This window comes from Paenibacillus sp. F411, from assembly GCF_017582705.1.
GTDB classification, from domain to species: Bacteria; Bacillota; Bacilli; order Paenibacillales; family Paenibacillaceae; genus Paenibacillus_AQ; species Paenibacillus_AQ algicola.
On the sequence record NZ_JAGFIP010000017.1, the window covers coordinates 1 to 56,595 of the forward strand.

Sequence of the window (56,595 nt, forward strand, 5' to 3'; positions counted from 1 at the left end):
TAGACCTTGTCGTACAACGCGTGAAACCTTCGCTTCTTGCTTTCCTTGGCCGCATGACCTAGTTTCTCTTGGAGTTGTTGAACGTTTTCCTTTGGTGTTGTTAGCCGTTTGGCATTCACTGACTCGTACCTCCTTATGAAACTTGAACAAAGCAGGGCTCCTTCCCTCCTGCAGGTTGTGTTGTCCTGCATTCTTCGGTACTATGAGCCCCTCGGACTCCCTTCCTGCAGACGGTTCACTTCACCTTTTAGGCTTATAGAGCGTCTCTTTACGGTTTCAAAAAAAAACCGTGCAGGGGAGGGCCTCCCCAGTTCACTGCATCCTCTTTCATACCATGCCGATCCCCTTACGCCGGAGGATTCTTCACTGCTGATCCAAGTTCTAAACAGCTTCCGTGGCCTTCGTCCAATGCAGCGAGACTCGGCATCCTCTCTTCCCTCTTGCGAGGCCTTTTTGACGACGCGGCAGAATTCACTTTATGTTACGGCCTGGTACGTTGCTCGCCCCATCTCTGACGGGTGCTTTCGTCAATACGCTTCTACTTACAGATTTCGCCATAAGCAGGTATCCTAGCTACACAGGGGCTTGGTCCCTCCTGTGACCGGATTTTCACCGGCTAGAGAATGCGTGCTTAGCTGGGCACGCCAAAATAAAAAAACGTGAAGAATGGGTCATTCCTCACGTTGCAGATTAGTGTTGCATTTGCTGACAGCAGGTACATACGCCATAAAGCTCCATACGGTGTCCCTTCACCTGAAAGCCGGTGTTCTTCTCCGCCTGGTGCTCTACGTCGGAAAGCGTAGGATAACTGAAATCTTCAATTTTGCCACAGCATTCACAAATCACATGGTAGTGATCTGACACATTGGCATCAAATCGACTGGAATTATCCCCGTAGGTGAGCTCCCGAACCATGCCAGCTTCTATAAACATCTTAAGATTATTGTATACCGTAGCTACACTCATGCTTGGAAATTTCGGTTCCAAGGCACGATAAATGTCATCGGCCGTAGGATGGCACATGGATTCTACCAGATAAGACAAAATCGCGTGGCGCTGCGGCGTGATGCGGACTCCCGTCGCTTTGAGCTGTTCCAATGCATGCTGCACGGACGTTCCCATATGGTCCACCGCCTTTAGTAGATAGTTTAACCTGTAAAACTGTGTAAAAGCTGCAGGTTAACATTATTTTCGGCTATGTTTTTTAATTTGTCAATGTCAATATGGCAAAGGCGTTAAGCTGCCTTCTCCTGATCTTCGCTCATATTCCGGATAGCTTCGGTATACATTGAGATCACTGTTGCCTTCGATTACAATGTGGTGCTCCCCGCTGCCAAGCTGCCCTGTAATGGTCTTCTGTTCGACTTGAAAGGGCGTTATTTCTGAAAAAATCCGTCCGTAGCTCGTTGTGCCCTTGATTTTGTAGTCCCCGGCCAAAGGAAGATGGAGATTCATCTCGCCCACCGCGCTGTATACATCCCAGTTCCCGCCAATCAGCCCTGACCGAATATCAACCGCACCGTTCAAGGACTCCGCTTTGAGACTTTGCCGGACGCCCGCTAAAGTAATGTTGCCGTTCTTCGTTCGAACATCAATGTCCTTGCCCAGCCGGTTCGCCGTAATATTGCCCACTTGGGTACTGAGCACGACGCTGCCACTCACATCATAAGCCTGAACTGTGCCGCTGCTTGTCGTCATTTGTACATCGCCGGTCAGATACCGCACGTTCATATTTCCGTTCAGTGTGGAGCCTGTCACATCTCCGTATACCCGGCTGAGAGTAATGGGCCCGTTGCCGCTTTCCAGGGTGATTTTGCGATTCGCTTCGATATTGAGCAGGAAGATACCGCCGTTCATGGTGCGCACCTCCAGATCCAGGCGCCGGTTGTCCGGAACCTGAATGTCGAGATTCAGGCGAGGCTGTCTTTTTCCGGATTCTCCGTAGGCCTTGCCCTTGGCGCGAATAGAAATAATGCTTCTTCCTTCCACCTCTACCGCCGACTGCTCGGCAATCGCTTCAGCAAGCCCCGGCTCCTCTTGATCCACCCACACCTCGGTCTGCACAATAATATCGTCTGTACTGCCCCGGCGCACCACAATATCCCCGTTCAGATGATCGATACTCAGCCTGGCGGCTTCAATCGTCACGGGAATTTCCAGCTCCGGCTTCACAAAGCGATTGCCTGTTTCATCACTATAATCCACACCGGCCGCCGTTAAATTCAGACTAACCCGATTCCATAAATGCAGGAAATGATCCTGCTGGGATACGATAAAAAAGGAGGCCGCTGCCGCCAAAGACAACAGCACACCCCGGATATCCGGCCGGAAACGCCACCGGCTTCCTTCTCGCCGAAGCTTGAAGTAGGCAAAACGGGCCAAATATTCAATACCTAGCAGCACAAACAGTGCCGGCCACCAGGTTAGCAGCAAAAATACATGGTCCGTGTTGTACCACTCGTCGATAAGCAGCAGGCCGCCAGTGGCGATCAGGAGTAGCGCTGCAGTGTATCTTCCAATTTTCACAGTATGCCTCATCGATTCATTTCACCTTCTTTTCGCAAAAGCTGCTGGCCTTTACAGCCTCTTCTTATGCTTCAGCATTTCCCGAATGCCCATGATGAAGCCCGCCGCCACCAAGGTCAGGGCAGCTATTTCATTACCGTAATCACGGATCCCAGCCTGCAGCCAGGGCGGCCTCTGATGCAGCAGCATCAGTAATGCGCCTCCCGCAACCAGCATCAAACCGAAAGACAAGCCTCCGGCTCCGCGGAATATGTCAAGCTCAGGGCGTTTTGATTTCTGAGTATGCAGAGTGACCTGCTCCTCCGCACGCCGTTTTCGGGATGTTAGATAATCTGCAGTCTGCAGCACATCGTATACATTATAGAAATAACCCGCTGGAACCAGCAGCCCCAGCAGCATGAGCAGCGGAACATTTATTTGCATACCGATGGATGAAAAATAAAGCAGCGCGGAAATATCCAGCATGAGGAGCAGCACAAACAGCAGGCCTTTTCGATACAAGCCCAAATAAATGTGGCCTAATCCTGGAATGATCGCCGCCAAGAGCAGGGCTGGCAGCTTCCTTCTTCTTCGGCTCATAAAGCCAGGTCCGCCGGGAGACAAGCTCCGGGAGCGTCGTTGCTTATGGGTTGGCTGAAGCTGTTGCATCACCGTTCTCTCCTTCCACGAGAGGCTCATCATGATCCGATTGTGTCTTTCTTTGATAGTACCCTAAACGACAGACAGAGTAACTGTCAAAAAACTGGATACGTGTATGAGCACTCTATCCACCGTCTAGATTTACAATTGTTATCCGAAGCTTGTTCCCATCCCATGATAAAAACAGCCAACCCGCTTAAGGGATGGCTGTTTTCAATACTTATTCTGCCGTAACCATAGAAACTCCGCCTAAATCACGGATCTGCTGGGTCAGCTTCACCGGATCAAACCTACGGTCTGTAAGCACATGCAGCGAAATTTCCACTCCCGGTATAGCCGGCTGCGTGTCGCTGAAGGGTACCGTATTCCGCTCGTTCACGATCAGCTTTTTGATTACAAAGCCCTCGCTGTTCAGCATCGCTGACAGTCCATCAAGCAGTCCGGGTGCATTACTGGCATGGACCGTCACCAGATGAAGCTTACTGCCCCGTATGTATCGCTGCTCCAGCTTGTTAAACACGACGAGATTCACCAGAATGAGCAGGGTGGAGACGATAGCTGCAAAATAAAAGCCGGCTCCCACGGCCAGGCCGATCGCTCCAACGACCCAGATCGAGGCTGCTGTCGTCAAGCCGGTAATGGATTTCCCGGTAAACAGAATGGTCCCGGCCCCCAAAAAGCCAATCCCCGTAATGACAGCCGTAGCCAGACGGGCAGGGTCAATTCGAACATTCACCTCATCTACGAAATCCGCAAACCCGTATACAGAAAGCAGCATAATCAAGGATGAGCCCATACACACCAAGATGTGCGTACGCAGCCCGGCAGCATGATTTGACCGCTCTCGTTCCCAGCCAATCATTCCACCTAGCACCAGAGCCAGCACTAATCTGAAAAAAATGCTCACATTGTCAATCACCCATGGATTTTCGAGCTCCATGCCATTCCTCCTCGCGTATGTTTGTTATCTGTCAGCCCTCAGGCTTTGTCAGCCATGCCTTCCCCTGATCTGTGCAGATGAAATTCCGTCAGCTCCACAGCAGGTACCACTTCCAAGGTGCCGACCGGCTGAAAGCCCGCCTTCTCATACAATCTGACAGCGGGAAAATTCTTGCTTCCGGTGAATACAATCAATAACGGGACCTCTTTATAGGTGCTTAGGACGTGCGTGACCAGGCGGGTGGCAATACCCTCGCGAAAATGATCCGGCGCGACCATCATACGACTAATCGTAAGCTTTTCCTGCTCCAGCTCTACAGCTACAGCACCGATCAAATCACCCTCCGGGTCCCTGATGCCATAAAAAATCTCGCCGCAGGCGGCAATCGATGCATACGTATCTCTTAGCGGCGGCAGATCACTCAGTCCGATCGCCTGGGCCTCATAGGGATAAGCCGCATGCTGAAGAGACCAGATTTGCTGCACCGTATCCTCATCGCCTAGCTGTAATGCTTCAATCTCCATCCCTCATACCAGCCCTTCGTTAGGCATGCACCTTAATATATAATCCGAAATGATACGAAACATAACAAGCAATCCGGCAAAGGTGTAAAAAAGAGACTGCCGACAGGCAGTCCCTTTGAAATTCATGCGGCGGTTATACGTTCAGCACATCCACCAGCAATTTGTTTACGAGCGCAGGGTTCGCCTTGCCCTTACTTTCCTTCATCACTTGTCCCACCAGGAAGCCGATGGCCTTCTGCTTGCCAGCCTTGTAATCCTCTACAGATTGCGGATGGCTTGCAACCACCTGCTCTACAATGGCCTTAATCGCGCCTTCATCACTAATCTGAACCAGACCCTGCTCCTCTACAATCTGCTGAGGAAGCTTGCCGCTCTCCAGCATGCTCTTGAACACAGTCTTGGCAATTTTGCTGCTAATCGTGCCCTTCTCGATCAATCCAATCATCTCACCCAGCGCTTGCCCGGTAATCGGAACCTGCGAAAGCTCCAGGCTATTAGCATTCAAATATCCCATCAGATCGCCCATAATCCAGTTCGATACTGATTTGGCATCCTGGGTATACTTCAGGCTGTCCTCAAACAAATCCGCCAATGCCTTGGAGGAGGTAATTACAGCTGCATCATAATTCGGCAGTCCATACTCCGCAGCGTAGCGGGCCTTACGGGCATCCGGCAGCTCCGGAATGGTCGATCTTACAGCTTCTTTCCACTCTTCACTGATGTGTACGCGTACCAGATCCGGGTCCGGGAAATAGCGGTAATCATGGGCTTCCTCCTTACCGCGCATGGAAAGGGTCTTGCCCTGCGCCTCATCCCAGCGGCGTGTTTCCTGGACAATCTTGCCGCCTTCATCCAAAATTTCGGCCTGACGGTATTCCTCATACTCCAGACCGCGCTGCACACCGCGGAAGGAGTTCATGTTCTTCAGCTCTGCCTTTGTGCCGAGCTTCTCTTGACCGTAGGGACGCAGGCTGATATTCGCGTCACAGCGCAGCGAGCCCTCCTCCATCTTCACATCGGAAACCTCACAATACTGCATGATGGAGCGAAGCTTCTCCATATATGCCTTGGCTTCCTCAGGTGAAGAAATTTCCGGCTCGGAAACGATCTCCACCAGCGGTGTGCCGACACGGTTAAAGTCGACGAGAGAAGCATAGCCGCCGTCCACGTGGGTCAGCTTCCCGGCATCCTCCTCCAGATGAAGGCGGGTAATGCCAATCCGCTTGGTCTCTCCGTTCACTTCAATATCCACCCATCCATTCTCTCCGATCGGCTGGTCATACTGGGAAATCTGATACGCTTTTGGAGAATCGGGATAGAAATAGTTCTTGCGGTCAAATTTGCTGATGTCACCGATGGTGCAATTCAGCGCCATGGCTGCCTTCATTGCATATTCGACAGCCTGTCGATTGAGCACCGGCAGAACGCCGGGATGTCCGAGACAAATCGGACAAGTGTGGGTATTCGGCGGAGCTCCAAATGCTGTGGAGCAGCCGCAAAAAATTTTGGACTTCGTATGAAGCTCGACGTGAACCTCAAGTCCGATTACCGTTTCATACTTGGATGTAGACATCTCTTTGTTCCCTCCTTCTGCCGGTGATTACAGTTCCGGACGCCGTTTATGATGGTCTGTATGTTGTTCAAAAGCGTGTGCTGTACGCAGCACCGTCTGTTCATCAAACGCCTTGCCGATAATCTGCATGCCCACCGGCATCCCGCCTGCAAAGCCGCATGGAACGCTGATCGCCGGTACACCCGCCAGGCTGACCGGAATGGTCAGAATATCATTGAGGTACATCGTCAGCGGATCATCCACTTGGGCACCCAGCTTGAATGCCGTTGTCGGGGCTGTCGGTCCAATAATGACATCGTATTTCTCAAACACCTGGTCAAAATCCTGCTTGATCAAGGTCCGTACCTTCTGCGCCTTCAAATAATACGCGTCATAGTAACCGGAGCTCAGGGCGTAGGTACCCAGCATAATCCGCCGTTTCACCTCATCGCCAAAGCCCTGGCTGCGGGATTCATGATACAAATCGAGCAAATTGCCGCTGTTGGCCCGCTGTCCGTAGCGGACGCCGTCAAAGCGTGCCAGGTTCGAGGAAGCTTCGGAGGAGGCCAGCAAATAATAGGTAGCCACGGCGTACTCTGTATGCGGCAGCGAAACCTCTTCCCATACGGCACCAAGACCTTCCAGCACCTTCAACGCATTCAGTACAGTTTCTTTGACCTCGGCGTCAACACCTTCGCCCAGATACTCTTTCGGTACGGCAATACGGAGGCCGGAAACATCACCGCTTAACGCGCTGATATAATCCGGGATGTCCACCTTGGCTGAGGTCGAATCCATCGGATCATAGCCGGCAATGGATTGCAGCACATATGCAGAATCCTCTACATTCTTGGTCAACGGCCCAATCTGATCCAGGGAAGAAGCAAAGGCTACCAGGCCGAAGCGTGATACCAGGCCATACGTCGGCTTCAAGCCCACGACGCCGCAATAAGAAGCCGGCTGGCGAATAGAGCCTCCAGTATCCGAACCTAAAGTGAAGAATGCCTCTCCTGCCGCAACCGCAGCAGCCGAGCCGCCACTGGAGCCCCCAGGAACTCGCTCCAAATTCCACGGATTACGGACAGGATGGAAGCTGGAATTCTCGTTAGATCCACCCATGGCAAATTCGTCCATGTTCAGCTTTCCAATCGTAATGGCATCTGCAGCGTTAAGCTTCGATACAACCGTGGCATTGTATACCGGGTTAAAGTTCGACAGAAACTGGCTGGCACACGTTGTACGAAGCCCTTCGGTTACAATATTATCCTTCAGCCCTGCCGGCAGCCCGAACAGCAGCCCTCTGGCTTCGCCCGAAACCAGCTTGTCATCCAGTAATTTCGCCTGAGCGCGCGCTCCTGCTTCATCCAGCGTAAGGTAAGCCTGTACCTTCTCTTCCCGTTCCCCGATCTGGCGGAACACTTCGTCTACCAGATCGCTGACGGACAGCTCCTTCTCGTGAAGCTTGCTATGTATCTCATGTAATCTATAATCTAACAAACTCAAGGTCATATCCTCCTCTGCGCTCTATTCCAGTACGGCAGGCACTTTAAATTGTCCGTCTTCCTCATCCGGTGCATTCAGCAGCACCTTCTCGATCGGAAGCGACGGCCGGTTCTCATCTTCACGCATAACGTTACGCAGCGGCAGGACATGGGTGGTAGCCTCTACCTGATCCGTGTCCAGCTCTTTCAGCTTCTCGGCATATTGTAAAATGGCGTTCAATTGGCCGGTAAACAGCTCTTCCTCTTGTGGAGTCAGGTTAAGCCTCGCCAGCTTGGCCACATGCTGAACGTCCTTGGTCGTAATATTCATGATTTCACTCCTCTTTCTTCCCTTCTCGCGTTTAAAGGGATAAAGTCGCGGATAACTTTTCTCATTATATTGTAGAAGAAGATACAATTCAATGTTCAGAGCCATGCAAAAAAGAGCCGGCTCTTGGCCGACTCTTCTAAATCCATGCCCGAAGATTCACTTGCTTGATGAAATCAGCCTGAGACATTGTCTCCTTGACCTCTTCCTCTACCTCGGTCTGATCCTGCTCACCGTTCATCACCTGATGAAACAGCTTCTCATTATATGTCGACAGGGCAAAATCGATGAGCGCTTCCCGCTCCACCCGCTCGGCTTCCTGTTTCAACACGACAGCCTCCAGCTCAATATCACCCGCCGGAACAAAAAAATTACGGTTGAGAGAAGGAATCCGAATGACGTAATCAAACGCGTTGTCCGGATTTCGGTCGTACGCAATAATATAGGCGTACTGGCCAACGGGAAGATTCTGCTCAAAGGCGTCTGCGACCACTGTGACTTTTTCCCCTAAACGCAGCATCGTCTACCTCCTGAGATGTCTTTCCTTGCTTATCTTAGTAGTCTACTAAAAATTCATAGCGTTGTCTATGAGAATCCCAAGTAAAAAACATCTGGAAATCTGCGAGGCTCTGCCGGGAATAAGTCCCGGTTCCGCTGCGGCTATGGCCCGTTCTACATCATGAATAGTTACGTCCCTCTACCGCGGCGGAGGATGAGAAAATAGTAAACAACCAGTGGGGTCGGCACGTTCAAAATGCCCCAAACGCCCCAGAACCAGGCCATTCTCCCGAGCCCCCGTCTTCTGGCATCCAGAAACAGCGCGGTTCCCTGCGTCAGGAGGAGCAAGGCGATGACCAAGATGGCCCATGGAGGAATGGATTGGATCTCGCGCCACTCACTCATAGGAGCTTCCTTTCCGGCCGGTATAACGACCGGCGAGGAAGGCGGCCCCCACAAGCAGCCCCAGGCCTTGGATCAAGAGCAGCAGCACCGGACTTGCCCATGCCGCCACAAGCACCATGCTGATCAACAGAACAGCCAGCAATACGAAGCTTAACAATTCCCGCCGCTCTCTTTGGCCCCTTCTCTCTATAGAAGCAAGCGCCATGGCTTCCAGCTCCGCAAGCGGCGGCACCCCGGTGCGGTCCGCTGCACGGTCCAAACGCTCCAGCTCCTGATTCCATGCCTTGATCCACTGCTCGTGCTCTTCACCAAGCCGCTCAGACATGTCTCTTCAGCTCCTTTCGCAGTGACTGGATTCCATACGAGGCTCTGGATTTCACCGTGCCAGCCGGAATGCCCAGCATTTCCCCGATCTCATCATAGGAATAGCCATAGTAATGCTTAAGCAAAATGGCAATCCGGTGGTCGTCTGACAGCGCCGATAAGGATTCCAACATTTCATTCCATGCATCGCCCCCGCTCTCCAGCTGCCATTTCAGCTTGCGGAGGCCCTGCTCCTTCTCTTTCAGAAACCAGGCACGCTCCCGCTTCCTCCGCCTCATCTTGTCCAAATAGATACGCGTTCCAATCGTGATCATCCAGGAGGAAAAAGAAGAGGTTCCATTATAACGGTGCAGGTGCTCCATGCAGCGAAGGACGGTATCCTGCGCAATATCCTCTGCCAGTGTGGAATTCATGGAAATCTTCAGCAGATATTTATGCAGAAAAGAGTAATGCTGCTGAAACAGCTCCGCCATCGCTGCTGGATCCCCCTGCCGGGCCCGTTCAATCACCTCAGCGTCTTGCCTCTTCATCTAGGCATCCTCACCTGCTTCATGTGTCATTTCCTTCTTAATACGATTCTGTCCTGCTAAACGTTCAAGATCCGGGCTTCCCATTGGAGTTCCATTATTTGTCGATACGGCGCAGCTCCAGCCTCACTCTCCAGGGCTGGGGAATACAGCTGTGCCTTAGCAGCTGCAGCCAGGCTGCGGAGCTCTCTCTGCTTGTCTCCTCGCAGGAAGTCTTCCCTGCTGCTGCACTCTCATGCCTCTGATCCAGGCTGCCTTCAACCAGCGGCAAAAAATCGGTTTTCATATCCACAGCTCCCTATTTACAGCGTCACATTACAGCGAAAAAAGGCGTATAAAATAAAAGAACGCAAACCGGGAATGACTCCACAGTCTGCGTGCTTCGCGAAAGTTATTATGCAATTGACGTAATTGTAGCAATTTTGCAAAGGCTTGTCCAGCATTAAATGCTCGGATGCTGTCGTTTTTTGAACTAAGCCGCTTCATCTGACATAAGGGTTTCGCTCTTTTTCATAGCCGATGCTGGTTCGAGGACCATGTCCAGGGTACACAATCGTGTCGTCGGGAAATGTGAACAGGGTGTGCTGAATGGAGTTCAGCAGATCGCGCTCCCGTCCGCCCGGCAGATCTGTGCGTCCAACGCCCAGCTTGAACAGCACATCTCCGGAGAAGAGATGCTGCCCGCACAGGAAGCTGACACTGCCCGGCGAGTGCCCCGGCGTATGATGCACGGTGAAGGTGTGTCCGATGAGCGATAGACGCTGGCCCTCATCCAGCCCGTATTCTGCGGGCTCCGTGCTAAGCGGACCTGTGACCTGCGGCCATCTCAGGGACCCGTTGAGCTTGGGCGATTCCAGCCACTCCTGCTCCAGATCATGAAGATATACCGGACAGCCCTTCAGCTTGCGGAGCTCATCGACGCCGCCCATATGGTCAAAGTGAGCATGCGTCAGCAAGATTGCCTCAACCTCAATGTCCTGGATGACTTTCAGCAGCGGTCCCGGATTCATTCCCGGGTCAATAATCACGGCCTGGCGTGGATTCTCACCGGTTAGCATATAAGCATTCGTCTGCAGAGGGCCCAGATTAAAAGAAGTAATATTCAGCATTATTACCCCTGCGCAATCCCGGCAAGCTGTTGCCGAAGCTCACCGATCACAGCCGCAGCCGATTCGTGCTGCTCTCCGTAGGCCTGCTGAATGCTCTTGCGGGTCTGCAGCAGCTTCTCCTGATAATCCGGCGCTTCGCGGTCCGGGTTGTCCTGCTTGAATGCAGCCATGTGCTTCTGGACATGGGCAGGTCGCGGTCCCCACTGACGGAGCACGTTCCCGCCGGAATCCACCATAAGGACGACGGGAATCGAGCGTCCGCCAAACGTGAGGAACTGATCCATCGTCTCCAGATGCTGCTCCATCACAAGCACCTCGGTGGTCACTTCAGCAGCCTCCAGCGCTCGGAAAATGGCCGGCACATTACGCAACACATCTCCGCACCAGTCTGCTGCCAGTATAAGCACCCGCACATCCTTGCCCTTCAGGCTCTCGAAAAATTCACGATCCTCATCCGAGCTCCATTCAAAGGCATCGTAATTGCTTTGAAAAGCCTCTTTGTTCTTCTCCATGCTGTCCATAAATTGTCTCGGCGTAATGCCGGTGCCCAATTTATGCGCTACATTAACGGCCATGCTGCGCCCTCCCTTTTTTCAGCTTCATCCATTTGATTATAAAGTAAATGATGAGGATTGCCAAAGCGCCGAGCAGGAATTCCCGGATGTACGGAGAGGCCATTTCATGAGCTTGCTCCCACTGATCTCCAAGCAGCATCCCCAAATAGAGAAACAGGGCGGTCCAGGGTATGACTGCCAGGGTGGTGAGGAGGGTAAAGCGTCCGAGGTTCATTTTGGAGATGCCTGCAGGAATCGAAATGGCATGCCGGACCACGGGCACAAAGCGGGCGGTGAAAATGACGCCGGTGCCATATTGGCTGAACCAGTCTTCTGCGTAGTCGATGTGCTTTTTATGGATGAGGAGATATTTGCCGTAGCGCTCCAGAAAAGGCCTTCCCCCATAGCGTCCGATCCAGTAAACGAACAGCTGGGCCAGTACCCCGCCTGCGGTTCCAAACAGCATGGCTCCCGCAAAGCTGATCTGCCCTTCGGACACCAGATACCCGCCGTAAGCCAGTACAATCTCGCTCGGAATTACCTCCAGCATCAGTCCCAGCATAATCCCGAAAACGCCCAAACCTTGAATCCATTCAAACAGACCGGCAATGCCATTCATGATTGCATCCATATTTTATTAATCCCCCTGAGCTAATGTAGTCCCGGATTGTGAAATCCTGTGCGGCTCTGCGGCCGGATATCTCATATGTATTCTCTGGCTTTAAAGGACATGCATCCCGCCCAAATAAGGATCGCCTTGTGTCTTCCGCCCGGCCGGGCACATATCGTGAAGAAAGGAGTGATGCCCATGCATACCCCATACAGCAAGCAGGATGGCATCCGTCCCCCGTCTCCACGGGGTATTCGGCGCGCCTGCAGCAAGGAGCTGTACCGGACCGTCAAGCGGCTGAAAACGTACATTGAGCCCGAGCTTGTCAAGCAGGGAGAAGAATTGTATTACCGGAAGGTCATTGGCAATCTGATCTGGATCCATGAGAATTACAGCAACAAAAAGCTGCTGTGCGACTGGTGGGACACCGAGGTGTCCGCAGAGCTGGCCGAGCTGTGGCAGGTGCCGGAAAAAGCGCTGCAGGGGGCTTTTCGCAGCGCTTTTGGAGGGGCTTGAGTGCGGGAGCTTTAAGTCCGGCAGGAGCGGATGCGAGCCGCTTGCAGGCAATGCCGTGGCGTGGTGCATTAGTGCGGGGTTCGGCATGAACGGGTGCAGCCGGCAGGCTTTAGCGGGGCGGCCGGGAGCGCGGGTCAGGAGAAGCTTGCGCGGCGGAAGGGCGGCTTGTTTCACCGTTAGCGGCAAGCAGAATGATGATGAGCCAGACCAAGCCATAGCTCCAATCGAAATCAACCGCGCTGTGAATCAAGAGCGCAAGCAGCGGGGTCCATTGTGCCGCCTGCCTGCTTACGCTGACTGCCCTGCATAAGGTCCAGAGCAGAAGAGCAACGCCTGCTGCAGAGATCAGGCCCAGATTGAGCAGCCAGTCCAGGTAACCGCTATGAACCTCGGCAGCCGCATAAGGCTGGCTTTGGAAGAAGCTGTACGTTCTCCACGTATCCCCGCCCTGCCCGAACCAAGGGGACTGCTGGAACAGCTGCCAGGCATCACGGTACATGAACAGCCGTGATGCCATCGTCCCCCCTTGTGGATCCAGCCGGGTATGGATCTGCGACCCTATTGCCACAGCCGCAACGGCGTATAGCAGCAAGGATGCAAGCAGCGCGAGGCGGGCGCGGGGCGGCGCGAGGCGGACGCGGGACGACGCGAGGTGGGCGCGGGATGGCGCGAGGCGGGCGCGGGGCGACGCGGCGCCTGCGGGCTGGCTGCGAAGCAGCCCGCAGGCCAGCCACCGGCCGGCGATGCTCCCGCCGGCCCACAGCCCGGCCAGCCATAGCAGGCCGGGCAGCACCGCAGGAGCCAGCTGCGCCTCGGCCAGCTGGCGATAGAGCAGCGCCGCGCCCGCGAATGGCGCGGCTGCCGCCGCCAGGAGCAGCGCGGCACCGCGCCGCTCCGCGGCAAGACCGGCCGCCGCTGCCAGGGCGGCCGCAAGCCAGGCGCCGCGCGACTCCGTCAGGAGCAGCGCGGCGGCGTAGGGCAGAAGCGGCAGCAAGGCAGCCGCTTCACGCCCCAAGCCGGTGCGGCGCTGCAGCGCACCGGGGAGCGCAAACAGGCGCTCCAGCAAAAAGGCGGCCATCACGGCCCCGAACGTGTTCGGGTATTGAAGGAGGCCGCCGAGCCTCGCGCCTGCAGCGCTAATGGCAGGGTCTGCCGTCCGCAGAATAGCGTCCGGCAGCTCCAGCACCCCATACACGGCAAGCAGTGCGCTTCCGCATAGCACAGCTCCCGTACCGTGCCAAGCCATCCGCAGCCAGCTTCGCCCTCCCTCCGTTCGGCTCAATCGCCAAGCCGTCAGGCCTGCCGCAGCGCACAGACTCCAGTGAAGCATTTCACGCTGGGTACCCTGCACCGAAACCGGGCCGCTGATCAGATGAAAGCCGTATGCAGCTGTCATCATTATGCTGAGCAGCAGCAGCGGCATCACAGCAGATCGCATGATGACAGCGGAAGGATGATTCCCTGCGGCGAGCCCCGCCTCATCTCCAGCGGCCAGCACTTTACTCCCTTCTGCCGCCGGCCTCACCGCCAGCACCGCGCTTGCAGCCAGACACAACCCTCCAGTTACAGCAGCCACCCCGTACATCTCATGATCAAAAAACAGCCCCGTCTGCAGACACCCCATCCCCAGCATTGTCAGCAGCAGGATACCCAGTATGCCAGTGACCATACTTACCCCTCCCTTGACGCACTTGATCCTACAAGTGTCGCCGCCATGCCGGAAGGTTAACCGCCGTACAGGCGTAAAAAAAGAGAACTGCCCAAAGGCAGTCCCCCCACTCTTCAACTCCGCTTTCTCGCCTACTCCTGCGGCAGCAAATCCCGACAGGCACGTTCCAGATAAGGCGATGCCTGCAGGAAATCCCGAAAAGCTGTATATTCACTCCACAGCCTTGCACGGTCGCCGGCATTGCCTTTTACAGCGCGGATCAGGATATTTTTCGGGGTATGCTCCATATCAATAAACTCTAGCAGCTGGCTTTTGTAGCCCATCAGATCCAGCAGCTTGGCCCGAATCCCGTCTGTCGCCAGCGCGGAGAAGCGCTCCTTCAAAATCCCGTGCGACAGCAGCGGCTCCAGCACCGGGCTTTCGATCTGGCTGAACAGCTCGTGCTGACAGCAAGGGACGGACAGAATGACCGAGGCATCCCACCGAACAGCCTTTTCCAGGGCTGCATCCGTTGCAGTGTCACAGGCATGCAGCGTAACCACCATATCGACCTGATCCAATTCGTCATAATCGGCAATGTCCCCGACAAGAAACCGCAAATTCCCGTATTCCAGTCTTTTCGCCAGCAAACTGCAGTGTTCGATGACATCTGCCTTCAGATCGAGTCCGACAACATGCAGCGTTCTTCGAGCTTTTACCGCCAAATAGTGATATAGCGCAAAGGTCAGATACGATTTCCCGCAGCCGAAATCTACAATTGTAAGCGCGCGGTCCTGGGGCAAATGAGGGAGGACATCCTCCACCATCTCCAGAAATCGGTTGATCTGCTTGAACTTATCGTATTTTTTGGCAAAGACCTTGCCTTCCTCATTCATGATCCCCAGCTCAATCAAGAAAGGCACCGGCGTCCCTTCCTCCAAAATGTAAGCTTTCTTGCGGTTATGGGCGAGCATCAAATCATTCTTGGACTTGGTCGGCGATTTGGTTAAAATCGAGACCTTGAACTTCTTGGAGATCAGCACCTGATAATCGGCTTCTGCAGTGCAGAACAAGGCCTGGCGGAAAACCTCCTCTACGAGAGAGGTGAGCACGCCGGCAGCTTCGTCCGGCAGTACATTCTGGTGATTGACCTGTGTTGCTGTATAGTAAGCGAACTGATAGTGTAATTGCCCCTTTAGCTCTACAGGCTTTATAGTGACTTTGTTATAGGCGGCTCCTTCACGCTTGCGGAGCTGACTCAAGGTACCGGTAATGAGGGAGGCCTCCTCCATCATCTGTTGGATTAGTTTACGCAGTGCTTCCAAAAGGGTCTTCCCTCTTTCATGTTGGATTGTACAGCCGTTTCGTTCACATCCTCCATCATACCACCTTCGTCAATCCTTCCAAAATCCCATGCCTTTCTAGCCATTCCATAGAAAAAAAGCATCCTTGATCCCCGTCCGAAATAGTCCGGGAAAGGATCAAGAATGCTTGCTGTATCCATTAAGATGAAAACACAGAGGACAGAAAGGAGTCCATCGTGCGGGCCAGCTCCTGCGGTGCTTCCATCATGCTCATGTGGCCAGCTCCTGAGATTACAGCCTGGGTAACATTGGGATGATCGGTCGTGAACACCCGTTCTTCGGGAATGAGCTCATCCTTCTCACCGGCTACCAGCAGCACAGGTAATGTGGTTGCAGACAGCACGTCACGACGGTCCGGACGCTCCCGCATCGCCAGCGCGGCTCCCACCGCACCCTGTGGAGGGGTTTGATACCCGATCTCCTTGGCCTTCTGGATGGAGCCTGTTTGGATCTCCCGGTTACCCGGAGCAAACAGCCCCGGAATCAGGCTGTCGATAAAATCTGTAATCCCTGCACCTTGAATCGTGCTCACAGCTTTCAGACGCTTTTCCTTCGCTTCATCCGAATCACTGTAGCCGGTGGAGTGAATAAGCCCGAAGCCATTCAGGCGTTCGCTATGACGCTGGGCAAAGGACAATGTAATATATCCGCCCAATGAATGTCCAAGCAGTACGGCCTTTGGCACCTCCAGCTCATCCATCAGCATCAATACATCATCCGCCATTTGTTCTATGGTATACGGCCCCATCGGTGCATCGCTCTTCCCATGACCCCGAAGGTCAGGGACAATGAACCGATAGCCGTGCAATTGAGGCAGCACAGGTTCCCAATAAGAAGAGCTTCCGCAGAAGCCGTGAAGTAAAATGACCGGCTCACCCTGTCCTTGCTCCAGATAACAAATCGTTTTACCGTTACAAATTACTTTTTCCAAGAGAACCCCTTCTTTCGTAGCTGAGAACTCTATAGAGGCATCAGCTAAAGTTCATTCCAGCTATAATATACAGTATTAAACCCGATTCACGCTGGAATGAAACGGCTGGATCAAGGAATAAGCCTAAAGGCCGATGCGGCTGCATCCGCAATCCGGGACGCCATATCCATGACCCTGTGAAGAGAGGTCGACTGTAAGGTCCAATACGGCTTTGGGCCCTTTTCATTCACAACTGCAGCGATGCTGTAGTGACCGACGCGGGGTAAAGAGAGGCCTACGGATTCTGCCGGGCTAAGCGGACCTTGGCCTGCGAGAAAGCTGCCGACTGAGGCACGCTGTCCCAGACAAGCATCAATCGCCACGATCGTATGATGTTCTGGGATGGAGCCAAGCTTCTCCTCGATACTCTGCGCATCACAAGGATCCGGCAGCGTGCCGATGACATGGGGGAAGCCATGCGCCGCCAAGCGGCTTCCTGTCAGTGGACCCAGTGCGTCACCGGTAGAGCGGTCTGTTCCAATACAGACCAAGGTCAGGTGATCTGCAGATACTTCCCTGGCAATCGCAGCAAAAAATAGTGGAAGCTCTTCCCCCGCAAGTCTGGCCTTTCTGGTGTATATCCCCTGCCCCTTAGGCTCTGTTTTCCTGTTCATTCCGTATTCCTCCTTGCAGCACGAAACGACAGAACGTCCCGTTCTGCCTTATTCTCAACCGATTGTAAACCATTCCGGCGCCACTGGCAAAAAGGATTACCTGCACCTGTCCTCCCATGGTACAATACAAGGAACGCACAGCTGTTAGGATGGAGCCGGAAGATTCATCTCCTGGCGCCTGCAGCATATATGGAAGGAGTGTAAGAAGGTATGGATTTGAATGAGAAGAACCGGGAGAATCTGGAGTTCATGATCGAGCAGATCAAGCTGAAGCTGCGCATGGCTTCAGGGGCGGCCATGCAGCCATCCGCTTTCTCGGAAGAACAATATGAAGATATTCGTGATGTGTACGACATTGTGATGACCAAGAGCAATATGAGTATTTCCGAGGTGGAAGCGATCGTATCCGAGCTGGGACGCCTGCGCGGCCGCTAGCACCGTTTCAGCCTCCTGGGGCCGCACATATTGTCACTACATGGATCGGCACGACGATAAAAGGGGGGCTCTACCAAGCTATCATCAGCTTGGTAGAGCCCCCCTTTTCGTACTTAGGCTTTAACGCTGGAGTGTAAATACGGTCTCTACATGCCCGACCTGCTGACCGCCGTCATTCAACAGCTTCCATGTGTAGGTCTGGCGAAGCTTCTCCAGCATCGGCCGGCTGCCGCTGCCGAGCTGCTCCAGAATGGATTCCGTAATCCACGCCCACTCCTCTTCAGAGCCATCCAGAACCTTCAGCACAATGCCGAGGCGCTCCTTCTTGAGCCCAAAGCAGAATATGCCCTTGAAGCCTCCCTTGGCAATGATATTGTCATCCTCCATCAGCAGTGTATCCAGACGATTTCTGCCGCCAACCATATAAGGGTGGCGAGTCATGGCCGACGTAATCACCTGTACCGCAGCCTTCATGCCGGGATCTGAAATCAGATCCGGACAAGCCAGCTTGACATAAGCAGCCGCCAGGGATTGCAGCGGCAAAGCGAACACGGGAAGACCGCAGCCGTCAATGCCCACCGAGATCTGCTCTACAGTCAGGCCGCTCATGGACGCCATGCTGTTCAGCACCTGCTGCTGCAGCGGATGAGACGGATCTTCATAGCCTTCCATAGGAAACTGCTGCAAGCTGCAGCTTGCCAGCATGCCCAGGTGCTTTCCGGAACAATTATGGTAGAGCCGACGCATCCCGGCCCCGTTCAGGAGCAGCTGGTCCCGGCTCCGCCGGTCCAGCGGATAGCTTGGTGCACAGACCAGCCGTTCTTCTTCAACCCCCAGCTTCATCATGAGGGCGGCGAGCACGGCCTGATGCTCCGGCTCCCCTCGGTGAGAGGAAACCATGACTGCAAGCTCCTGCTCTGTCAGCCCATAATGGGTATGCACACCCGCCATGATGGAAGGAATCAGCTGCAGCGGCTTGGCAGACGAGCGGGTAAAGGCCAGATGGCTCGGATCTCCAGCCCATGCGGCTAAGGCTCCGGTGTCGTCCACGACAGCGATATGTCCGCTGTGCAGACATTCCACCACGCCAGCTCGATATTCTGTAATTAATGCGGTTTCCATAGCGGTTCTCTCCTTCAATTCTATCTCATGCCTGCAAGCATTCTGATCGGTATCAATAGTATGAGCTTCATTAGTATAATACAAAATCTGTCCTCCTTCAGCAGGCCGGTTTATTGTTTCATATCAATGTCGGAGGTTTAAATACGGAATAAGCAAGCCTGCGCAAGCCAATGCACCTTAAAGGAGGCGATACTTATGTGGGGAATCGTAATCAGCATCGTAATGGCTATCATTATCGGCATTATCGGAGACGCCATAGTGGGCCATGATATGCCGGGAGGCATTATTGGTTCCATGATCGCCGGCTTTATCGGCGCTTGGCTTGGACCGGTCATACTGGGTTCATGGGGACCTGTCATTGGCGGATTCGCTATTGTCCCTGCGATTATAGGCACCGCGGTATTCATTTTCATCCTGGGACTGGCATCGAAAATGCTCCGGCGCGCAGCCTAACCACCTTGTTCTAACTTTTACACCCTATACTAATTTAAGGAGTGATTATGATGAATCAACACGAACAGGATTATACTAACCAAGGGAATTCCAATTTCTTTAAAGGGGCATTTATTGGTGCCCTGGTCGGTGCAGCGGCAGCGCTGTTGTTCGCACCGAAGCCGGGCAGCGAAATGCGCGGCGATCTGACTGACAAAATCAATCTGGTGTCTGACAAGACGAAGGAAGTTGCCGGCGTTGTCGGCACGAAGGCTTCCGAGCTTGCCAAAACCGTAAGCACGAAAGCTACCGATGTCATGTCTACGGTGAATGAGAGCCGTAACAATGTGATGGCCAGCTTCAAGCAGGCTTCCACAGAAGTAGCTGATGAAGCTGCTGCTGCTTCGGAAGAAGTGATGGATAAGGAAATGGAAGCTTCTGCGGAGGTCAGCCAGGAGCTGAAATCCACGAACAACTCTCACTAAGCACATGATTGAGAATGAAATAGCCAGCTGACACAGCTGGCTATTTTTTATCCCAGGACATGCCATACATGTGAACAGAAAGGATGGGAAGAGGAATGAGTAAAGCCAATCCATATCCAATGAATGCAGCTGCGGGCAGCCGCACACGAAATGACAGCACCCGGCGAGAGTCGGTTTCTGAAGAGAAGCCGCAGCAGCATGCGTATGAAGTCGATGAGCATCCCTTCGAGCTCCGGCATGAGGTGAAGCGTCTGAATACCCGGCTGGATAAGGTAGCCGATACGCTGGAGCGTGCCGACTTCAAAGATATCATTGAGAATTATATGAATCCCAAGCGGAGACTGATCACGAACTTTACGGCCGGTCTTGCCCGAGGTTTAGGCTTAACCGTCGGTACTGTGGTCGTATTAAGCTTACTCGGTTATCTGCTGAGCCTGTTCGTAGACCTGCCTCTCATCGGTGATTATATTGCCCAGCTTCAAGGATATATCGATCAGGCTAGATAAGAGGACGGTCCCCCTAGGAATCTTGCGACTTGAGAGATATCCATATTTTTAAGTAAAGAGCGTGTATATAAAATAACCAGCCCAGGGTACTGCACTGGGCTGGTTATTTCTCTTTATTCGCTTTTGCCGCCCGTTTTAGCAGGTGATTTCGGTATTCATAAATTCTTTTTTCGTGATTTGACGTTCAGCAGATCTCCGGTCCAATTCTTTCGCCACATCCAGATATACAATAGTCCGGTAAATACTAAGGTCAGCACCATAACTGCGGTAAACCCCCAGCCTGCTTTGGTCATGGGTAACCGATCGAAATTCATACCCCAAATCGCCCCGACCACGGTGGCTGGTGTTAGCAGAACCGTGAAGATCGTCAGCGTCTTCATAATCTCATTGCCGCGGAACCCGGAAACCGCATCGTCAATGGATATCAGAGTTTCAATTTCCCGGTGATAATGCATAAAGAGCTGCTCCATACGCTCTACCCGGTGCAGCAGCTGCAAATAAAACCGATTGTCCTTCACCCGGTCCTCATAGCCTTCTTTCGTAGCCGCGATCAGCTCTTGAAAGGGAATGAACAGGTTATGCCAGAAGAGCAGCTCGAAGCGCAGCGACAATATCTGATCCATTAGATTCCGCGCGTTGCGCTTTCGCATAATACTTTCGACCTCTCGCAAGTGGGCTTCAAACCGATCCATCCCGGCATGAAAATAATGAAGAATCGCCCGAGCCAGAATGAACATCCCTTCAATCGGCCGCGAGCATTGCTTCATCATCGCAATTCGGTCCGGTTTCAGCATAAGCTCCCGGGTGTGCTGATCCAGATTAAAGGTTATAAAGACATCGTTATCCAGATAGAAATACAGCTGCTTGTCCTTCTGCTCCTCCGGCTTGTCTTCTTCATCCTGCTTCAAATCCTCCGCCGTTTTGTATAGTATGGAGCCCATCATCACTGGCTCCGAACCATCTGGAAAGCGCACAGACAAATAATTACGATCTTTAAAGGTAGGAGCCAGCTTGCACCACTCCTTCAGGGAGGGATAGCTCTTGATCAAAGGCTTCAGGAGATCATCCTCCCAGTCTGATACTTTAAGATCATACCATGTCCAGTCCTGTGCCAGCTCATGGACATACTGCCCATCCTGCTCCTTAATCGCTTTCATAAGTTCATTCCCTCCTTCCTATAGTCATCACCATGTTAAAAAGGGTACGCACTTCCGATGTGGAATAGCGTACCCCTTATATCATCTTCCTGACATATATGCAGAAGAGTTTGTCCATATCAGTAAGAAGAATTGGACATGATCTGCTTCAACTTCTCTGTAGCGCGTTTCTGGATACGGGATACACTCATTTGCGAAACGCCCAGCTTCTGGGCAATTGCCCGCTGTGACTGACCCTCTTGGAAGGCGAGCAGCAATACCTTCTGCTCCTGCTCCTTCAGCTGGCTGAGAGCCTGCTGCAGATCCATACGCTTCTCGACAGAGTCAAAATCATTGACATCGGAGCTAATGAGCTCACCAAGCGTCGCACCCGTTTCCTCTTGAGAGAGCGGAGAATCCAGGGATACATAGTGATAGCACTCCCGGCCGGCAAGCACCTCTACTGTTTCCTCCACCGTAAGACCCAAATGCTCGGCGATCTCATGCACATCCGGCGAACGCTCCAGCTTGACCATCAGCTCGTCGATGGCCTGCTGCACCAAGGCACCCTTCTCCTTGATCCGGCGAGGCACCTGTATGTACCAGGATTTATCTCGAAGGAAGTTCTTCATGTGGCCGATCATGCTCTTCATCGCGTAGGGCTCAAACGGAATACCCAGGCTGATATCGTATTGCTGAAGCAGCCGGATGAGCGCCATCTGACCCACCTGATACAAGTCTTCGTAGAGATCAGGTCGATTTCTGGCAATCTTGCCGGCTGCCATGCGAACCATCGGCTCATATTTTTGAATAAGGACGGTGGCAATATCGTTATCCTTGGTCTGCTGGTATTCCCAAATCAGGCCAATTGCCTCATCCTTGGACTCTGGGGGAGTCACTTTATCACTCATACCGGCTCCTCACTTCTCGCAAGTCGTTTGGTAAGAACAACCTCTGTACCCTTTCCTGCCTGGTTTTTGATGCTCACCTCGTCCATAAGCGCCTCCATAAGATAGAAGCCGAGACCGCCGATCTGAACATCGCTAAGCTCCTTATCATGAAGAGTCTCGGAGCCGCCAACCCGATTATTACTTTCGAAACTCTCCCCTTCGTCTCGAACGGTAATCGACAGGGATCCAGAGGTCACATCAAAAATAACGTCTACCATTCCGCCCTGCTGACCATAGGCATACAGCACGGAGTTGTTGCAGGCTTCTGAAACGGCTACCTTCATATCTTCAATTTCTTCATACGAGAACCCGATCTTGGAAGCTATACCGTAAAGGTTCAATCGAACAATATCTACATATTCTGCACTGGCTGGCAGATTCAACGTAATTCGTTGCGCATCAGTATTCATGCTTTTCGATCCTTTCCTATTGGGAGTTCTGCTGAGGGGCAAAAAATTTGGCAATACCCGTCATGTCAAACAGCTTCTGAATCTGCGGAGGAACTTCCTCCACCCCGAAGCTTGCTTCCATGCCATGTCGCGCTTTGAGAATGGACAGCAGAATGCCAATGCCTGTACTATCAATATATGTCATTTCCTTCATGTTCACGACTAAGTCCATTTCCGCGTTGCTGACCAGGGGCTCCATGACCAACCGAAAATCCGGTGCAACGGAAAGATCCAGCTCTCCGCTCAAAAACACCGTGCATACCTTGTCATTCATTTGCGTTCTGGCGTTAAACTTATCTTGATTCGTTGTATTCATAGACACTCTCTCCCGACATATGTTTTCTCTACTGATAACCCTTAAAACAGAGGTTTGAAACAAGCAAGCGACCAAAGTATACAATCCAATTACTGGGCAGCATCAGGTTGGGAGTACACCATGAAGTGTATTTACCGTAAAGAGCTTAAGCGTGGTAGACCCTCCAGTCATCCTCCGGGGCGTGAATCAGATCTTCGTGAGCGGCCTCATGTCCCATAAACGAATAATGCTTCAGCAAATGCCTCACACTGCTCATCTTCACAGGCTTGCTAATGTACTCATTCATTCCCGCTTCCAGACAGCGGACCTGAATCCCTTCCATGACATTCGCAGTCATCGCGACAATAATTGTGTCCTGCCCCGGGAGACCACTGCTGCGAATGAGGCGTGTCGCTTCCAGCCCGTCCATCACCGGCATCTGCAGATCCATAAATATCATGTCATATGCCTTGCGGGAAGCCAGAAACACCGCTTCTCTTCCGTTCTCCGCCATCTCCGCTGAGAAGCCGAGTTTGTCAATCATACTAACCAAAAGCTTGCGGTTAATGGGATGATCATCCACAACCAGAATGCTCGGCTCTTTATCCTTTGCTTTGAGGCGCAGGCGCTCCGGCGGCTCGTTCAACCCATCTTTATCCTCTTCATCCTCATACCGCTCTACTTCGATCGTAAAGACAAAGGCAGCGCCGTCTTCTTCACTGGACTCGACATGGATCTCGCCGCCCATCAGCTGAACGAGTGATTTGCAAATCGCGAGCCCCAGTCCCGTTCCCCCATATTTCCGGGTCATCGAAGAGTCCAGCTGAGAGAATGGCTTGAACAGGTAATCCAGCTTCTCGGCAGAAATGCCGATTCCTGTATCCCGCACTGTAAATTCCAGAGTCATCCGCTGTCCCGTGCTTTCCTTCAGCGTGGTTTCCAGATAAACTCCGCCTTGATTGGTGAATTTCACGGCGTTCGATACCAGGTTGATCAAGACCTGCCGCAGACGCCCCATATCTCCGTAAATCATCCGGGGAATGGACTGCTCCACAAAGCAGTCCAGCTCCAGCTTCTTCTTGGAGGCCTCAGCCGAGAATAAGCCGGCTACCTCTTGAACGCAGGATTTCAGCTCGAACGGATGCGCCTCCAGCTTCATTTTTCCGGATTCCATCTTCGTAAAATCAAGAATGTCATTAATAATGGACACCAGCGCATCGGCGCTGTTACGAATAATATCTGCATATTCTCTCTGCTCATCCTGCAATTCGCTTTCCATTAACAGGTCAATCATGCCGATGACTCCGTTCATGGGCGTGCGGATCTCGTGGCTCATCATGGCAAGAAACTCGGTTTTGGCCCGGGCTGCAATCTCTGCAGCATCCTTCGCCTGCACCAGCTCCTGATTTATACGCTCCAGCTCCTGCGTCTTCTGATGAAGCAGCATGGATTGGGTCTTCAGGCGCTGGTTGGACAGGTACATGTCCACGAAGCCCTCAATCTTGGATTTCAAGATTTGAGGGATGAAGGGCTTGACCATGTAGTCAATAGCGCCTGCGGAATAGCCTGCAAACAGATGCTCCGCTTCCTTGCTGTTCGCAGAAATGAATATAATCGGGATATCCTTCGTTTTATCACGTGCCTTGATCAGCCGAGCTGTTTCAATGCCGTCCATACCGGGCATCTGAACATCCAGAACAATGACAGCAAAATCATACTTCAACAGGCACCGCAGGGCTTCTTCACCTGAGGTCGCTTTGACAAGCTTATAGTGCACACTGTCGAGTACAGCTTCTAGTGCCAGCAAATTTTCAGGGCGGTCATCTACCAGCAGAATATGAATCGGTTCTTGAAACCCCATGGAATCCTCCTATAAAACTATCTATTTAATCTTTCGGTAAATTTTCTCCGACCGGTCGAGAGCCTCATATGCTTCGCTGAAGCTTGTAAAATGAATCGACTCCTTGGCTCCCAGCACCAGAATACCGAAATGACTCAAGCTCTCGTGAAACAATCCATGTACATGATCACGAAGCTCGTCGTTAAAATAAATCATTACGTTTCTGCAGAAAATAACATTGAATTCATTAAATGAGCGGTCTGTGGCCAGATTATGCTCGGCGAAAATCATGTTCTTTTTGAGAAACGGGTGGAAAATCACTGAGTTATATTTAGCTGTGTAATATTCAGAGAATGAGCGCGTGCCGCCCGCCTCCAAATAGTTCTTCGTATACTGCTTCATCTTTTTAATATCAAAGACGCCTTCTTTGGCTTGCTGCAGCGATCTGGAGTTCATGTCTGTGGCATAAATCCGCGCCTTGTCATAGAGCCCCTCTTCATGCAGCATGATCGCCATCGAGTACACTTCCTCACCGGTCGAGCAGCCTGCATGCCAGATGCGAATATAAGGGTAGGTTCTCAGCAGCGGAATCACCTTCTGGCGGAAGGTGAGAAAAGCCTGCGGATCTCTGAACATTTCCGTCACCGGAATGGAAAGGCTGAAGATCAGCCGTTCAAAGCAGTCCCGCTCGTGAAGCACCTTGTTCTGCAGCGCAGAGATCGTAGTCAGCCCTTCGGCATATACATGATGCCAAATTCTCCGCCTTAGGGAAGGCACCGCATAATTGCGAAAATCATAGCCGTAAAATTGATGGATGCCATTCAGCAGCAGCTCCATTTCAATCTGTTCCAGCTCGGTTTCATTCTTCTCTTCCATATTCAGCTTCAAGCTCAATTCCGTTAAATCATCGGATGACATACTTCGCACCGGCTTTCTTTCCTTGCAATTTTTCGATTACTACTAATCTTTACCCACATTTGAAGCCTACGAATACAGCCAGACCCGCATCAATGAAAGAAGCTGCTCGGTCTGAATCGGCTTCTTCATATAATCGGAAGCGCCGGCTTCGATACACTTCGCCCGATCCTCCTTCATCGCCTTCGCAGTCAGGGCAATGATCGGAATCTTCTCAAAGCGCGGCTTCTTGCGAAGGATTCGCATGGCCTCATAGCCGTCCATCTCCGGCATCATCATATCCATCAGGATCAGATCATAGTCCGGACCGGCTTCAAGCAGATCAATGGCTTCTCTGCCGTTCTCAGCGAAGGTAACATCCATATTGTAGCCCTCCAGCACACTGGATAAGGCAAAAATGTTGCGGATGTCATCATCGACCAGCATAATCCGCTTGCCGTCAAAGAGCTCTTCTTTATTGTGCAGCTTCTGCAAAATTTTACGCTTGTCCTCCGGCAGGTTCGCCTCTACCCGGTGCAGGAAGAGGGTCGTCTCATCCAGCAGCCGCTCCGGTGATTTTACGTCCTTGATAATAATGGACTCGGCGTATTTCCGCAGGCGTGTCTCTTCTTTGGTGTCCAGCTCTTTGCCGGTATAAATAATAATCGGCAGATCGACCAGCTTCTCATCCTCTCTGATCTTGTCCAGAAGCTCAAAGCCATCCATGTCTGTCAGCATCAAGTCCAGCACCATGCAGTCAAACCGCTGCTGCTGCAGCTTCTCCAGGGCCTCTGTCCCCGAAGCTACCGCTGTAATTGTCACATCGTCATGATCAATCAGCTCGATAATGGACAGGCGCTGAATGTCATCATCCTCGACAATAAGCAGCTGCTTCATGGTCTTCTCGGCATAAGCTTCAATGTGGGAGAAGGCCCCTTCCAGCGCTTCACGCGTGGACGGCTTCTTCAAGTAAGCGATCGCTCCCATCATGAGTCCTTGCTTCACTTCATCAATGACGGAGATCACATGCACCGGAATATGACGGGTTGCGGCCGAGCCCTTCAATTCGCCGAGCACCGACCAGCCGTCCATCACCGGCAGCTGAATATCGAGAATAATCGCATCCGGCTGGTAAGACTGAGCCATCTTCAAGCCAATATCCCCCTGCAGGGCAACCAAAGCCTTAAACCCGCGTCCTCTCGCCATATCGACGAGAATCCTTGCAAACTTGACATCATCCTCCACAATCAGCAGCACTTTATCAGTAGGGCCAATCTGGTCCCGATCGTCCTCAACATTCTCAATGATGCTGCTTGGCCGTACCGCGGAAGGCATCGTATTCCTCGAACGCTCCTCGATCAGCATATCGGATCTCGAAGACTCTTCTGCTGCAGGCGCAGCCTCTTCCTCCGCGGCTGACAGAGCAGTCTGTTCTGGAAGGTAAAGCGTGAAGGTGCTTCCCTCACCTTCCTTGGACTGCACGCCGATGGCGCCGCCCAGAAGCTTAGCCAGCTCGCGGCTGATGGACAGCCCCAGACCCGTTCCCCCATACTTGCGGCTGGTCGTGCCATCTACCTGCTGGAACGCTTCAAAGATGAGTCCTGTCTTATCCTCCGGAATGCCAATTCCTGTATCCTTAACCGAGAAGGCAATGTATTTGGATTTCCGATCCAGGAGAATAGGCAGCTGCTCCGGCTCTGCCGGAGTAATATGGACTTCGATAGATCCCCGGCTCGTAAATTTGAACGCATTGGACAGCAAATTCCGCAAAATCTGCTTCACCCGATGGCTGTCTGTAATGAGGCTATCCGGCACTTCCTGGGATTGTTCGACCAGAAGCGTGACATTTTTCTTGGAAGCCACAGCATCAAAGTTCTGATGAACGAAGGCTTCAATCTCCTTCATATGAACGGGCTCCCGGTTGATCTCCATCTTGCCGGCATCCACCTTGGACAAATCCAGAATCTCATCAATCATCTTCAGCAGATCCGAGCCTGACATATAAATCGTCTGCGCATATTCAATCTGCTTGGTGGAGAGGTTGCCATCCTTGTTCTCGGTCAACAGCTGCGAAAGAATAAGCAGGCTGTTCAGCGGGGTACGGAGCTCATGCGACATATTCGCCAAAAATTCCGATTTGTACTTGCTTGTCAAGGATAGCTGCTCTGCCTGCTTCTCCAGCTGGCCGCGAGCTTTCTCGATTTCATCGTTCTTCTCCTCGACCTCCTGCACCTGCTCTTCCAGGGCCCGGGTCTTGGCCATCAGCTCGGTATTAAAATGCTCCAGCTCCTCCTGCTGACGCTGCAGCAATTCTTCAGATCGCTTCAGAGCTTTCGTCTGTTCCTCCAGGTTCTCATTGGAGCGGCGCAGCTCTTCCTGCTGGGTTTGCAGCTCCTCGGACTGGCTTTGCAGCTCCTCGGTCATCGCCTGGGATTCCCGCAGCAGCTCTTCAACACGCAGACGGCCTGTAATGTTGTTCAGGATAATGCCGAGCGACTGCGTCAGCTGCTGCAGCAGCTGCTTCTGCAGCGGTGTGAAGGAATCAAACGAAGCAATCTCCACAACGCCAAGCACTTCATTCTCGAACATTACCGGATAGACCAGCATAGATGCCGGCTGGGACGAGCCCCATCCGGATTTTACGGACAGATAGTTGTCTGGCAGGACGTTCAGCGTAATTGGCTTCTTGTCCAGCGCTGCCTGGCCGACAAGCCCTTCGCCTACCTTGAAGTCCACCTCCGGATTTCCTTCAGCGTCCATTGCATAAGAGCCCTTAAGCTCCAGCAGGTTCGGACTGGTATCCACCTGCCGCACATAGAGTGCCCCGTAATGGGCCCCCAGCACCGGTGTAAACTCGCTCACAAACCGTTGACCGACCTCGGACAGAGAATGAACCCCTTCCAGCAGCTCTGTAATTCTGGCCATGTTGGAGTTGATCCAGGACTGGTCGTTCTGAGCCTGCTGATAGGTCTGCTCCAGCTTCTGCTTCTCTTCAATATCCTCGGCCATTTCTTTAAACACCTGCGCCACATCGCCAATCTCGTCCTTTGTGGTCACCTCAATGCTTCTAATCTCATGGAGCTTGCCGTCGCCAAAGCTCTTCAGCATCAACGAAACCGTATTTATTCCCCTCGTAATGCTCGGTACGGCCCACAGCATGACACCGAGGCCAATCAATATTCCGGCCACAAGGATGAAGGTCGTTGTCTGAAGCGAGCGCTCGTAAGCAGCCTTCGCCCCTGCGATGTCTTCATCAATCTTGTTATCCTCATAGTTCGCCAGCGCATTCAAAGTGCGAAGCATATTCTCCTGCACATCCTGACCGGTGCTGATCCGGTAATTGTTCGCTTCCTCTGCATTTCCCTCAGCCAGCAGCTCCAGCGTCCGGTTCTGATAAGCTAAATACGCCGTAGCAGCCTCCTCAATCTCACTGAGAAGCTGCATTTCCTCTGCTGTATTGAGCGTTTCTTTCATCGATGTATAGTAGCCTGCTGCTGTTTCGGTCATCCGCTCCAGCTCGGCAATCCGCTCTGCCGTAGAAGCGGTGTCCTCGGACAGCATCAGATTCGTCAGGGCGCGGGCCATATTATTGACCTCGCCCCGCATGGAGCTGGAATCGCGCACCTTCTGGTATCGTTCACTATAAATAGCATCCATCTGCTCATTCATAAAGCTCAGCCGATCAAACATAATGACCGACAGCACAAGCATGATGGCAAGCAGCGATGTAAAGCCAATGACCAGCTTACTTTTAATCTTCATTCACGCTCTTCCTCTCCCTGTTTTAGAGAAACCCAGACCAAGCACTTGTCATCCTCACGCTCCACAGCTGCGCTGTCATTAAAGAACAGCTCCTTCATTTCCGTCTCACGCCAGCTGTGGCTTCCCCCGAGGTGTGTCTTCAAATATTCCAGCTGCTGCTCATGACTGCCCTCAACAACCTCCATCAGGCCGTCCGTGTACATCGCCAGATGAGCATTGCCTTCATAATGAAAGCTTCTTGGCTCCATATCCTGAATCCGGTCAAACAGACCGACAGGACAGCAGCCCTGATCCAGGGTCTGAACCGTGCCATCCTCACCAAAAAAGAGAGCTGGAGGATGACCGGCATTAACATAGTCCACCCGCTTCATTCGAGTGTCTACAACCATATAAATAGCCGTAAAATAATATTGGATCAGCTGATTCTCAATATGCAGCTGGTTAAAGCGGCGGTTCAATTCCTGAATAACCTTCTCCGGCTCGACATAGGTCGTCACCGTATCCCGAAGCACGGAAGCGATAAACATACAGAACAGAGATGACGAGATGCCATGTCCCATCATATCCAGCAGCACAATGCCATACCGACCGTCACCGAGCGAATACCATGCATACAGATCACCAGCCAGCTCGGCGGAAGGCTGATACAGTGCATGCACCTCAAACAGCTGATCCTCAATCGGCAGACTGAGCACTGCATTCTGGACCATAGAGGCGAGCTTCAATTCATCCTGAATCCGCTGCTCCCGCTCCTTATGCCAGTCCTTCTCATGCTTCAGGCGAAGCGCCAGACGGATTCGCGCCATCAGCTCTACCTTATTGATCGGCTTGGTCACGTAATCGCCTGCTCCGGCGTCAAGCGCCTCGGCCAGCTTCTTGGAATCGCCAACCGCAGTCACCATAATAATCGGGATGTCTCTCAGATGCTCATATTGCTGTACGATCCGGCAAGCCTCAATGCCATCCATTTCCGGCATCATCATATCAAGCAGAATCAGATCAATGTCACTTTTCTTGGGACGAAGGTCCGCCTTGCGGTCTCCAATTCCGAGAATTTCAAGCATATCTATAGCAGAAGATGCCGTCACTAAATCGCGGTACTGCTCTTTTTTCAAAATTTCCCGGATAATAATGACGTTGGTTGGATTGTCGTCTACGATTAATATTCTCATATCCCTCTCCTTAACGTGACTTCATACGCAGAAAATCTTCCATCCAGTATACTATAAACGGTGCAGTCGTTGGACACGAAAAAAAGACTTCCAATGCATGGTATATTCAAAACATAGATAAGGAATGAGACAGAATTGTCCCATTCCTTATCTATGTTTAATATCTATGCAGCGTGCTTTACCTTACTCATCCTTCTTGGCGATGACAAGCACTTTGCCTTGATCAAGCTGTTTCTCATAAAAGTCAGCCTCTGCTTCTGTAAAGCCGAGGGATTGAATCTTGGCTCTCAGCTCGTCGCCACGGGAGCGAAACAGATTCGCTATCGTATCGAACGCGCCTTCCTCCTTCATGCCGACCTCGCTGGCGTCGGAAGCTGATGCAATCCGCTCCGTCCGGTCCGAGTCATGAGCCAGAACGAAAATATGCTCCTGTGTATAGCCGCTGCTATGCAGGCTCTGGACTTCCTGTACGGCCTGAGTGCCATTGTCGGTTACTTTAGCATATGCTTTCTGATTGGTTGATTCCATCATAATAACCTCCTAGATTCACTGCAGATTTAGAAAATACATAAGTCCCGAAATGTATTAACCAATTTATTTGCGGTTGAAACACCTTATTGACGATAATCGACAAATAAATCGACAGCATGCAATTCTCCAGTATCCATGTCCATAAAAATCTTCAGCGCTTCGTATTCCCATACATATGAAACGCCGTCTTCACCTCGGAAATACGGTTCTCCCAATGAAGAGAGCAGGGCATCAGTCGTCATTGCAATGTCTTGGCCATTCACCTGAACCGTGGAAGCGGATGGATGCACCCGAACATAGTCTGTCAGATCCTCATAAAAGCCAATCGTCATATCCGGATAATGATACTCCGTAGACCCCAGCAGAGGCTCCTTCGTGACCTTTAGCGGTTCTCCCAGCTTATCCATAACATCGCCTGTGCGGTCCGTAAGCGAAATGCCGTTTAAGGTTACCGCCTCTGGCTCAGCAGGCGCTTGCTCCGGCATAGTGTTCAGCTTTAACTCGGCATGCACGACAGGTGATGTCATTGTCGAAGCGGTCATCGGCGTCAGCCCCGCTTCACCGCTTATGGGTGACAGCATTCCCAGCAGCAACAGCACGACATTTAACATGATTCCCTCACCCCTTTGTATTTCCCTGCGAGACGTCAGGCGTCAAGCGCAGTCGATCTTGATGTTAACGGGCTTTCTGGCGGCGGAATTTGTTCCAGATTCCTGCAGCAGCATCCACATAGTTCAGCCATTTGCTTACATTAGAAGTGGAGCCTGATGAAGAGTCACTGTATACAGCGTTGTAAGACTGAACCGTACGCTCAGATGGCGTCACTGCGGAAGAAGAAGGCTGCGGCAGCGAGCCGCTTTTACTCTTGTTCTCTCTCGATTGTCTGAATTTGCTGACAACGCCGGCAGAAACCTCTTTAACTGCGTAAGTTACCTCGCTCAGCGCTTCGCCCAGATTTTTCACCGTGTTCATGACTGGATCAATCTGTTTCATCTTATGCTGAACATCGACCGTAATATCATTGGTGTTACGAATGGTTTGCTTCACCTCATAGCTCAGCTCATCAATGGTCTTTTGCACTTCCTGCAGCGTTTGCGTCACCTTGTCCAGGGACACCGTCGCAGCTTTCAGTGTTTTGATCAGGAAGAATACTAGGACTGCAAAGGCTACCGCAATAACCGCGATACTAATTTGAGTTAACATGGCACAACCTCACTTTACATTTTTGTTTGTTGGTTAGTTCATAGTTACCCTCTGCCCGAGGTGCCGAAACAATAAAAACCCCGTACCCCACAGCTGGAACAGGCTTTGATTCAAGGTATTTTCACCCGGTTATAGTTATCTACAAGACACGCCGACAAGGTGACATGAAGCTTCAAGTCTTACGCTCATAACTATATAAAAGAAAGCAAGGTGAGTCAGATGCTCAAATGGTCTGTAATCCTGCTGCTAGTCGCAATTGCTGCGGGTGTACTGGGATTCCTCGGTCTCGTGGTAGAAGCGGTAGCCAGCATTGCCAAGGTCATTTTCTTCTTATTCCTGATCCTGTTTGTCGTTTCCCTGATCTTCGGGCGCAAAAGGTCCAGGTAAAGCCGCAGCAGCGTATTTATCCAGCATATGCCGCCATAATCTTATACGGTACAAAAGCCAAAAAGCTGCTTTCTTGTCTCTTATGGACAAGAAAGCAGCTTTTTGGCGTGCTCCAGGAGGAGCTATTAGCGGCTAGAACCAGGAAGGCAATGAAAGCCAATCAATTTTGAACACCAGGCTCACGCCGTCACCTGTCAGCTCAATATCGCGAACGGTAAGCACTTCCGGCAAATAATCCTTGAGGTTCACGATCATAGGCTCCAGCTGGAACAAGGCGCCAGGTACCTCTGCACCCCGGATGCGGGTAGCCTGATGCTCCAGGAGCAGCCGGCTCCCGCTGGTCTTTATTGTGAAATCCAGCTGCGCGCCGAAAGGCACCCACCCCCATTTCCCATTCACATCCGCCCGCATGCTGCTGCCCTCCATCGTGAACCTCGCACCGGTAATATCGACGCCGGGATCCTGCTTGTCCAGATATTTGACCAGATTCTTCTTGCTGAGCTGGCCAATCTCATCGGCGCTTAACGTTAAACGAGGCTCTCTGGTCTCTGCCATCTGCAGCAGCCTGTCTTTGAAATCCACCGTACGGTAGCCCATATCCAGCCGCTCGGTGGGTGAAATCCACCACAGCGCCCCCGCCAACAGAGCCACAATGACGATAAGAAACAGAAACAAAAATTTCCCGACTCTTCTTTTTCGGCGTGCCATTGCGGATTCCCTCCTCCTAACCATGCTCTCAACAGGACAGGTTTCCACTCTATTGTAAGCCTGGACACAAAAAATAACCAGATTTATGGTTCATTTTACCTGCAAGCAGGTTATTACCATATTGTCGTTAACTAATTTACCGATCTCGAGGAGGAGTCAATCATGAAAAAAACTGTGAGTTTTACTGCCGCTTTGGGCCTGGCCCTGTCGCTGACTGCTGGAGCTTCTGCCGCTCCGATCCAAGGCTATACGGAAACGGTTACACCGGCGAGCACGTCCGGCACGGTAACTACCGCTGAAGAAACGTCCATGGAATCAAGCATGACCCTGGCCAATGAGCCAATCATTGAAGCAGATGAAGTGGTTATGAATCCGACAGAGATTATTAATCTCATGAAGCGTACGTATTTCTACGACATGCCGAACGGCAAGGTCATCGGTGCCCTGGCTCCTCAAATGGTAGATACGACCGGCAACGAGCGCCAAATGCTGTGGACGGGTGAGTGGGTAGAGATTTACACTTGGCTCGGCAAAGCATGGATTCATATGGAAAAAATGTAATTTGATATAGAACAGGAAAGGATCGGGCGGTCGCTGCGATCCTTTTTTTGTTGCCTTCTGCAGGCTAAGGGCTGTTACGGCCTATCAGGCATCATTCCTGCTCCACGGCTTCTTCCTTCGGCTCTACATGCACATGAATGTGCATAATATTATGCTTTCGAATCATCCGCTCCTCAATCGAGTCGCTGATCTCATGACCTTCAATCACCGTCAGCTGCGGGTCCACCTCAATAACCACATCAATGAGAACATGGTTGCCATGGATGCGCGCCTTCATATCGCGGATGCCTTCCACCCCGGGTGTCCGCTCAATCGTGCTGCGGAAATCCGTTAAACGCGTCTCATCAAAGCCGTCTGTCAGGCTGTGCGTGCTGTCCTTGAAAATTTCCCAGGCCGTCCTGCAAATAATAAGACCTACCGCGAAGGCGGCTGCCGTATCCATCCAGGGCAGTCCAAGCTGGGCACCGAGGATGCCGACTGCCGCTCCAATACTGACTAAGGCATCCGACAAATTGTCCTTGGCCGCCGCCATGAGAGCCTGGCTGTTAATCTCCCGGGATAACCGCTTGTTGTAGCGGTACACGCCCAGCATGGCTACAGCGGCTACGCCGGCTACCGCCGCCGCCCATAGATCCGGTGCCTCCTTGGCTCCGGCAAACAGGCTTCGTACCGCCTCCACCAGCACCTGAATACCGACGATCGCCATAATAAAGGAAGCAACCAGTGCAGCCACCGTCTCTGCCCGGAAATGACCATAGGCATGATCTTCATCCGGCGGCTTGCGGGAGATCCGCAGACCGATCAGAACCGCGGTCGAAGCCATAATATCAGTCAAGTTGTTAATTCCGTCGGCCGTCAGGGCGCTGGAAGCAAACCAGTAGCCGCTGGCCAGCTTGAATGCCGACAGGACCAAATAGGCTGTAATGCTGACCCATGCGCCGCGTTCCCCTTTTTTAATATCCTCATATGCATTCACAGTTCGATTTCGCTCCTTCGATCTTTCTCTCCCCCGTGGGAAAACCTGGTTCGTAATGTGACAGATACCATCCTAGCAAAGACTCCTGTTGTGGGTCTAGAGAAACGTTGTAGGGTACACGAAACCTTGTAAGGCGGGTCAAACCTTGTAGCCATATCGAAAATATGTTGTCTTGATTCACAATGTCTCCAGCCAAGCCTTTCCAGATGCCGCCAATACATTTATTGTTACCCTTGCTCCGAGATTTAAAAACGAATAAAATGAGGACAAATAGACATTGAGGGGGAGTCCTCCATGACCGAATCGAACGGTCCGAAGAAGATCAGCCTGGCCGATGCCATCCGCCAGAAGCTGGAGCAGAAGAAGCAGGGCGGCTCCGGCAAAGCCGGCGGCTTTCAGCAGGATAACGTCCAGAAGATGAAAAGCCAGAACAACAAAAAGCCGAACAATCAACGCCGCCGCACCGGGGGCTCCTAGAATCCAAAAAAATCTGGCCGCAGACGGGACATCCCCTCTGCGGCCAGATTGCGTTTACGCTATATCTACACTTCCACCGGATACATGCTCTGGCGCAGTGCTTTGATTTCTTCGCTCTCGAGATATTCATCGTAGCTCATGACGCGGTCAATGATGCCGTTCGGCGTAATCTCAATGATGCGGTTCGCGATGGTTTGAATGAACTGATGGTCATGGGAGGTGAACAGAATCGTGCCGTCAAAATCAATCAAGCCATTGTTGAGCGCCGTGATGGATTCCAGATCCAAGTGGTTCGTCGGCTCGTCAAAGATCAGCACGTTGGCTCCGTTCAGCATCATCTTCGCCAGCATACAGCGAACCTTCTCGCCCCCGGACAGTACACTCGCCTTCTTGAGTGCTTCCTCACCAGAGAACAGCATGCGGCCCAGGAAGCCGCGCAGGAAGGTTTCATCCTGATCCTTGGAGTACTGTCTCAGCCACTCTACCAGGTTCAGGTCCACTCCGTCGAAATACGCCGAGTTATCCTTCGGGAAATACGCCTGGGTTGTCGTGACACCCCAGCTGTACTCTCCAGCTTCTGCCTCTGTCTCGCCCATTATCGTCTGGAACAATGTCGTCTTCGGCAGACTGTTCGGTCCGACAAAAGCAATCTTGTCGCCCTTATTCACCACGAAGCTGACGTTATCCAGCACCTTCTCGCCTTCCATGCTGATGCTCAGGCCATCCACCGTAAGCAGCTGCTTGCCGGCTTCGCGCTCCGGCTTGAAGTTCAGGAATGGATATTTCCGGTTGGACGGACGGAGGTCATCCAGCGTAATCTTATCCAGCTGCTTCTTCCGGGACGTTGCCTGCTTGGACTTGGAGGCATTCGCGGAGAAGCGCTGAATAAACGCTTGAAGCTCCTTGATCTTCTCTTCCTTCTTCTTGTTGGATTCGCGCTGCAGCTGAAGTGCCAGCTGGCTCGACTCGTACCAGAAGTCGTAGTTGCCGACGTACATCTGGATTTTGCCGAAGTCGATATCCGCAATATGGGTACATACCTTGTTCAAGAAGTGACGATCGTGAGAAACCACGATGACGGTGCCTTCATAATCCATCAGGAAGTTCTCAAGCCATTGAATGGATTCCAGATCCAAATGGTTCGTGGGCTCATCCAGCAGCAGGTTGTGCGGACGTCCGAACAGGGCCTGCGCCAGCAGGACGCGGACCTTCTCATTGCCGCTGAGCTCAGACATATTCTTGTCATGCAGCTCGCGCTCAATACCGAGACCAATCAGGAGTGCTGCTGCATCCGGCTCGGCATCCCAGCCGTTCAGCTCCGCGAACTCGCCTTCCAGCTCTCCGGCGCGCATGCCGTCTTCCTCGGAGAAGTCAGCCTTAGCATACAGAGCGTCCTTTTCCTTCATAATATGGTACAGCCGCGCATGGCCCATAATGACCGTCTCCAGCACACGGTACTGGTCGTATTCGTAATGGTTCTGCTTCAGAACCGCCATCCGTTCATTCGGCGTCATGTGAACCTCGCCCTGGTTGGCCTCGATCTCCCCGGAAAGAATCTTCAGGAACGTCGATTTACCGGCACCGTTGGCCCCGATCAGGCCGTAGCAGTTCCCCGGCGTGAACTTTATATTTACATCTTCAAAGAGTGCTCTTTTGCCATAGCGGAGCGTGACGCCGCTTGTACTGATCATTAAGCATTACCATCCTTTATTCAACTATAGGGTTTTCGCACATTATAGCATAAGAACTCGCTGTACACGAAGCTTTTGATCAAGAAAGCGGGTCAGCCCCAGAAAAAAAGCCCTGTTCCGAAGATTTCACAGGGTGTCCCCCGTTTCTCGAAAAAGAGCGTGCTGCTTATGACTGTGGCTTCTCCTTCGGCGTGATCGACTCCGCCAATCTCCGTTCAGGCTTCACCTTAAAGGTCTCTCCGTATTTAAGCACCCGGATCTGCTCCTCCTGAATTCCCAGCCTGACGCGCTCCGCCTCCATGCGCTCCAGCGCCTCCTGCGCCGTATCATCCGCCAGCTTGAAGGTGCCGTAGTGCATCGGGATCATCGTCTCCGCCTGTACATCGAGAAAGGCCTGCAGCGCTTCCTCCGGATTCACATGCTGGGACGTCATAAACCATTCCGGCTCGTAGGCCCCGATCGGCATCAGCGCAATATGGATGTTATACCGCCTTCCGATATCCTTGAAGCCCGGGAAATAGCCGCTGTCCCCCGCAAAATACAGATTCGGCGGCAGCTTCCGCGTCCCGTCCTCCTGCAGCGGATTGTCCTCCGCAATCTCCTCGCTGTCCAGATTCGGCTCCAGCACAAAGCCGCCCCAATGCGAGGTGTTCGTATCAAATGGCGTCCGGCGCGTCCAGTGCTGGGTCGGCACGAAGGAAATCCTGACGCCCCCATGGGTAAGCGTCTCCCACCAGTGCATTTCAATCACCCGCCGAAAGCCCTTCGCCACCATCTTCCGCCGCAATCCGGCCGGCACGATAATGGTTGTATGTGAGCGGTACAGCTTGCGGATAGAAGCGACATGCAGATGATCGTAATGAGAATGTGATATAAGAATGAGATCCAGCGGCGGAATGTCCGTAATCGGAATTCCGGGCTCACCCAGCCGCTTTGTGAACGCCATGCGCTTTGCCCATACAGGATCGGTAACGATATTCAGCCCTTCATACTGGATAAAAAAAGTCGCGTGTCCAACCCACGTTACGGAGGTGTCATGCCGGTTGCCATGCAAATAATCAAGGTCCGGCGAGATGTTCGGTATGACATAAGAGTAATCCTTTTTCTTCTGCCGCCGTTCTTCTCGCCACTGCCTGAACTGCTTCAGCGTTTTGTCCGTGCTGACGTTGTCAATATTGTTGTAACGGGTTCGAGGCATGCTCTCCCTCCTTTCTCCCTGTCTGTTTCTCTATACCGTATTTTACCCCTTTTTGCGAAAAGTGTTCAAATGCCAGTTCAATCGGACGGGTCCTTGTATTTCATCGTATAAATAATCATAAACACAATGGCCGCCGCAACCGCCAAAAGAGGGGCAATAAATATATTAAAATCCTCCACTGTAACCTGCCCCCTTCCTAGCGGGATTGTCCGCGCACATAGTTTGCATTAAACAAGAACAGCCAAAGCAGCAGCACCAGAGACGGAATAAGCACGAGCAGGCCCAGTACGAACGCGCTGATCATAGCTACCGCCATCGTCTCACTCGTAATGCTCTCATAGATGCTGATTTGGTCATACAGGATATAAGGCAGATGGGAGCGTCCATAGCCGTACCAGGCAAAGCCAAACTGCAGAATGACAAGCATAAAGGATAAGCCGAGGCGCTTCTGTCTATAGACGAGATAAATCGCGGCTGCAAAGCACAGAAAGGAAGCGATAAACATCCAGGCCATGTTCAGCATGTTCTGGAAATGCTCCGGATTCTGCCGGTTAATCTGGAAAAAGGCGAGCAGTGACGCTGCAATCGTTGGACCGCTCCAGAGCAGGGCGTAGCCCCTTACGACCTGAAACGCTGCCCGATCCTTGGCCCGGTCTGCATAGTAGCATAGAAACATCGCCGAGATGTACAGCACGCTGACCAGTGCAAGCACAATGACAGACCAGGTATACGGGTTCATAAAGAAATTTACCCAGCTGATCCCGACCTTACCCTCATCCATGTGAATAATACCGCCTTCGGAGATGGCCAGAATCGTAGAGAGCGCTGCGGGAATCAGCAGTCCGGTGGCCCCGTATACCCCCATGTACAGCCGGTTATGACCCTTATGGTGCCCATAGGTGCTGTAGGCATAATATGCACCCCGAAGCGCGAGCAGAACGGTGGCGAGGCTTCCCGGCACCAGCAGCGCCGTCCCGTAGTAATAGGCGGCATCGGGGAAGAACCCCACCAGCCCCACCACGAAAAAAATAAGAAATACGTTCGTCACTTCCCATACCGGAGAGAGGTAGCGCTGAATAATATTGTGAATCTTGTTCTCATGGCCGGTCACGACACTGTAAAAGCTGAAAAAGCCGGCCCCGAAATCAATGGATGCAATGATCAAATATCCGAACAAAAAGGTCCACAGCACCGTAATGGCTGTCAAGCCGTAGCTCATTGTCCCCTGCCTCCTTCCGGATCCCAGCCCAGCTGCGCGATTTCTTCCTCTGCACTTTTACTGCGGAACAGGCGGCTCAGCACCTTGACTGCCGAAACAGCCAGCACGATGTAAAGCAGAATGAACAGCAGCAGCATCCAGCCTACATTCGGCGAGGTGGTCGCTGCCTCCGCGACCTTCATATAGCCCCGGACAATCCAGGGCTGCCGGCCGACCTCTGCGAGAAACCATCCCAGCCAAATGGCTACCATAGCCGATGGTCCCAGGGCAAAGATGCCAATCAGCAGCCAGGTGGGATAAGGCTTCTTGCCGGGCAGCCTCTTGCGCAGCATGAACAGCAGCGGGATGAGCACGAGCAGCACGCCATTGGTTACTTTCAGGTCAAAGAAATAATGGATCATCAGCGGCGGCCGCTCCTCTTCGGGAAATTCATTCAATCCGATGACCTCTGTATTCGGCCGGTTTCCCGCCAGTATGCTCAGGGCGTACGGGATTTTGAGCGCATATTTGATGTCATTGTTCTCATCCAGTACCCCGCCGTAAATGAGTGGGGCTTCCGTCATCGTGTCAAAATGCCATTCCATCGCAGCCAGCTTCTCCGGCTGGAATTTGGCCAGGAACTTGCCGGAGAAATCGCCGATCAGAATCGTCGTCATGGCAAAGACAAAGGTGGAGATGACGCACAGCTTGAGCGCTTTTTTGAAATAAGGATGGTCTTTGCGCCTCAGCAGGCTGAAGGCTGCAATACTCGCCAGCACAGCGGCGCTGGTCGTGTATGCAGAGGCCAGCACATGAGCCACCTTGCTGGGAGTGGCCGGGTTGAACATGGCGAGGAACGGGTTCACGTTGGTGAACACACCATCCACCAGCTCAAAGCCCTGCGGCTGGTTCATAAACGCATTGAGGCTTGTAATGAACACCGCGGATGCCGATGACCCGATCGCCACGGGGATGAGCAGCAGCAGATGGGTGTACTTGTTCTTGAACCGATCCCAGGTGTACAGATAAATGCCCAGAAAGATCGCCTCCACAAAAAAAGCAAAGGTCTCCATAAACAAGGGCAGTGCGATCGCCCGGCCAGCCACCTTCATAAACGTCGGCCACAACAGACTCAGCTGCAGACCGATGGCCGTTCCTGTTACGACGCCCACCGCCACGGTAATGACGAAGCCGCGGGCCCACCTTCGCGCCAGCAGGATGTAGTGCTTGTCGCCGGTCCGGATTCCTCTCCACTCCGCCAGCGCCAGCATGACGGGAATGCCGACTCCAATGGTAGCTAACACAATATGTACAAACAGCGTAACGGCCGTCAGAATCCGGCTCATAAGAACAGGGTCAAGCGTAGACATCATCTTCACTCCTTGGTGATTAGTCACAGTACATCTGCTTTAGCTGAAATAGTGGATGTAGCGGATCAGTGCCTTCACGGTTGCATAGAGCATGATGGCTGCTGATACAAAGCACACCGCAGCGAGCTTCTTCTCCTGCCGGATGTTCATCGTTCCTGCACCTCCCTTTGCCTGCGGCCTCCTGCAGTCTGATGTATACAGTTTGACAAGCCCCTCTTCTTTTTATCCGCCAAATTTGTAAAATGTGTGCAAGCTGAAGATTTGATGTGATCTTGTGATGCCAGGTTTTTTCTGCGCCCTAAAAGAGGTACAATATAGAGATGAAGGAAAAGGAGGTACGTCTAATCTCATGAAAATTACATTTATTGAGCCTACCCCCAGTCCAAATTCCATGAAGCTTCATCTTGACGAATCCCTGGAACCGGGAATCCGCAAAACATATACCCTGGATAATGAACGTTCTGCTCCTGCGTGGATCCGCGAGCTGCTGCATATTCAGGGCGTGAAGAGCATCTTCCACACCCTGGACTTTATCGCGCTGGACCGCAAGGGCAGCGCCGATTGGCAGGCAATTCTGAGCGAGGTGCAGGAGAAGTTCGGACAGGAAGGGCTGCAGGCCGGAGGAAGCGAGGAAGCTGCCGGCGCATTTGGCGAAGCTGAGGTATTCGTCCAATTCTTCCGCGGCATCCCGATGCAGATCCGCGTCAAGAGTGCGCTGCAGGAAGAACGGATCGGCTTGTCGCAGCGCTTTACAGAGGCAGTCACCCAGGTGGCGTCCAACACGATGATCAAGGAGCGCAAGCTGAAGGATTACGGCGTCCGCTATGGCGAGCTGGCCGACATCGCCCGTGAGGTCGAGCAGGAGCTTGAAGCCGCCTTCCCGCAGGAGCGGCTGGATAAGGTCGTGTCACAGGCTATCGCCCATGGCGCCGCCGAAGAGGAGTTTATCGAGCAGCGGCGCAAGCTAAGCGATGAGGAGACGGCCGCCGCCATGAAGGATTCCGACTGGCGCGTCCGCTATGCCGCGCTGGACGTGCTGGAGCCAGAGGAGCGGCATCTGCCGCTTCTGAAGCAGGCGCTGTCTGATTCCAAGATGCAAATCCGGCGCTTGGCGATCGTATATCTGGGCGACTTCCGCACACCGGAAGCCATGGCCCTGCTGCAGCAAGCGATGGCCGATGAATCGCCGGCGGTTCGCCGTACAGCAGGCGATACGCTGTCTGACATTGGAGACCCGGCGGCTACACCGGTCATGATTCAGGCGCTGAAGGACAGCAGCAAGCTGGTCCGCTGGCGTGCGGCCCGCTTCCTGTATGAAGTGGGCACGGAGGAAGCCTCCGGGGCGCTGACCGAAGCGGCGGAGGATCCGGAGTTTGAGGTCAGCCTGCAGGCAAGGATGGCGCTGGAGCGCATTCAATCCGGTGAAGAGGCTGCCGGAACGGTATGGCAGCAGATGGCGAAACGGACAAAGGATGTCAAATAAAACCATTGCATTACAGATGGGATGTCTTTTATACTTAGACTCTGTTCAAATCTCTGTTGAAATCCGACGGACGAAACTGTCGTGTCTCTCTTGCGAGGCGCGGTGTGCTATCGCTTAGTAACATGAGGCTGTATTTTCGGCCTGCAGTGTATACTGCAGGCTTTTTTTGCGGCGTTTATCGACCGTAAACAGGCATTTTTTATCAGAAAGAAGGAGTGTTAGACTCATGAGACGCCATAAATTACCTGCGACCTCACTGAAGCCCAGCTTCAAAGCCCGCCACATGACGATGATAGCCCTTGGAGGCTCGATCGGCACGGGTCTGTTTCTCGCGAGCGGCGGTGCCATCGCTTCTGCCGGACCTGGCGGTGCGCTGCTGGCCTATGCCGCTGTAGGCCTGATGGTTTATTTTCTAATGACCAGTCTGGGAGAGCTGGCCACCTTCCTGCCGGACGCCGGTGCCTTCAGCACCTATGCCACCCGGTATGTCAGCCCGGCGTTCGGATTTGCGGTCGGCTGGAACTTCTGGTACAACTGGGCCGTCACCATCGCGGCGGAGCTGGCTGCAGCGACGGTCATTATTAAATTCTGGTTTCCGGACAGCCCGTCCTTTATCTGGAGCCTGCTCTTCCTGGGCATTATGTACGGGCTGAATGTGTTGTCAGCCAAAGGGTACGGAGAGTCTGAATATTGGTTTGCCATGATCAAGGTGGTTACCGTCATCATTTTTCTGATTACAGGTGTGATGATGATCTTTGGCATTCTGGGCGGGGAGTCGGTCGGATTTACGAATTTTAATCTTGATGGCGGCGGCTCGATGCACGGAGGGCTATTCGCACTGATCGGCGTCTTTATGGCGGCAGGCTTCTCCTTTCAGGGAACCGAGCTGATCGGCGTTGCCGCAGGGGAAAGCGAGAACCCGCGGCAGAACGTGCCCCGGGCGATTCGCCAGGTATTCTGGCGCATCCTCATCTTCTATATCTTTGCCATCTTTGTCATCGGTCTGCTGATCCCGTATAGTGATCCCAGCCTGCTGCAATCAGACGTTAACAGCATCAGTGTCAGCCCCTTCACTCTCGTATTCGAAAAAGCTGGCCTGGCCTTTGCTGCCTCTGTCATGAATGCAATTATTTTGAGCTCGGTGCTGTCTGCCGGCAACTCGGGCATGTACGCCTCGACTCGCGTGCTGTATGCCATGGCGAAGCAAGGGATGGCGCCGCGCTGGCTGAGCCGCCTGAACAGCCGGGGGGTGCCCGTGGCTGCGCTCACGGTTACGGCGTCCATCGGCATGCTCGCTTTCCTGGCCTCGTTCTTCGGTGACGGTCAGGTGTATATCTGGCTGCTGAACGCTTCCGGCATGTGCGGCTTTATTAACTGGCTCGCGATCGCGATAAGCCATTATCGCTTCCGCAAGGCATATACTACTCAGGGACGGGATCTCAACGAGCTGCCCTTCCGGGCGCGCTGGTTCCCGTTTGGTCCGCTGTTTGCGTTCCTGCTCTGCATTGTGGCCATTATCGGCCAAGGTGATTTCAGCGGAGAGATCAGCTGGTCCACGCTGATTGCCACCTATGTCAGTATACCGCTGTTCTTCGCCATCTGGTTCGGGTACAAGCTGTTTCGTACCAGCAAGCTCGTGCCGCTTGAAGACTGCGATTTCTCAACGCCTGCCAAGTAAACATTCACGGGTGAAAATCAATAAATGGCGGTGCCGGGGATTTATCCTGGCACCGCCATTTGCTTTGTGGATGATGTTATTTGCGTGGTCGATACTTGATACTTGCCTTAAAGACAGCATTATAATAGGTTCACCAGGAGATGTGTACCTTCAGATCATCACTGTCCTCCAGGCTGTCATGATAATAGCGGATCGTGCCGACACCAGCTTTACGCTGCAACTCCTGCAGCAGAGCAAGCAGGCCGCGCTCCTCGCCATCGTATCGAAAGACGAGCTCCTGTTGATTTTTTTTGACGGCGGCATTCACCTTCGCATGAAGCTGGTCATACGTGCGTATGGCTGCTTTGGGATCATGAAGATCATACTCCAGCGCCTGAATCAATGCACGGTAGGCTGCCGCTTTGGAGGATGGCTTCGAGGCCAGGGCGTTCAGGGTCGTGCTGTATGAGGTACTAGCCGCAGGGTAGGATTTAACCCAGGTATGATCCTTCGCCATCTGGGCATCACTCCGTAAATAATGAGTGTAGGATACCTTTCCCTCCCGGTTCGGGACCGGATCATTCCAGGTCGTATCAAGGTGATACCACTTCCCGTCCAGCTTCACAAGATTCCAGGCGTGCAGCTGGCCCTGGCCGCTTCCCGAGGGGTAGGCCGTGCCCTCCACAATCTTGTTCTCGATTCCGGCCGACTTCAGCAGCTTGTAGGTAAGCAGGGAGTATCCCTGGCACACCGTACTTCCCGTGCTGAGCCCGTCATATGCCGTATATTTCTTCAGGGATGTGTCATATTTCAGGTTGAGCACTACCCAGTCGTTAATGGCCTTCACCTTCTCATGGCTGCTCATGCCCGGCTTGATGACCGCGGCCAGAATATCCTTCACCCTGCGGTCCACATACCGTGTCTGCTCCGCGGTTTCCCGGTAGGTTAACCGGACTGTGACGTCTGCCGATGAGGAGGTGCCGCGGTAATCGTAGCTGTAGCTTGCAATGGTATAATGAATGTAAGGGTCACTGTCCATCGCTTGATCCAGCGCGTTCTTCAGATGGGCTTTGAGTGACTTGGTCTGTCCCTGATAGACAAAGCGCAGGTAGGCTTCCCGGCTATTCATTGCCGTGAGCAGCTTCTGCCTGATGTCATCGACCGATGTCGTGACCATCTTATCCGTCGTCGCATGGACATTGCTCACTTCCGCCGATTCTGGCACGGCAGCCACCGTCACCGCCAAGGTCCCGGTCAGCATCAGCTTACTCAGCAGTGCCCGGTTCCATTTCATGGGTACCCCGCCCTTTCCTTCGCTTCGATTAATAAATAACGCTTGTTCTTTCTTCATGATTATTTACAAGCCTGCCAAAACATTCAGCGTATTTTCTTGTCTCTATTGTAGCACAATGCCTGGAGTTACAACGTCCTATTCTTGCCCCGGGTCCAGCAGATTTCCGGTCCTTAACCATCAGACAACACAAAGAAACCGCTCTTGGTTAGGATGGAAGTGACTAAGCCTGCCATCTAGACAAGGAGCGGTTTCATAGACGCCTATGTGGAATAAGAGCAAGTGGCTCGTGCAGATCTAATAGTTCATATGATTCAGGAAACTATCGCTCTTGCCTCTCAGATCAGCCAGCTTGACCAGCACCTCCGCAGCTTCAGCGCGCGTTACGACCTGATTCGGCAGGAATTTGCCGTCCCGCAGCGGCAGCAAATTCAGCTTCACGGCGAACAGTGCCGCTCCCGGATGCTTGATTTGTGAGACGTCTGCCGCACCCGCGTCCAGATCCGAGGCGCCAAAGGCTTCAGCCAGCTTGTCATACTTCAGCATCTTCATCAGCAGCACAGCGAGCTCATCCCGCGTTAGCTTGCCCTCCACACTAAATGAAGGCGAGGCTTCACGCGGCAGCCAGTCCCGGGACACCATCAAGTATACCGCTTCATAATATTTGGATTCCGGCTGCAGGCTGCCGTACGGAAACGGATCATACATTCCGATGCTAGAACCCTCATAATCCGGGCTCAGCGACCGCGCTGCCATGTCGAACCATTCTCCCGTGGTGATCTGTTGATCCGGATACACCTTGTTCTGCTCATCCGGGACCAGCACGCGGAACTCCAGCAGCTTCTCCAGTGCCTTGTGGAAGGCGTGCCCTTCAATATCTACCGCATTGAAACCTTCTGAAGACTCGCTATTTCCATAGTAATACCCGCCATTGCGCCATTTGCCCGTCACCGCATCGATCATCTTCATCGTGTAAAGCTCATTCTGTCCGTAGCTCGGCGCATATGCCAGCTTTAACGAAAGCGGCTCATGACCGGTCGGGCTGGTGTAGCCTCCATACTGGATAAATTTCAGCATCAGCTGAATTTGTTCCAGATAAGTCTTTCTTGCCTGATCCTGGGTCACGTTAGGCTTGGATGCCACCGGCAGCTCCTTCAGCTCCACATTGGAGCGGAAGTGATAGTTACTTACCTTGCCTTCAGCATCCATGCCAACCGTAATGGATTCACCCCAAATTTTTATCTCGCCGGCATATCGGGTAAAGGTTACATAATAATACGCCTGACCCGGGAATGTGCTCTCCATAGCCCTGATCTCGGTCAGCTTGTATTCAGCCGCGGCATTCGGAACGATCTCCATGACCAGGTCCATCGCCTGCTGCTGGGCCTGCGCCTTCGTGAGCTTGGCCGAGGTGGTCTGCGGCTTGGAGTCACCGAGCTCATGATACCGATGTTCATTCATCGAATAAATCTGTCCTGTTGCGGCGTCCACCTCTGCTGACAGATGGGTTCCCATGAATTGAGATGATGGACTGTAGCTTAAGCTCCATACCTGCCTGCCGTTATGATAGCTCTCTCCCAGGGAGCTGCTCTGCAGCTTGTAATCCTTCGGAATGTCAAAATGGTCATTCAAAATTGTGGTCGCGTCGACCGCTTTCGAAAGCGGCTTCACTGCCGGCTTGAACGGGGCCTTCTTGCTTGTTACCGGTGTTGGCTGCACTGCGGGATCGGTCATCTGCTTGCCTGTATAATCCATGGGCTTGCCGGTGGCGGCGTCAATCGCAGACATGGATTGGTCACCCGGTGCCCAGGCCAGATAATACTCCGGCGTGGTCCGGCTGCGATAATGCTGCATTTTCTCCGGCATGTAGACGAGCTCCAGCCCAAATTGCTTCTCCAGCTGCTCACGCGCTTGCTCGGCTGTAATGCCTGGCTTCGTCACCTTCGGCTTGACAGCGGTATTGTAGCGATTAAAGGAAGTAATGCTGCCTTCTGCATTCACACTGAGACTGAGCATATCCCCGTCTGATGGAATGCCGTTATATGAACCTTTATATTGAAAATAATAATTTACCGGAGAGAACAACGCCTCCATGCCGTAGCCTGGATATTGAGATGTAAGCTGCTTGGTGTCCACATCCGGAAAATGGCTCTGTATCCACGCCTTGGCCCGTTGTTCTGCCTGCTCCCGGCTTAATGCCGTCTGATTCTCGGAGGTGCTGAACAGCCGCTCGGGTATATGTATAGAAATGACATCCCCCGTAACGGCATTTACAGAGGCATGAAAGCCTGTGCCGTAAGTACCCAGCTGATAGTCAAATTGCAGATCCCAGATCACCACCTCCCCCAATGACTTCTCCTCGCGAAAGCTGGATTGCACCAGCTTGGCCTGGCTTGTCACCGGGAACAGCTTATGGACACGCTGCTCCGCCTCTGCGGATGAAATCTTCGCTCCCTCTGGCAGCTCTGTACTTCCAATCAGGGTCTTTTGACCTGCAGCGGGAAGCTCACCGGCCGCTTGGGCCAGCCTGGCCTTTACATCCGGATCGATAGCCTCCGCTCCCCATGCTGCCGGAGATATACATAACATGGCGGCCAGAGCACAGGCGGTAGACGTCACGGCCATTGCCTTCTTTGAACGTGTCGATGACTTCAATAGTTTGGCTCCCTTCGATCATATGGCGATCCATATGTTTTTACTAACATTACAGATTATACCATACTAGGAAGCTTACTTCCTTATGACTCTGGTCTTAAAAAGGCCTCCTTTCTTCAGCTAACAAAGCTTTGAGTCTCATCTTCCTGACGAAAAAAGCAAATCCCCCCTCTCCGGCCTCAGCCGTTTAGGGGGGATTGCTATAGCGTGCTGTTACCGATGCTTCGCCAGTGCAGCACTGAGATTTTGGGTTTGTGGATATACATCCTGATATAGCTTGAACAGCTCCTCGTACTTCTCCACGACTTCAGGCTGCGGCGTATAACGCACCGCTTCCTGCAGGAACTCTTCAGCGCAGGCCTGCAGGCTCTTAAACCAGCCGCTGCCGTACGCAGCCAGCATCGCCGCTCCCATCGCCGGTCCCTGCTCACTTGCAAGCTTTACGATCTCAGCGTTAAAAATATTGGCCTGCATTTGAAGCCAGACCTCATTCTTCGCTCCACCCCCGATGGAGATGATGGTATTCACGTCCTTGCCCGAGGCTCGCAGCAGCTCTACAGACTCCCGGAGCGAAAAGGTAATCCCCTCCAGCACGGCACGTGTGAAATGGGGAAGCTTATGGCTGACATCCATCCCGATAAAGCTGCCGCGAATTTTTGCATCGGGATGCGGTGTTCGTTCGCCTGCGATATAAGGCGTAAAGAGCAGTCCGCTGCTGCCGGCAGGCACGGCTTCTACACCGCTTAGCAGCTCCTGGAAGGAGATGCCGGGCGCGAATGTTTTTTTGAACCAGTCCAGACTGTAGCCGGCCGCGAGTGTAACTCCCATCACATAAAATGCATCCGGCTCGCTATGATTGAAAAAGTGAACCCGGCCCTCCAGATCGACATCCCGCCGCTCCTCAAAGGACAGGATGACGCCCGAGGTGCCGATGCTGCACATGGTCTTGCCCTCCTCCAGAATCCCGGCGCCCAGCGCCCCGCAGGCATTGTCGGCTCCCCCGGCATATACAGAGGTGGAGGACAGTAAACCGGACTGCTCTGCGATCTCTGGCAGCAGGGTACCGCAATGCTGAAATGATTCCACCAGAGGCGGGCACAGCTCTTCCGGCAGATTGAAGGCATTCAGAATGTCTTTACTCCAGCTTCTGCCGGCGACATCCAGCATCAGCGTACCGGCTGCATCCGAATAATCCATGGCGTACTGACCTGTGAGCCGGAAACGCACATAATCCTTCGGGAGAAGCAGCTGGACTGCCTGGGCGAATATATCCGGCTCCTGCTCCTGCACCCACAGCAGCTTCGGAAGAGTAAAGCCTTCCAGCGCGCGGTTTCGGGCGATGTCCAGCAGACGGCCCTGAAGCAGCTGCTCGATCCTGCGGCACTGCTGCGTCGTGCGGGTGTCATTCCACAGGATAGCCGGGCGCAGCACGGCGCCTTCCCCATCAACCAGCACCAGTCCGTGCATCTGTCCTGAGAAGCTCAGTCCTTCTACGGATTCCGGTGCGGCCTGTGAGACGTGCATCAGCTTTTTTAAAGAGATCACTGTCGCGTCTACCCAATCCTCCGGCCGCTGCTCGCTGTAGCCGGGCTTCGGCTGGCTAAGTGGATAGCTCTCCGAATGCTCCGCTACCACCTCGCCGCTGCGGTTGACCAGCACGGTCTTCACCGCACTGGTGCCGAGATCTACTCCAATGACGTAACTCATTGCCTAACTCCTCTCCTGACCATCCTTGCATCGTCATTACGATACAAGTCTCTGATTAATCTGCCAAAATGTACTGGTTCAGGATGCCCTTCAGCATTTCCTGGCGACCGGATTCATTTCTGCGCGGCTTCTCGTTCTGGAGAGCATACTCGGCGAGCGACGCGAGTGTAGCCTTACCCGCCACAACGTCCGCACCGATGCCTTCCTGGAAGCTGCTGTAGCGCTTTTCAATAAAGTCCTCGAACACACGGTCCTCAATCAGCTTCGCTGCCACCTTTAATCCCTTGGCATAGGTGTCCATTCCGGCAATATGGGCCAGGAACAGATCCTCATACTCAAACGACGGACGACGCACCTTCGCATCGAAGTTTACGCCGCCGCGGCCCAGACCGCCATTCATCAGCACCTCGTACAGCGTCAGTGTTGCATCATAAATGTTAACCGGGAATTCATCCGTGTCCCAGCCGATAAGCATATCGCCCTGATTGGCATCCAGCGAGCCCAGCATGCCATTGATGCGCGCTACCCGAAGCTCATGCTCGAACGTATGGCCTGCCAGTGTCGCATGGTTCGCTTCCAGGTTCAGCTTGAAATGCTTCTCCAGACCATACTTCTGCAAGAACGCAATCGTTGTCGCCGCATCAAAATCATACTGGTGCTTCGTCGGCTCCTTCGGCTTCGGCTCAATCAGGAATTGGGCGTCGAAGCCGATTTCCTTCGCGTAGTCCACAGCCATGTGGAACAGGCGGGCCAGGTTGTCCAGCTCCAGGCCCATATCCGTATTCAGCAGCGTCTCATAGCCTTCACGGCCGCCCCAGAATACGTAGTTTTCGGCGCCCAGACGTTTGCCGACCTCAAGCCCTTTCTTGATCTGTGCCGCTGCGTGAGCATAAACGTCTGCATTGCAGGTTGTGCCCGCCCCGTGCATAAAGCGCGGATTGCTGAACATGTTTGCCGTGTTCCACAGCAGCTTCTTGCCGCTTGCCTTCATATGCTCTTCGATGGAATCTGTAATCGTGTCAATATTGCTGTAGAACTCACGCAGGCTGCTGCCCTCCGGCGCAATGTCTATATCATGGAAGCAGAAGTAAGGCAGGTTCATCTTGTCCAGGAATTCAAAGCCGGCTTCTACGCGAGCCTTGGCCAGATCCAAGCCCTTCAGTCCGTCCCACGGACGTACCGCGGTGTCAGCCCCGAACGGGTCCGAGCCGCCTGCCGTCAAGGTGTGCCAATATGCCATGGAAAAGCGCAGATGCTCCTCCATCGTCTTGCCTGCCACAATTTCTGTCGGATTATAAAATTTAAATGCATATGGATTTGTGGATTTGCTGCCTTCAAATTCAATCTTGTTCACTTGGTTAAAATAGGCCATGGATAAGATCCTCCCTTATTCAGTTCAAAGTCGTTACCGCTTTCACCGTTATCCTAGCATAAGGACTCCTACTTTGTCTATTGGTTAAACAAAGTATTTTTTAAAGGGTCATGTGCGGAAGAAGGTGGTTGCTTTTTGGGGGAGATCGCCCTAGACTAGGAGATTATGAAGCATTTCGGAAGAGAAGCGTGAAGGATGGTTGGGACAATGACGAGCATTACAGGTGACCAGGCGCTGGTCAAAAAAATCAACAGGTCAATCGTACTGAACACGATTATCCGGCACGCCCCCCTCTCCCGGGCGAAAGTATCCACGATTACCGGGCTGAACAAGGCAACCGTATCCAATCTGGTTCAGGAGCTGTGTGATCATCATCTGGTAGAGGAGATCGGTCCGGGTGAATCCAGCGGCGGCCGCAAGCCCCGGCTCCTGCTGTTCAGCGGCCGCGCCGGCTCCGCCGTCGGCATTGAGATCCGCTTATCGCAGATGATCGGGGTGCTGACAGATCTCGAAGGAAATATACTTTTTGAACGCGAGGAGCAGCTGGAGCGTCATGATCTCGACTTCGTGCTGAAATCCATGACCACCCTGATTAAAGCACTGATGCACGAAGCTCCGCCTTCTCCCTATGGTGTCGTGGGGGTTGGCGTCGGGGTGCCGGGGATGGTAGACGGCGAGGGCAACATTCTGTTTGCCCCCAACCTGGGCTGGGAAATGGTGCCGCTGCAGCAGCGGCTAGAGGAGGAAATCGGCGTGAGTGTCACGATCGATAACGAGGCCAATGCAGGAGCGCAGGGAGAATTCCGCTTCGGTGCGGGACGGGATGCCGAGCATGTGCTGTATATCAGTGCCGGCAGCGGGATCGGCTCTGGCATCATGATTCACGGAGAGCTGTACAAGGGCGCCAGGGGCTATGCCGGAGAAACCGGTCATATGAGCATTGAGGCAGACGGCATGGCATGCTCCTGCGGCAATCGCGGCTGCTGGGAGCTGTACGCCTCGGAGAAGGCCTATACTCAGGCGTCTCCTCCCCTGCCATCACACCGCACCCGGCAGCTCGCCGATCTGGCGCTCGCGGAAGATGAGGATGTCATCTCCCTGTTTGCCGGCATTGGCCGCTTCCTGGGGATCGGCATTACGAATCTGGTCAACAGCTTCAATCCACAGCGTGTAGTCATTGGCGGCCCGCTCGCTGATGCACGTCCCTGGATTTCTTCCGCACTGGAAGAGGTCGTCGCGCAGAGAACGCTGCCTTACCACCGGGAACGGATGGAGATTACCTTTGCCGAGCTCGGCAGCCGCTCTACCGTAATCGGTGCTGCATATTTAGCCGTATCGCAGTTTCTGGGGCCGGTTCGCGTCAGCACTCTCTGAGCCAGCAGCTAGTTGGCCATGGTGAGCAAGCCAAATGATCCAAAACCGCCTTATTTTGTAGCTGAAGGCTGCAGATAATGTTTCATATTTCCGTTATAATATAGAGATTGAGGCAAGCTTATGCCATCTTAATTTCGCTGTAGTATAGGGAGAGAACTAGAATGACTTATGTCAATACGTCTGAAATCGACGGCGGGCTGTTCTTGACGGTTATGCTGTTCCTGCTCGTCATTGCGCCGCTGTTCAGTCTGGCGATCATGAAGTTTTTTCAAGGGAAAAAGCGGACGGGCTTTATTCTCATGGGTGCCGGTGTCAGCTCCTACGTGGTGTTTACGCTCGTAACCTCATTGATGACCTGAATCACCTGAATTACGGCCTGATGATCAGGCAACCTTCTTACCACCCATAAACGAAAACGAATAAAGACATGGCCACAGGCGGGATTCCCCGCACAATGCCATGTCTTTATGTTTAGAGCCTGTTACTTATCCTTCTGCCGGTGCCAGCGCCTTGTTCAGCTGGAGCTTGTTCATCCCGAGAATGCGGTGCTCGCCGATGACGGTGAGCGGTACTGCACGTACGCCCATATCCCAAACCTGCTGAGCAAACTCGTCATTCGTCTCGATGTTGCGCTCCTCGAATTCAACCCCCTGCTCGGTCAAATATCCTTTAACCTGCTTGCAATGAGGACAGTTGCTGGATGTGTATACAATTGCGTTTGCCATGTCTGTATCACCTCAGTCAAAGATGTAGTCATCCGTAATCACTACCCGGATCTTCTCCAGTTTAAATCACAACCGCCTGATGTTCCAGGCTTTCGATATATTTCTCGCAGTCCATCGCTGCCATACAGCCGCTGCCGGCTGCCGTAATGGCCTGTCTGTAGCGGGTATCCTGCACATCGCCGCAAGCGAAAATGCCTTGTACGTTCGTCTCGGACGTGCCAGGGTTAGTGACGATGTAGCCGTTCGGATCTGTCGTCAGCTGGCCGTTCAGGAAGCCGGTATTCGGGTGGTGGCCGATCGCTACGAACACACCGCTTGCGTTCAGAACCTCCTCGGCTCCGGTTTCATTGTTACGAAGCTTAAGGCCGGTCACGCCGTGTTCGCCTGCAACCACCTCCAGCGGAGTACGGTTTAGCGCCCATTCAATCTTCGGATTGGCTCTTGCACGGTCCTGCATAATCTTGGACGCGCGCAGCTCATCCCGGCGGTGAACCAGAGTCACCTTGGAGGCAAAGCGGGTCAGGAAGTTCGCTTCCTCCAGCGCGGAATCTCCGCCGCCAACCACGATAATTTCTTTATTGCGGAAAAAGAAGCCGTCGCAGGTTGCGCAGGTGCTGACACCGCGTCCCACGTTCTCCTCTTCTCCCGGAATGCCCAAATACTTCGCGGTAGCGCCTGTAGAAATGATCAGGGTGTCCGCTTCAAGCTCTCCCATTCCTTCCACGTTCAGCTTGAAGGGGCGCTGGCCGGTATCGACGCTGTTGACCCAGCCTGTGCGGAATTCAGCACCGAAGCGCTCCGCCTGCTTGCGCATATTGTCCATCAGCTCCGGCCCTTGAATGCCGTCGATGAAGCCTGGGAAGTTCTCCACCTCGGTCGTGGTCGTCAGCTGACCGCCGGGCTGAGGGCCTTCAATGATGAGTGGGCTCATGTTAGCACGGGCAAGGTAAATGGCAGCGGTCAGACCGGCAGGACCGGTGCCGATAATAATGGATTTATACATATAAGGTTCCCTCCTGTATCTCTAAATCACTTATTTATAATCATTATAAACTGATACTTATTATGATTAATTCCGGAGAATCTGTCAACACCCGAGACAGGGATTAAAAGAAATCATTACCATGATTCCTCATTCCTCTCCATCAAGCAAACAAGCCTGTCTGAATGATCCCGTTATCAGGATCATACAGGCAGGCTTGCTGGAGAAAAACGGGGCAAACATTCACATTTTATTTCGCTCGAAGCAGCCGCAGTCCGTTTAGAATCACGAGAATGGTGCTGCCTTCATGACCGATCACGCCCAGCGGCAGGGCAACGCCCTGAATAAAGTTGGCAGATATCAGGGTCAGAATGACCGTTACGGCAAAGACCATGTTCTGCTTCACAATGGCTGCGGCGCGGCGTGCGATTTTGACGGTGGAGGCAATTTCCTCAATGTTGTCATTCATCAGCACCGCATCGGATACCTCAAGGGCTGTTCCGCTTCCCGAAATCCCCATGCCGATGCCTACCGTAGCTGTGGCCAGCGCCGGAGCGTCATTGACACCGTCCCCGACCATGACGACATGTCCGTGCTGCTCCCGCAGCGCCCGAACATGCTTGACCTTATCCTCTGGCAGCAGGTCAGAGAAGACCAGATCAACGCCGATCTGGCGCGCGATGGCATCTGCTGTCGCCTTGCGGTCTCCGGTCAGCATCGCGACCCGGATTCCCATGCTCTGCAGCCGCTTGACGGCAGCCGCCGCCTGCGGACGTACCGCATCCTGCAATCCGATCATACCGGCCATCTGTCCGTCACGAAGAATGACTGAGACGGTCTTGCCCTCCTCTTCCAGGCTGCGGCGAAGCTCCCGCCAGTCCGGTTCTCCATTTCGTACCGAGTGAGCATCCAGGGTAAGAGCATCCCCGTCAAGCACGTCGCTTTTTCCAATTCTCCATGCTGTACCCTGCACGGTACCCTGCATTCCCCAGCCCGTTATGGATTCCGCGTTCTCTACAGGCTGCAGTGCAATCCCCTCCGCAGATGCCTTGGCAACGACCGCTTGGGCCAGCGGATGCTTCGACATGCTCTCTACAGATGCACTGATGCCCAGCAGCTCTTCCCGGCTCATTCCGCTGCCAGCCACGAAATCCGTCACCACCGGTGACCCCATCGTTAAGGTTCCGGTCTTATCAAAGGCAACGACGGATGTCTTGGCCATGTTCTCGATATGCGCTCCTCCTTTGAACAGTACGCCTTTACGGGCCCGGTTCGAGATGGCTGACAGCATAGCTGGCATAATGGACGATACCAATGCACAAGGAGATGCGACAACGAGAAAGACCATGGCTTTATAGAAGGAAGTGTCCCAGTCCCACCCTGCCAGCGGAGCCAGCGCAAGGATACCGGCGGTGACTCCCACGACCACACGGGCATAAATAGCCTCAAACCGCTTGATAAAGCGCTCGGACTGCGGAACCTCATTCTCCGCCTCCTCGACAAGCTTCACAATCTTCGCAAATACAGTAGCTTCAGCAGATTGAGTCACTTCAATATAGAGCACACCTTCGCCATTCAGCGTTCCGGCAAATACTTCGTCTCCCACGCTTTTTTCCAAAGGAACCGATTCCCCGGTAATGGAGGACTGATTGACAGAGGACCCTCCCCGATAAACCTTGCCGTCTGCCGGAATCAGCTCGCCCGGCTTCACCAGAATCAAATCACCGATCTCCAGCTTGCCGACAGCAACCTCCACCATGCTTCCTCCTTCAAGGCGCAGCGCCGTCTCGGGCTGCAGCTCCATCAGGGAGGAAATGTCCTTGCGGCTCCGCTCCATCGTATAGCTCTCCAAGGCTCCGCTCATCGCGAAAATGAAGATCAGCATAGCCCCTTCATTCCAATAGCCAATGGCTGCTGCACCGAGCGCGGCTGCGATCATGAGCAGGTTGACGTCGAGATCCCGCTCCTTGATCAGCGTCTCCACGCCTTCCTTCGCCTTGATCCAGCCGCCCACGGTATAGGAAATGACATACAGAATGACAGAAATCCATTCCGACCAGGAGCTGACCGCCCAGGCTGTGAGCATGAGCACCCCGCTTCCCAGCGCGGCCAGCACCTCGGGATTGCGAAGCAGGCTTGCAAGATCCCATTTGCCGCCGGAATTCGGGCGCTCAGGGCCCTCCTGGCGATGCGCCAGTGATTGTGTACGTGCCCCTCTACTTTGAGTCCATTCCATCTTCATTACCTCCTGTACTTGAGAATGAGATCCATTCTTATTGCCCTGAAAATGACGTATGCTGCCCCGGCTAGGCCGGAGCAGCATACTAATTGAGAATGATAATCATTTTTGACTCAATACAATTTATTTTCCTAAGTGCAACTTTATAGACTTATATTACCCCGATCCCCCCTGGTTGTAAACTCTCTTCCGCCTAATTTTTA

General features: G+C 53.0%; 58 protein-coding genes. 12 read left to right on the forward strand and 46 right to left on the reverse strand.

The window, feature by feature from the left end; translation table 11 throughout:
• Positions 1–690 precede the first annotated feature (690 nt).
• The 16 genes from perR to uptA form a co-directional block, all read right to left on the reverse strand.
• Positions 691–1,122 (reverse strand): peroxide-responsive transcriptional repressor PerR, encoded by a 432-nt coding sequence (gene perR, locus JJQ72_RS16135; RefSeq protein WP_138226965.1) that lies wholly within the window; start codon positions 1,120–1,122, stop codon positions 691–693.
• A 96-nt stretch (positions 1,123–1,218) separates the two neighbouring features.
• Complete coding sequence (locus tag JJQ72_RS16140) at positions 1,219–2,526, reverse strand: DUF4097 family beta strand repeat-containing protein (RefSeq protein WP_347880768.1); 1,308 nt, start codon at positions 2,524–2,526, stop codon at positions 1,219–1,221.
• A 51-nt stretch (positions 2,527–2,577) separates the two neighbouring features.
• Complete coding sequence (locus JJQ72_RS16145) at positions 2,578–3,174, reverse strand: hypothetical protein (RefSeq protein WP_138226967.1); 597 nt, start codon at positions 3,172–3,174, stop codon at positions 2,578–2,580.
• Between the two features lie 211 nt (positions 3,175–3,385).
• On the reverse strand, positions 3,386–4,105 hold the full coding sequence (locus JJQ72_RS16150) for an MgtC/SapB family protein (protein WP_208204315.1): 720 nt from the start codon (positions 4,103–4,105) through the stop codon (positions 3,386–3,388).
• 38 nt (positions 4,106–4,143) lie between these two features.
• Complete coding sequence (locus tag JJQ72_RS16155; protein WP_138226969.1) at positions 4,144–4,629, reverse strand: GNAT family N-acetyltransferase; 486 nt, start codon at positions 4,627–4,629, stop codon at positions 4,144–4,146.
• Between the two features lie 133 nt (positions 4,630–4,762).
• On the reverse strand, positions 4,763–6,202 hold the full coding sequence (gene gatB / locus JJQ72_RS16160) for an Asp-tRNA(Asn)/Glu-tRNA(Gln) amidotransferase subunit GatB (RefSeq protein WP_138226970.1): 1,440 nt from the start codon (positions 6,200–6,202) through the stop codon (positions 4,763–4,765).
• A 27-nt stretch (positions 6,203–6,229) separates the two neighbouring features.
• Positions 6,230–7,684, reverse strand: coding sequence for an Asp-tRNA(Asn)/Glu-tRNA(Gln) amidotransferase subunit GatA (gene gatA / locus JJQ72_RS16165; protein WP_208204316.1), 1,455 nt, complete (start codon positions 7,682–7,684; stop codon positions 6,230–6,232).
• 21 nt (positions 7,685–7,705) lie between these two features.
• Positions 7,706–7,993 (reverse strand): Asp-tRNA(Asn)/Glu-tRNA(Gln) amidotransferase subunit GatC, encoded by a 288-nt coding sequence (gatC, locus tag JJQ72_RS16170; protein ID WP_208204317.1) that lies wholly within the window; start codon positions 7,991–7,993, stop codon positions 7,706–7,708.
• Positions 7,994–8,129: 136 nt separating this feature from the next.
• On the reverse strand, positions 8,130–8,510 hold the full coding sequence (locus tag JJQ72_RS16175; protein WP_138226973.1) for an ATPase: 381 nt from the start codon (positions 8,508–8,510) through the stop codon (positions 8,130–8,132).
• Between the two features lie 167 nt (positions 8,511–8,677).
• Complete coding sequence (locus JJQ72_RS16180; RefSeq protein WP_208204318.1) at positions 8,678–8,893, reverse strand: hypothetical protein; 216 nt, start codon at positions 8,891–8,893, stop codon at positions 8,678–8,680.
• Positions 8,886–9,218, reverse strand: coding sequence for a DUF5345 family protein (locus tag JJQ72_RS16185; RefSeq protein ID WP_208204319.1), 333 nt, complete (start codon positions 9,216–9,218; stop codon positions 8,886–8,888). The genes JJQ72_RS16180 and JJQ72_RS16185 overlap by 8 nt, the downstream gene beginning before the upstream one ends.
• Positions 9,211–9,747, reverse strand: coding sequence for an RNA polymerase sigma factor SigY (gene sigY, locus JJQ72_RS16190; protein WP_138226976.1), 537 nt, complete (start codon positions 9,745–9,747; stop codon positions 9,211–9,213). The genes JJQ72_RS16185 and sigY overlap by 8 nt, the downstream gene beginning before the upstream one ends.
• 94 nt (positions 9,748–9,841) lie before the next feature.
• The gene (locus JJQ72_RS16195) at positions 9,842–10,030 is read right to left on the reverse strand and encodes a hypothetical protein (protein WP_208204320.1); all 189 of its coding nucleotides are present in this window, start codon (positions 10,028–10,030) and stop codon (positions 9,842–9,844) included.
• A gap of 196 nt (positions 10,031–10,226) precedes the next feature.
• Entirely contained in the window at positions 10,227–10,856 is a 630-nt protein-coding gene (locus JJQ72_RS16200; protein WP_138226978.1) for an MBL fold metallo-hydrolase, read from the reverse strand.
• Entirely contained in the window at positions 10,856–11,428 is a 573-nt protein-coding gene (locus JJQ72_RS16205; protein ID WP_138226979.1) for a thioredoxin family protein, read from the reverse strand. Before JJQ72_RS16205 ends, JJQ72_RS16200 begins: the two co-directional genes overlap by 1 nt.
• Positions 11,418–12,038, reverse strand: a complete 621-nt coding sequence (gene uptA / locus JJQ72_RS16210) for an undecaprenyl phosphate transporter UptA (RefSeq protein ID WP_138226980.1) — start codon at positions 12,036–12,038, stop codon at positions 11,418–11,420. The genes JJQ72_RS16205 and uptA overlap by 11 nt, the downstream gene beginning before the upstream one ends.
• 177 nt (positions 12,039–12,215) lie before the next feature.
• On the opposite strand from uptA, the gene JJQ72_RS16215 reads away from it, so the two are divergent.
• Complete coding sequence (locus tag JJQ72_RS16215) at positions 12,216–12,533, forward strand: hypothetical protein (RefSeq protein WP_138226981.1); 318 nt, start codon at positions 12,216–12,218, stop codon at positions 12,531–12,533.
• Between the two features lie 109 nt (positions 12,534–12,642).
• On the opposite strand, the gene JJQ72_RS16220 is transcribed toward JJQ72_RS16215, so the two are convergent.
• The 4 genes from JJQ72_RS16220 to yyaC form a co-directional block, all read right to left on the reverse strand.
• Positions 12,643–14,202, reverse strand: coding sequence for an O-antigen ligase family protein (locus tag JJQ72_RS16220; RefSeq protein WP_243896151.1), 1,560 nt, complete (start codon positions 14,200–14,202; stop codon positions 12,643–12,645).
• 131 nt (positions 14,203–14,333) lie between these two features.
• The gene (locus JJQ72_RS16225) at positions 14,334–15,476 is read right to left on the reverse strand and encodes a class I SAM-dependent methyltransferase (protein ID WP_208204362.1); all 1,143 of its coding nucleotides are present in this window, start codon (positions 15,474–15,476) and stop codon (positions 14,334–14,336) included.
• A gap of 208 nt (positions 15,477–15,684) precedes the next feature.
• A complete protein-coding gene (locus JJQ72_RS16230) occupies positions 15,685–16,476 on the reverse strand; it encodes an alpha/beta fold hydrolase (protein ID WP_138226983.1) in 792 nt (263 codons plus the stop codon).
• A gap of 110 nt (positions 16,477–16,586) precedes the next feature.
• Positions 16,587–17,129: a spore protease YyaC gene (gene yyaC, locus JJQ72_RS16235; RefSeq protein WP_208204321.1), complete on the reverse strand. Its 543-nt coding sequence runs from the start codon at positions 17,127–17,129 to the stop codon at positions 16,587–16,589.
• 210 nt (positions 17,130–17,339) lie between these two features.
• Between yyaC and JJQ72_RS16240 the strand changes: the two genes are divergently transcribed.
• Positions 17,340–17,564 (forward strand): DUF1128 domain-containing protein, encoded by a 225-nt coding sequence (locus JJQ72_RS16240; RefSeq protein WP_138226985.1) that lies wholly within the window; start codon positions 17,340–17,342, stop codon positions 17,562–17,564.
• 120 nt (positions 17,565–17,684) lie between these two features.
• On the opposite strand, the gene JJQ72_RS16245 is transcribed toward JJQ72_RS16240, so the two are convergent.
• Positions 17,685–18,686 carry an asparaginase gene (locus JJQ72_RS16245; RefSeq protein WP_208204322.1) on the reverse strand — a complete coding sequence of 334 codons (1,002 nt, stop codon included), beginning with the start codon at positions 18,684–18,686 and terminating at the stop codon, positions 17,685–17,687.
• A 195-nt stretch (positions 18,687–18,881) separates the two neighbouring features.
• Here JJQ72_RS16245 and JJQ72_RS16250 point away from each other — a divergent pair, with 195 nt between their 5' ends.
• The 3 genes from JJQ72_RS16250 (at position 18,882) to JJQ72_RS16260 (ending at position 20,109) form a co-directional block, all read left to right on the forward strand.
• On the forward strand, positions 18,882–19,139 hold the full coding sequence (locus tag JJQ72_RS16250) for a GlsB/YeaQ/YmgE family stress response membrane protein (protein WP_138226987.1): 258 nt from the start codon (positions 18,882–18,884) through the stop codon (positions 19,137–19,139).
• Between the two features lie 50 nt (positions 19,140–19,189).
• On the forward strand, positions 19,190–19,603 hold the full coding sequence (locus JJQ72_RS16255) for a YtxH domain-containing protein (protein ID WP_138227877.1): 414 nt from the start codon (positions 19,190–19,192) through the stop codon (positions 19,601–19,603).
• 95 nt (positions 19,604–19,698) lie between these two features.
• The gene (locus tag JJQ72_RS16260) at positions 19,699–20,109 is read left to right on the forward strand and encodes a DUF5665 domain-containing protein (protein ID WP_175415348.1); all 411 of its coding nucleotides are present in this window, start codon (positions 19,699–19,701) and stop codon (positions 20,107–20,109) included.
• A gap of 155 nt (positions 20,110–20,264) precedes the next feature.
• On the opposite strand, the gene JJQ72_RS16265 is transcribed toward JJQ72_RS16260, so the two are convergent.
• The 11 genes from JJQ72_RS16265 to JJQ72_RS16315 form a co-directional block, all read right to left on the reverse strand.
• The gene (locus JJQ72_RS16265) at positions 20,265–21,266 is read right to left on the reverse strand and encodes a magnesium transporter CorA family protein (protein ID WP_208204323.1); all 1,002 of its coding nucleotides are present in this window, start codon (positions 21,264–21,266) and stop codon (positions 20,265–20,267) included.
• A 119-nt stretch (positions 21,267–21,385) separates the two neighbouring features.
• Positions 21,386–22,156, reverse strand: coding sequence for a sigma-70 family RNA polymerase sigma factor (locus JJQ72_RS16270; protein WP_138226989.1), 771 nt, complete (start codon positions 22,154–22,156; stop codon positions 21,386–21,388).
• Positions 22,153–22,605: an anti-sigma B factor RsbW gene (gene rsbW, locus JJQ72_RS16275; RefSeq protein ID WP_138226990.1), complete on the reverse strand. Its 453-nt coding sequence runs from the start codon at positions 22,603–22,605 to the stop codon at positions 22,153–22,155. The genes JJQ72_RS16270 and rsbW overlap by 4 nt, the downstream gene beginning before the upstream one ends.
• 16 nt (positions 22,606–22,621) lie before the next feature.
• Entirely contained in the window at positions 22,622–22,960 is a 339-nt protein-coding gene (locus JJQ72_RS16280) for an STAS domain-containing protein (RefSeq protein ID WP_138226991.1), read from the reverse strand.
• A 145-nt stretch (positions 22,961–23,105) separates the two neighbouring features.
• On the reverse strand, positions 23,106–24,800 hold the full coding sequence (locus JJQ72_RS16285; protein ID WP_208204324.1) for a response regulator: 1,695 nt from the start codon (positions 24,798–24,800) through the stop codon (positions 23,106–23,108).
• A 21-nt stretch (positions 24,801–24,821) separates the two neighbouring features.
• Positions 24,822–25,697: a CheR family methyltransferase gene (locus tag JJQ72_RS16290; protein ID WP_208204325.1), complete on the reverse strand. Its 876-nt coding sequence runs from the start codon at positions 25,695–25,697 to the stop codon at positions 24,822–24,824.
• Positions 25,698–25,763: 66 nt separating this feature from the next.
• A complete protein-coding gene (locus JJQ72_RS16295) occupies positions 25,764–29,435 on the reverse strand; it encodes a response regulator (RefSeq protein ID WP_208204326.1) in 3,672 nt (1,223 codons plus the stop codon).
• Positions 29,432–30,607, reverse strand: a complete 1,176-nt coding sequence (locus JJQ72_RS16300; RefSeq protein ID WP_138226995.1) for a PP2C family protein-serine/threonine phosphatase — start codon at positions 30,605–30,607, stop codon at positions 29,432–29,434. Before JJQ72_RS16300 ends, JJQ72_RS16295 begins: the two co-directional genes overlap by 4 nt.
• Positions 30,608–30,790: 183 nt before the next feature.
• The gene (locus JJQ72_RS16305; RefSeq protein ID WP_208204363.1) at positions 30,791–31,135 is read right to left on the reverse strand and encodes a YflT domain-containing protein; all 345 of its coding nucleotides are present in this window, start codon (positions 31,133–31,135) and stop codon (positions 30,791–30,793) included.
• Positions 31,136–31,221: 86 nt separating this feature from the next.
• Entirely contained in the window at positions 31,222–31,749 is a 528-nt protein-coding gene (locus JJQ72_RS16310) for a hypothetical protein (RefSeq protein WP_138226996.1), read from the reverse strand.
• A gap of 64 nt (positions 31,750–31,813) precedes the next feature.
• Positions 31,814–32,341: a DUF948 domain-containing protein gene (locus JJQ72_RS16315; RefSeq protein WP_138226997.1), complete on the reverse strand. Its 528-nt coding sequence runs from the start codon at positions 32,339–32,341 to the stop codon at positions 31,814–31,816.
• Between the two features lie 219 nt (positions 32,342–32,560).
• Here JJQ72_RS16315 and JJQ72_RS16320 point away from each other — a divergent pair, with 219 nt between their 5' ends.
• Positions 32,561–32,728, forward strand: a complete 168-nt coding sequence (locus JJQ72_RS16320; RefSeq protein ID WP_138226998.1) for a DUF1328 domain-containing protein — start codon at positions 32,561–32,563, stop codon at positions 32,726–32,728.
• A gap of 132 nt (positions 32,729–32,860) precedes the next feature.
• Here JJQ72_RS16320 and JJQ72_RS16325 read toward each other — a convergent pair whose 3' ends face one another.
• Positions 32,861–33,436, reverse strand: a complete 576-nt coding sequence (locus JJQ72_RS16325) for a hypothetical protein (RefSeq protein ID WP_208204327.1) — start codon at positions 33,434–33,436, stop codon at positions 32,861–32,863.
• 162 nt (positions 33,437–33,598) lie between these two features.
• Between JJQ72_RS16325 and JJQ72_RS16330 the strand changes: the two genes are divergently transcribed.
• Entirely contained in the window at positions 33,599–33,997 is a 399-nt protein-coding gene (locus JJQ72_RS16330) for a hypothetical protein (protein ID WP_138227000.1), read from the forward strand.
• A gap of 91 nt (positions 33,998–34,088) precedes the next feature.
• Here the strand turns inward: JJQ72_RS16330 and JJQ72_RS16335 are convergent, their stop codons facing one another.
• Positions 34,089–34,973: a cation diffusion facilitator family transporter gene (locus JJQ72_RS16335; RefSeq protein WP_138227001.1), complete on the reverse strand. Its 885-nt coding sequence runs from the start codon at positions 34,971–34,973 to the stop codon at positions 34,089–34,091.
• Positions 34,974–35,267: 294 nt separating this feature from the next.
• Here JJQ72_RS16335 and JJQ72_RS16340 point away from each other — a divergent pair, with 294 nt between their 5' ends.
• A complete protein-coding gene (locus tag JJQ72_RS16340; RefSeq protein WP_138227002.1) occupies positions 35,268–35,450 on the forward strand; it encodes a hypothetical protein in 183 nt (60 codons plus the stop codon).
• 65 nt (positions 35,451–35,515) lie between these two features.
• Here the strand turns inward: JJQ72_RS16340 and JJQ72_RS16345 are convergent, their stop codons facing one another.
• From JJQ72_RS16345 to JJQ72_RS16360, 5 genes are all read right to left on the reverse strand, one after another.
• Entirely contained in the window at positions 35,516–37,141 is a 1,626-nt protein-coding gene (locus tag JJQ72_RS16345; RefSeq protein WP_138227003.1) for an ABC-F family ATP-binding cassette domain-containing protein, read from the reverse strand.
• A 166-nt stretch (positions 37,142–37,307) separates the two neighbouring features.
• The gene (locus JJQ72_RS16350; protein WP_138227004.1) at positions 37,308–38,339 is read right to left on the reverse strand and encodes an MBL fold metallo-hydrolase; all 1,032 of its coding nucleotides are present in this window, start codon (positions 38,337–38,339) and stop codon (positions 37,308–37,310) included.
• Between the two features lie 77 nt (positions 38,340–38,416).
• Positions 38,417–38,518: a cytochrome bd oxidase small subunit CydS family protein gene (gene cydS / locus JJQ72_RS20905; RefSeq protein WP_407669122.1), complete on the reverse strand. Its 102-nt coding sequence runs from the start codon at positions 38,516–38,518 to the stop codon at positions 38,417–38,419.
• Between the two features lie 17 nt (positions 38,519–38,535).
• On the reverse strand, positions 38,536–39,558 hold the full coding sequence (locus JJQ72_RS16355; protein ID WP_138227005.1) for a cytochrome d ubiquinol oxidase subunit II: 1,023 nt from the start codon (positions 39,556–39,558) through the stop codon (positions 38,536–38,538).
• Entirely contained in the window at positions 39,555–40,907 is a 1,353-nt protein-coding gene (locus tag JJQ72_RS16360) for a cytochrome ubiquinol oxidase subunit I (protein WP_208204364.1), read from the reverse strand. The genes JJQ72_RS16355 and JJQ72_RS16360 overlap by 4 nt, the downstream gene beginning before the upstream one ends.
• A gap of 349 nt (positions 40,908–41,256) precedes the next feature.
• Between JJQ72_RS16360 and JJQ72_RS16365 the strand changes: the two genes are divergently transcribed.
• Positions 41,257–42,390, forward strand: coding sequence for a virulence factor (locus JJQ72_RS16365; protein ID WP_138227006.1), 1,134 nt, complete (start codon positions 41,257–41,259; stop codon positions 42,388–42,390).
• 226 nt (positions 42,391–42,616) lie between these two features.
• Complete coding sequence (locus JJQ72_RS16370; protein ID WP_208204328.1) at positions 42,617–44,068, forward strand: amino acid permease; 1,452 nt, start codon at positions 42,617–42,619, stop codon at positions 44,066–44,068.
• 130 nt (positions 44,069–44,198) lie between these two features.
• Here the strand turns inward: JJQ72_RS16370 and JJQ72_RS16375 are convergent, their stop codons facing one another.
• The 4 genes from JJQ72_RS16375 to xylA form a co-directional block, all read right to left on the reverse strand.
• On the reverse strand, positions 44,199–45,398 hold the full coding sequence (locus JJQ72_RS16375; protein WP_243896153.1) for a transglutaminase domain-containing protein: 1,200 nt from the start codon (positions 45,396–45,398) through the stop codon (positions 44,199–44,201).
• Between the two features lie 237 nt (positions 45,399–45,635).
• Entirely contained in the window at positions 45,636–47,993 is a 2,358-nt protein-coding gene (locus JJQ72_RS16380; RefSeq protein ID WP_208204329.1) for a YcdB/YcdC domain-containing protein, read from the reverse strand.
• A 213-nt stretch (positions 47,994–48,206) separates the two neighbouring features.
• A complete protein-coding gene (gene xylB / locus JJQ72_RS16385) occupies positions 48,207–49,700 on the reverse strand; it encodes a xylulokinase (protein ID WP_208204330.1) in 1,494 nt (497 codons plus the stop codon).
• A gap of 55 nt (positions 49,701–49,755) precedes the next feature.
• Positions 49,756–51,072, reverse strand: a complete 1,317-nt coding sequence (gene xylA / locus JJQ72_RS16390) for a xylose isomerase (protein ID WP_208204331.1) — start codon at positions 51,070–51,072, stop codon at positions 49,756–49,758.
• Between the two features lie 207 nt (positions 51,073–51,279).
• On the opposite strand from xylA, the gene JJQ72_RS16395 reads away from it, so the two are divergent.
• Together JJQ72_RS16395 and JJQ72_RS16400 are read left to right on the forward strand one after the other, a co-directional pair.
• Positions 51,280–52,446 carry an ROK family transcriptional regulator gene (locus tag JJQ72_RS16395; RefSeq protein ID WP_208204332.1) on the forward strand — a complete coding sequence of 389 codons (1,167 nt, stop codon included), beginning with the start codon at positions 51,280–51,282 and terminating at the stop codon, positions 52,444–52,446.
• Between the two features lie 161 nt (positions 52,447–52,607).
• The gene (locus JJQ72_RS16400) at positions 52,608–52,805 is read left to right on the forward strand and encodes a hypothetical protein (protein ID WP_138227012.1); all 198 of its coding nucleotides are present in this window, start codon (positions 52,608–52,610) and stop codon (positions 52,803–52,805) included.
• 126 nt (positions 52,806–52,931) lie between these two features.
• On the opposite strand, the gene JJQ72_RS16405 is transcribed toward JJQ72_RS16400, so the two are convergent.
• The 3 genes from JJQ72_RS16405 to JJQ72_RS16415 form a co-directional block, all read right to left on the reverse strand.
• Positions 52,932–53,171, reverse strand: coding sequence for a glutaredoxin family protein (locus JJQ72_RS16405; RefSeq protein ID WP_138227013.1), 240 nt, complete (start codon positions 53,169–53,171; stop codon positions 52,932–52,934).
• Between the two features lie 61 nt (positions 53,172–53,232).
• The gene (trxB, locus tag JJQ72_RS16410; RefSeq protein ID WP_138227014.1) at positions 53,233–54,174 is read right to left on the reverse strand and encodes a thioredoxin-disulfide reductase; all 942 of its coding nucleotides are present in this window, start codon (positions 54,172–54,174) and stop codon (positions 53,233–53,235) included.
• Between the two features lie 229 nt (positions 54,175–54,403).
• Positions 54,404–56,389, reverse strand: coding sequence for a heavy metal translocating P-type ATPase (locus JJQ72_RS16415; protein WP_138227015.1), 1,986 nt, complete (start codon positions 56,387–56,389; stop codon positions 54,404–54,406).
• Between the last annotated feature and the right edge of the window lie 206 nt (positions 56,390–56,595).

Coding starts and splice junctions, on each gene's coding strand:
- perR (WP_138226965.1), bottom strand. CDS start 1,122: ATGGGAACGTCCGTGCAGCATGCATTGGAACAGCTCAAAGCGACGGGA.
- JJQ72_RS16145 (WP_138226967.1), bottom strand. CDS start 3,174: ATGCAACAGCTTCAGCCAACCCATAAGCAACGACGCTCCCGGAGCTTG.
- JJQ72_RS16150 (WP_208204315.1), bottom strand. CDS start 4,105: ATGGAGCTCGAAAATCCATGGGTGATTGACAATGTGAGCATTTTTTTC.
- JJQ72_RS16155 (WP_138226969.1), bottom strand. CDS start 4,629: ATGGAGATTGAAGCATTACAGCTAGGCGATGAGGATACGGTGCAGCAA.
- gatB (WP_138226970.1), bottom strand. CDS start 6,202: ATGTCTACATCCAAGTATGAAACGGTAATCGGACTTGAGGTTCACGTC.
- gatC (WP_208204317.1), bottom strand. CDS start 7,993: ATGAATATTACGACCAAGGACGTTCAGCATGTGGCCAAGCTGGCGAGG.
- JJQ72_RS16175 (WP_138226973.1), bottom strand. CDS start 8,510: ATGCTGCGTTTAGGGGAAAAAGTCACAGTGGTCGCAGACGCCTTTGAG.
- JJQ72_RS16180 (WP_208204318.1), bottom strand. CDS start 8,893: ATGAGTGAGTGGCGCGAGATCCAATCCATTCCTCCATGGGCCATCTTG.
- JJQ72_RS16185 (WP_208204319.1), bottom strand. CDS start 9,218: ATGTCTGAGCGGCTTGGTGAAGAGCACGAGCAGTGGATCAAGGCATGG.
- sigY (WP_138226976.1), bottom strand. CDS start 9,747: ATGAAGAGGCAAGACGCTGAGGTGATTGAACGGGCCCGGCAGGGGGAT.
- JJQ72_RS16195 (WP_208204320.1), bottom strand. CDS start 10,030: ATGAAAACCGATTTTTTGCCGCTGGTTGAAGGCAGCCTGGATCAGAGG.
- JJQ72_RS16205 (WP_138226979.1), bottom strand. CDS start 11,428: ATGGCCGTTAATGTAGCGCATAAATTGGGCACCGGCATTACGCCGAGA.
- uptA (WP_138226980.1), bottom strand. CDS start 12,038: ATGGATGCAATCATGAATGGCATTGCCGGTCTGTTTGAATGGATTCAA.
- JJQ72_RS16215 (WP_138226981.1), top strand. CDS start 12,216: ATGCATACCCCATACAGCAAGCAGGATGGCATCCGTCCCCCGTCTCCA.
- JJQ72_RS16220 (WP_243896151.1), bottom strand. CDS start 14,202: ATGGTCACTGGCATACTGGGTATCCTGCTGCTGACAATGCTGGGGATG.
- JJQ72_RS16225 (WP_208204362.1), bottom strand. CDS start 15,476: ATGATGGAGGAGGCCTCCCTCATTACCGGTACCTTGAGTCAGCTCCGC.
- yyaC (WP_208204321.1), bottom strand. CDS start 17,129: ATGAACAGGAAAACAGAGCCTAAGGGGCAGGGGATATACACCAGAAAG.
- JJQ72_RS16240 (WP_138226985.1), top strand. CDS start 17,340: ATGGATTTGAATGAGAAGAACCGGGAGAATCTGGAGTTCATGATCGAG.
- JJQ72_RS16245 (WP_208204322.1), bottom strand. CDS start 18,686: ATGGAAACCGCATTAATTACAGAATATCGAGCTGGCGTGGTGGAATGT.
- JJQ72_RS16250 (WP_138226987.1), top strand. CDS start 18,882: ATGTGGGGAATCGTAATCAGCATCGTAATGGCTATCATTATCGGCATT.
- JJQ72_RS16255 (WP_138227877.1), top strand. CDS start 19,190: ATGAATCAACACGAACAGGATTATACTAACCAAGGGAATTCCAATTTC.
- JJQ72_RS16260 (WP_175415348.1), top strand. CDS start 19,699: ATGAGTAAAGCCAATCCATATCCAATGAATGCAGCTGCGGGCAGCCGC.
- JJQ72_RS16265 (WP_208204323.1), bottom strand. CDS start 21,266: ATGAAAGCGATTAAGGAGCAGGATGGGCAGTATGTCCATGAGCTGGCA.
- JJQ72_RS16270 (WP_138226989.1), bottom strand. CDS start 22,156: ATGAGTGATAAAGTGACTCCCCCAGAGTCCAAGGATGAGGCAATTGGC.
- rsbW (WP_138226990.1), bottom strand. CDS start 22,605: ATGAATACTGATGCGCAACGAATTACGTTGAATCTGCCAGCCAGTGCA.
- JJQ72_RS16280 (WP_138226991.1), bottom strand. CDS start 22,960: ATGAATACAACGAATCAAGATAAGTTTAACGCCAGAACGCAAATGAAT.
- JJQ72_RS16285 (WP_208204324.1), bottom strand. CDS start 24,800: ATGGGGTTTCAAGAACCGATTCATATTCTGCTGGTAGATGACCGCCCT.
- JJQ72_RS16290 (WP_208204325.1), bottom strand. CDS start 25,697: ATGTCATCCGATGATTTAACGGAATTGAGCTTGAAGCTGAATATGGAA.
- JJQ72_RS16295 (WP_208204326.1), bottom strand. CDS start 29,435: ATGAAGATTAAAAGTAAGCTGGTCATTGGCTTTACATCGCTGCTTGCC.
- JJQ72_RS16300 (WP_138226995.1), bottom strand. CDS start 30,607: ATGAGAATATTAATCGTAGACGACAATCCAACCAACGTCATTATTATC.
- JJQ72_RS16305 (WP_208204363.1), bottom strand. CDS start 31,135: ATGGAATCAACCAATCAGAAAGCATATGCTAAAGTAACCGACAATGGC.
- JJQ72_RS16310 (WP_138226996.1), bottom strand. CDS start 31,749: ATGTTAAATGTCGTGCTGTTGCTGCTGGGAATGCTGTCACCCATAAGC.
- JJQ72_RS16315 (WP_138226997.1), bottom strand. CDS start 32,341: ATGTTAACTCAAATTAGTATCGCGGTTATTGCGGTAGCCTTTGCAGTC.
- JJQ72_RS16320 (WP_138226998.1), top strand. CDS start 32,561: ATGCTCAAATGGTCTGTAATCCTGCTGCTAGTCGCAATTGCTGCGGGT.
- JJQ72_RS16325 (WP_208204327.1), bottom strand. CDS start 33,436: ATGGCACGCCGAAAAAGAAGAGTCGGGAAATTTTTGTTTCTGTTTCTT.
- JJQ72_RS16330 (WP_138227000.1), top strand. CDS start 33,599: ATGAAAAAAACTGTGAGTTTTACTGCCGCTTTGGGCCTGGCCCTGTCG.
- JJQ72_RS16340 (WP_138227002.1), top strand. CDS start 35,268: ATGACCGAATCGAACGGTCCGAAGAAGATCAGCCTGGCCGATGCCATC.
- JJQ72_RS16345 (WP_138227003.1), bottom strand. CDS start 37,141: ATGATCAGTACAAGCGGCGTCACGCTCCGCTATGGCAAAAGAGCACTC.
- JJQ72_RS16350 (WP_138227004.1), bottom strand. CDS start 38,339: ATGCCTCGAACCCGTTACAACAATATTGACAACGTCAGCACGGACAAA.
- JJQ72_RS16355 (WP_138227005.1), bottom strand. CDS start 39,558: ATGAGCTACGGCTTGACAGCCATTACGGTGCTGTGGACCTTTTTGTTC.
- JJQ72_RS16360 (WP_208204364.1), bottom strand. CDS start 40,907: ATGTCTACGCTTGACCCTGTTCTTATGAGCCGGATTCTGACGGCCGTT.
- JJQ72_RS16365 (WP_138227006.1), top strand. CDS start 41,257: ATGAAAATTACATTTATTGAGCCTACCCCCAGTCCAAATTCCATGAAG.
- JJQ72_RS16370 (WP_208204328.1), top strand. CDS start 42,617: ATGAGACGCCATAAATTACCTGCGACCTCACTGAAGCCCAGCTTCAAA.
- JJQ72_RS16375 (WP_243896153.1), bottom strand. CDS start 45,398: ATGAAGAAAGAACAAGCGTTATTTATTAATCGAAGCGAAGGAAAGGGC.
- xylB (WP_208204330.1), bottom strand. CDS start 49,700: ATGAGTTACGTCATTGGAGTAGATCTCGGCACCAGTGCGGTGAAGACC.
- xylA (WP_208204331.1), bottom strand. CDS start 51,072: ATGGCCTATTTTAACCAAGTGAACAAGATTGAATTTGAAGGCAGCAAA.
- JJQ72_RS16395 (WP_208204332.1), top strand. CDS start 51,280: ATGACGAGCATTACAGGTGACCAGGCGCTGGTCAAAAAAATCAACAGG.
- JJQ72_RS16400 (WP_138227012.1), top strand. CDS start 52,608: ATGACTTATGTCAATACGTCTGAAATCGACGGCGGGCTGTTCTTGACG.
- JJQ72_RS16405 (WP_138227013.1), bottom strand. CDS start 53,171: ATGGCAAACGCAATTGTATACACATCCAGCAACTGTCCTCATTGCAAG.
- trxB (WP_138227014.1), bottom strand. CDS start 54,174: ATGTATAAATCCATTATTATCGGCACCGGTCCTGCCGGTCTGACCGCT.
- JJQ72_RS16415 (WP_138227015.1), bottom strand. CDS start 56,389: ATGGAATGGACTCAAAGTAGAGGGGCACGTACACAATCACTGGCGCAT.